Source organism: Vallitalea okinawensis, from assembly GCF_002964605.1.
GTDB lineage: Bacteria > Bacillota > Clostridia > Lachnospirales > PQDH01 > Vallitalea_A > Vallitalea_A okinawensis.
The window spans coordinates 115,344-173,014 of record NZ_PQDH01000001.1; the positions used below are offsets into that span (position 1 = coordinate 115,344).

The following is a 57,671-nucleotide window of genomic DNA, read 5'->3' on the forward strand; positions in this document are numbered from 1 at the left end:
AAAATGTATGAAATCAATAAGAATAATTTAAAAGAAGCGCATGTACTGGAATTGATAATGGGTAATGAAAATGAAGCTTTAGAGCAATATTGCAAGCTTTTAGACTTCACTGCAGTAATCGTTATATCCATAGACAATACGAGTGGTTTTATCAAAAAGTATACAAAACAAGACCAATATTACTATAAGTCTCTTTTCAAAATGACATGTGAACAAGTAGCCAATATAACAGCAAAAGGGTATGGGGCCGTTATCGAAAATAACAAAATTGCTCTCATCATTACGATGAACGAATACAGTAATGAAAATCTCGAAAAGATTGGTAACAGTATGCTAAAAGAAATCATGAAAATAAATGACTTTTCCTTTACAATAGGTGTTGGAAAAATATATACAGATGTTTCCCACATTAGAAGCTCTTATTTAGAAGCTATGGAAGCTTTAAAGTACAATTTCTTATTCAATGTAGATTCGGTCATCTTCTATTCAGAACTGGATCAAAATATGGTTCAATATTATTATCCACAGAATATTGATAGACAGATCATTAATGGCTTAAATTCTAACTCTTACGATGAAATTTGTAAAGTTATTAAAGACTTTTTTAATGATGTGCGTCATAAAAAGAATATAAACTATGATAATATTATGGGGATTATTAATCAAATCCTTACAACAACGATCAAAACACTCATCACTAATAACACCAAACTATCTGATATATATGGTGAAAGCTTTAATCTCTACAAAACTTTATATGCTAATAAAACCCTTGAAGAGATGGAGCATTTTTTACTTCGATTTTATAAAGATGTCATCCACTATAATCAATCACTTCTTAATCTTGATAGAAGATATGTAAATGAAGTAATTCAGTTAATTGATAATAATTATACTAATAGTAACCTTGATATCACGTGGGTATCTGAAAAACTAGGAATAAGCTATTCCCACTTGCGTAAAATCTTCTCAGATAATCTGAACGTTAATTTCCCAGACTATGTTAATAATTTGAGGATTTGTAGAGCTAAAAAACTCTTACTCGATTCAGATCTTACTATTCGTGACATAGCCTTAAAAACTGGTTTTAATAATGCACAAAGCTTTAATCGAAATTTTAAAAAGTATGAAGAAATTACTCCTACAGAGTATCGAAAAAACATATGGTTGTAATCACTACAAAGCGCCCTTAATAGGGTGCTTTTTTTGTGCATATTATACTATAAAATTAAATTTGTTCATTAGGAAAAAGATATTCAGTCCAAAATAAGTAAAACAGGTCATTGTAAAAATATTAATTATTTACAAAACAAAGTCTAAATGCTATAGTTTTTTGTGTAATATCCACTAGTCATTTTCTACTCAAATTGAACCCTAGTGTTTATGTATGGAAAATTACTCAATGGATCAAATAAGAAAGGGTGTGTAATTATGGATGATTCTAAAATAAAAGGGGTGTGTGATTATGGAATTATCTTTTGGCAAAAAGAAGACTACATCTTTAAGAAAAACTAATTGGAAAGACTACTTTAAAAGTCATTGGCAATTATATTTATTGGTTTCTTTACCGTTATTACAGGTTATTATCTTTAGTTATGTACCGATGTATGGTATTACCATTGCTTTCAAAGACTATAACATCTTTAAAGGTGTACTTGGTAGCGAATGGGTTGGTTTAGATGTATTTCGATATATTTTTTCTTATAATCGTTTTTTTAAAGTAGTACGAAATACACTTACCTTAAACATACTTGATATAATTTTTGGTTTTCCTGCACCTATCCTATTGGCATTATTATTAAATGAGATTAAAAATTCAAAACTAAAAAAATCCATCCAATCCATTGTCTATTTACCTCATTTTCTATCTGTTGTTATCGTTGCAGGTTTTGTCTATCAGTTATTTTCAACAAGAAGAGGCTTAGTTAACTCCATCATAACAGGATTAGGAATGGAGGCTATCCCCTTTTTGACAGAGATTAATAGTTGGATAACCATTTATGTTGGTTCAGGCGTTTGGCAAGGAATTGGTTGGGGTAGTATTATCTATCTTGCTGCAATATCTGGCATTAGTCCACAACTCTATGAAGCTGCTATCGTTGATGGAGCTAGTAAACTGAGAAGAATGTGGCATATCACTCTTCCAGGTATTCGATCTACGATCATCGTACTCTTTATACTCAAAATAGGAGGTATTATGTCTGCAGGCTTTGAACGCCCTTATGTTATGGGTAATGCATTAGTTTCTGATGTTTCTGAGGTAATCGGGGTTTTTGTTTACCATGTTGGTATGGAGAGTGGTCAGTATAGTGTTGCAACAGCAGTTGGGCTATTCCAATCCGTTATTGGACTTATTTTAGTTGTTCTCGTCAATCGACTTGCCAAATTGTTTGGTGAAGATGGTATATGGTAAAGGTGGTGAATTTTATGTCAAAATCAATTAAAAAAAGTAATAAATTAAATCATGTTCTTTCTGTATTACTTCTATTAGTTTGTATTGTATTATTTATATTTCCCTTTTTGAATATAGTAGCTGTATCCTTAAGCTCAGCAAGAGCTGTTTATTCTGGTGAAGTGTATCTATGGCCTATTGAATTGGATACACAGGCATGGCAATTAATTTTCCAAAATGCCTCTTTAATAAGATCTTTAGTGTTTACTATCTTTATGACTTTTATCTTCACAGTATTAGCTATGATTTTAACCATATGTGCAGCTTATCCTCTTTCTAAGAAGAACTTCAAAGGGCGAAACGTTATCCTCTTAGTGTTTGTTTTTACCATGTATTTTAGTGGTGGCTTAATCCCAAAGTATCTTGTAGTCAGTAGTCTAAACCTACTGGATACCTTTTGGGCACTGATTTTGCCAGGTATGTTTAGTGTCTATAACATGTTGATTTTAAAGACTTTCTTTGCATCTATACCGCAGAGTTTAGAAGAGTCTGCTCGTATAGATGGTTGTTCAGATATTGGAATTGTAATTAAAATAATATTCCCTCTATCATTACCAGCAATTGCTACCTTAAGCTTATTCTATGCTGTAAGTAGATGGAACAGTTTCTCAGATGCATTGTTCTATGTCAGCAAAGGCGAATTGCAACCGCTTCAATTATATCTTCAAAGGTTACTGGCAACCTTTGCTAACTCTGAAGAAGTCAAAGATGCCAATCAAAACGTAACAGTTGTACTACAGGAGTCATTAACGGCTGCAAGTATTATTTTCGTATCCGTACCCATCATTATGGTATACCCTTTCTTACAAAAGTATTTTGTAAAGGGTGTTATGATCGGTTCAGTAAAAGGTTAACTATACTTTTTTTACATAAATATTGTATAGAAGGGGGGGCAAATTTTGTTGTTCCTATGCAAAAGAAGTGTTAGTATATATTAATGGGGAGATGATTTTGTGAAAAAAAGAAGATTAATAATATGTTTTTCATTAATCTTAGTACTTATAATGAATTTACTTGTAGGATGTAGCAAAGATGAGGACACTAAACAATCAAACAATACTAAAGCAACTGATTCAACAAAGCAAACAGAAGCAAAAAGAAAAGTATTAACGATTATGAGAGACTATCCTGGTGTTAATGAAGAGATTATTCCAGGTAGTGGCGATTACTTTGATAGTAACTGGACTACGCGCTACGTACAAGAAAACTTTGGAGATCCAAATAATATCGATGTCAAATGGGACTTAATTCATAGTGATACCTATATTGAAAAATTAACGATTAAACTAGCTTCTAATTCTTCACCTGATATTTTTTATGTGAGCTCTGGTAGTGGATCATTTATAACCAATATGGTATTGCAAGGTGGTATTGCTGAATTATCAGAAAGTGTAGACAAATACGGTTCTAACTTAAAGAAGCAGTTAGGTGAAGATCATATTACTACTTATGGTACCATGAATGGTGGGCTTTATGCTATCCCAGGTGTTGAAGATATTCTTGGCGTTAGTAATCACTGGATGCGTAAAGACTGGTTGGATAAGTTAGGATTAGATGTACCTGAGACCTTTGATGAATGGTATACTGCTATAAAGATGTTCAAAGATGAAGACCCTGGTAATTTAGGTGATGACGTTATACCTTTTGGAACACATTTCTTGAAGTATCCAACACCTTATGAAAGAATTGTTACCCATTTCATAGATTATGAAAGCATGTCAGAGGAAGACTACTATGCTTATAGCGGTTATGGTACAGAACACTTCAAACCAGGTTTCAAAGAAGGTATCCGCTTCCTTAATCAAATGTATAACGATGGTTTAATTAGTCCAGAATTTGCACTAGATGGTGGCGATTATGATATATTAATCGAAGATATTACTACTGGAAAAGTAGGTTCTTTTACTAGGAACATTCTATGGCCAGTTGACAGACATTCAGGTGATAAATCCTTATTTGATCTTATGAAAGAAAATGTACCTGATGGTGAATGGGTAGAGGTTGACTGCTTCACCAACAAATATACTGGTAAAACTGATAAACCTGTTGATAATCCAGTTTTAAGTTATGTGGCTATACCTGCATCTAGCGAAGTGGTTGATGAAGCTGTTATGTACTTGGATTGGTTAATTCAACCTGAGCAAATGTTTGCTCTTCAATACGGTATTGAAGGTGTAACTTATGATATGGTAGACGGCGTACCTGTCTTTAGATCTGAAGAGTTAGAAGCAAGAGACGGGGTTACTGTTTTCCCTGAATCAGGAGTTGCTGTATTTGGCAGACAAACAGTTATGATGCAAAGATTACCAGGGAAAGAACTATCATGGAAAGCAAGAGCTTTAGAAACTACAGTACCATTTGAAACAAGTATGGCCGCATTAGAATCATCAGAAAGAAATGGTTTCTTTAGAAACCCACCATTACCAGTAGCTGTAGAAGCTATCGGTAAATATGTTCCAACCCTAAGAAAAGAATGGCAAACACAAGTAACCAAAATGGTTATGTGTTCTCCGGAAGAATTTGATCAAGTTTGGGAGGAAGGCGTTAAGGCAATGGAATTAAATGGCGCTGTAGAAGTTGCTGAAGGTAAAAGGCAAGCCTATATTGATCATATCAAAAAATAGTACACAAAAGTAGCTAAAAAGAGAAAGTACTTATAATTACCAAGTACTTTCTCTTTATTATACTTAACTTTTTATTATCTGCACTTGCTTAAAAATCATTCTCATTTTGGATTTCAATACTCTTCCTATATTCACTAGGGGAAAGACCTTTACTCTTTTTAAACAACTTCGAAAAGTGAAATTGATCTTCATAACCCACTGATCGTGCAATGTCGGATATTGTTAAATATTTGTTTTTCATTAAGTGTACTGATTTATTCATCTTATAATTAATGATATACTCCTGAGGAGATAAATGAAGTTTTTTTCTGAATATATAATGAAAATACTTTCTGTCAAGTCCAATAAAATCAGCTATGTCGGATATTGTAAGCTTTCTTGAGTAATTCATATCAATAAACTCTAATGCCTTCCTAACATAGTAATCGCTAAGTTCGGATTTACTAGTCTTTTTTACACTACAATCTGAAATATCAATTAATCGTGCCATAATAGCATATAGGTTAGACATCATCTTGCAGTATCGATTATTTCCTCTATAGGATAGCTCATTCAATTGTTCAAACTCTTTTTTTAGATAATTATCTTTATCATAAGTAAAAATTGGATTCTCTGGAAAAAGATTAGCTCTGAATAAATACTCTTCTACTTTGTATCCAAAAAAACCTACTGAAGATAGTTTCAGAGTATATTTTCTATCCGCTTTAAATAAAGATAAGGTGTTGGGCGAAATGAGAAAACCTTGACCTTTACGAATAGGGTATTTAACATGATTCACCTCAAGAATACCTTGCCCCTCAAAAATGTAACATAATAAGTAATGATCAATAACTTTTGGTCCCCATTTTTGATTAGCCTGATACTCTTCATATCCGCAATTATAAAGGTTTAAACTAAGATTAATTGATTCTCTACTACATATAGAAACTGTCTCATTTCTATGCACGATTCAACACCTACTAACTATATTATAACCATTATTGTATAATCATCTTGTTATGCAATCTTCAATAAATCTGTATTGAGTTTCTCGATTAAATCAATGAGTTCCATAGGTTCATTTATTACATAGTTTGGTATTTCACTTTCATCAGCCGGTTCATTGGTATACCGAGGTGACCAATTTAAAAAGATACTTGTTAAACCTAACTCATTTGCACCCTTGATATCGCGACTGAGATTATTACCTACCATAACAATACGATCATAATCTACTTCACTTAAATCCAAAGCTCCAACTGCTGCTTTAAACATTCTTGGACTTGGCTTAGCTGCTTTTATAGGTTCAGAGTAAATCAAGGTGGTAAAATAATCATAAATGCCATTTTGAGTAAACATGTTAACAAATGACTGAGCTAATCCATCAGCAACTAAGGCAAGTGTATAGCCTCTTTCATAAAGGGTTTTGAGCATCACATCAGCTCCAGGTATTAAGTCTGCTTGAATGACTATATCATTTTCATCTCTAATTTCTGTACCTTCATCAATTATTGTATCACCACTGTCAATTAAGATAACTATCTCTTTTGCTTCCATTTTAGAACGCCTCCAAATTAATTTTATAATGCAGGATCTGAAATTATGTATTAAAGTTAATTTATAGGTATTATTGTATATGATTCATAATAAAAAAACATGTATTTATGTCATGACTTCATGTATCTATGTCTTTAGTTTCTGAAATATACGATAAATGGAGACGTCTTTTTTCACACATCTATTTAGGGCTATCTCGAAATAATATTTCATAACAAGTATCAGCATGTTTACATTATAATAAAAATGCAATCGCTATAAATAATACCATTTTAAGATAACCCCATGAAACTATAAACATTCTATATTATCTGTTTTCATGCAACGTTACTGAGATTAATTAAGAGCAATTATGTAGAATAAAATATATCAACTCGTTTTATAATGATTACTTAATAAGTAAAGCGATAATAACTTTATTACTACATTCTTAATAAATCTTATTCAAATGAGTTAAGATCCCATACGCCTTTGTCAGGTGGTCCTGTTGGACCATCTTCAAGTCGATATTGTCCAAAATAACTAGAACCCATTTGCTCATTTCCCCATCGATATATTGGACCACTAGCTGGATCACTTGGATCTCCAGTCCCTGAATTAGAGTAATCAGTACTCATCCATGCTGGCCATTCAGTCGTTCCAATTCCCCTACTTTCATTATAAAAATACTTCTCTGTGTTATTCCATGTGTCCCAAGCCAATCCTTGATTACACACATCTACCAATGAGAAAAATACGTAATTTGCATATTCATGGTTCCCTGAGTCTTTCCAGAATCCATGTGAACCCCAAGCTGCATATACCACTGGGTGAGTTGTTTGCTCTTTCGATAAATCATCCCATTCATATGCACCGCCAAAGTTATGGGCAGATAGATACACTTGGATAGGAACAACATATGTGACACCATTGTTTTCAACTTTAGTTAATCGAACAGTGATATGCTCCCAATCACCTACGTGGTTACCAAAATATGTACCTGCTATGACTTTACCACGGTTGTATGGGTAATAGACAAAATAAACAATATCAATCATATTATTATTTTTTTCCACAATATAGGAGTAAACTGGTGCAGAGGCAATATTTCCTGCAAAGAAGTCAAGTATAGTCGATGGTGAATCTAGAGTCTCTTTAGTCTTTAACCAGTACTTACCATCGCTGTTTCGATAGCGTGTTAGATTTGGAAACGCCCATTCAACTGAGGAAGGTCGATAACATTCCAGTTCATTGGTACCTGCATTCCTAGCAAACCAAATCCGCGGTGCATATGTATCAATTAACTGGGATTTACCGGCATCAGTATTATACTGATCTAGAGGCATACCTTCTCCAGTAGATATAGATTCGACTTTAATACTGCTAGTTTCATCATTCCAATCATCACCTACATTAGAGTTATCCATATAATAGATACTTTTATCCCCTTCCCAATTGGAATGCTCATAAAGTGTAACTTTTAGACCAGTTGGAACCCTTAATGAAGTTAACTCATCGTTACCAATTGATAAATCATCCACATTGTAAGAACCTGGTGTAAGGACCTGAGAGCTTCCACCATAATTAGAGTGTTCATAAATTGTCACAGAAAGAGTACTTGCCTCAGCTACATCTGTCCAAGCACCTGTGGATAGACCAAAACATGCAACCAATGTCATACATAAAACAATAGATAAATTACGCTTAAAATTACTCATATTCATCCTCCAAATAGATTATTTTTTTACATCCTTCCATTCACCCAGAACGTTACATTAATAACAGAAAATATACATTATGTCAAAATTTTGTGACAGTTCAGAATTTACTCCTGACTACTCAAGATGCGTAGTTATTGTTTGGTTTTGTATACATAGGCAAATAAAATTGCTGGAATATTGGAGATTAGGAGTGAATTAGTATATACAAGGCAACATAATTGATATAATAGAGTAAAGCCGCCTTATTGACTGTGTAATACTGCCATTAATTTTGTAGACCTATTAGTGTTTTTAAGCTATTTATATGTGTATTTTCCTGAAAACTCATCAATATACACATTATATCACAATTTAACACTTATATTCAAGTTTATTTTGTGCCAAATAAACAAAAACACTCATACATTAATTACATACCTACCCTTGTCTAATCATTTTAAATAAAAAAATAGATGCCTTAGCATCTATTTTTTATTTATGACCTTTATATTATCTAAAAATTCCTCCAGGTACTTTGGCATCCCATTCATCAGGAATATCTAAACCTAAGGCATATGCTACAACTGCTGCTGTATCCATGATATTAACCTCTTCTTCAATATTAAAACCTCTATTAACAGTAGGTCCATAACATCCCCAGAAAATTTTAGTATTAAGAGGGTGGTCAGAACTATGGCTTTTTATATCCGTTCCCCCTCCACCGTGATCAGCAGTTACAATGATTAAACTATCTTCAAACATGTCTGCTTTTTTAATGGCATCAATAAGCATACCAACATAGTTATCTTTTAGTCTAATTTCATCATTATATTCTTTAGACCTATACCCATATGTATGCCCCTTATCATCAATATCATCAAACTGTACAAATAGTACTCTTGGGTCATTCTTACCTATATAATCGATTATCTCATGAATTAAATCTTTATCTGGTTTTGATATACAATAACAATTAGTTGATTCTTCAATAATACCTCTATTAATAGGTCCCCAACAGCTAAAAGCAGCTAAAGAACAGTCTTCCCATTCTTGTCTAACTAATTTCATAAAGGAAGGATAAACGGAATCTTCTGGATATGGATTTTTCTTAACAACATCGTTGTTTAACAGATGCTTATGAGCTGGTACACCATGAAAAAGCGAACCCCAACATTCTCCGCTTATAGGTGGTCTAGCAGTATCACCTTCGTAGGTGTATGCACCCTCTTTAATAATTAAGTCAATATTAGGTGTTTCCACATCTTTTATAGCATTTCCAGCGCCATCTAGGCCAATAACAAAAACTCTTTTAATCATAATCTAACACTCTCCTCAAATTGATCAAAATATGCTAATATGTGCTATTTATTAATCATACACACATAATACCACACAAACACTTGATATTGCAACAATTTAGTAGTATAATTATTTTATTATATTAAAAAAGGAGAATACTCTATGAATCAACTAAAAAAGTGGCAGACTAAAATTTTTATCCTCTGCTGGCTAGCCTATGCATTCGCATATTTAGGAAGAACGAACTTATCTATTGCTATACCGTCTATAGAAAGCGCATTACAGTTGAGCAGTGGAAAATTAGGCTTACTTGCAAGCTTATTTTTCTGGTCATATGGTATTGGACAATTAATCAATGGTTATATTGGTGATAAATATTCAAGTAAACGCCTAATCTTCATCGGATTAATTGTATCAGCCATTGCAAACTTACTATTTGGATTTTCCACGAACTATATTGTTATGGGAATATTATGGATGATTAACGGTTATTTTTTATCCATGCTATGGGGACCCATTATGAAAACCTTATCTCATTGGTTTAACCCTGAATCTAGAGGTAATGTGGCTATAGGCATATCTACATCTATGGTTGGCGGCTTTTTATTAGCATGGGGTTTTATTGGATTTATATTATCTTTTATGGAATGGAATTGGGCTTTTTGGATTCCAGGTATCATCATTTTTATATTCTCTATTGTTTTTTTAATCTTTAGTACAGATAGTCCAACAGATGTACATATGCCACCTATTTCTGATGAAGTACATCATCAAGATCAAAAAACTTCGGAAATATCATTGTTAAAAGTTATCTCTGAAACTAAACTTTGGTTTGTTGTTATAGCCTGTTATGCCCAGGGTATTGTGAAAGATGGGATTTCTCTATGGGCTCCAAAGTTGTTAATGGATACACATCATTTAGACATAGAATCAGCAGTACCCTTTATTATATTTATTCCTATCATGAATTTTTTTGGTATGTTTTTAGCTTCTAAATTAAATAAAAGATTTAATAATAAAGAAAAGTTAACTGCAATGGTTTTATTCTTATTAGGTATTATTACTTTAATTGGCCTAATTAAGATAGGTGTATATAGTCCAATTCTAGCTATCATTTTCCTAGGTTTATCTTCAGCTATGATGTATGGTGCAAATACAATTTTACTTGGTGTCATTCCATTAAGCTATGCAAAATATAATAAAACCTCTTCTGTCGCAGGTTTCTTAGATTTCAATTCCTATATGGCAGCTGGATTATCCTCACTTATCGCTGGTTTTAGCCTTGACAGTATTGGTTGGAATGGCATACTAATCTTCTGGACAATTATGATAGCCGTAGCTATTTTAGCACTGTATAGAAGTTTAATTCATGACCGATTAAAAGCATAAACCTTTATTTCCTTTGATTTTTATGTAGTTATATGTTAAACTAATATTTACCAATACTACGATGATAAGGAGATGTAAACACAATGTTAGCGGAAGAGAGATATGGAAAGATACTAGAGATTTTATCAAACGAAAAAACTGTTAAATCTTCTTATTTGATCCAGCTACTTAATGTTTCTACAGAGACCGTAAGACGCGATCTAGAATATTTAGAAAAAGAGGGATTAATTAAGAGAGTGCACGGTGGAGCCGTTTTAAATAAGGCCAGTAGCCTAATTCCCTCCTTTAGTACTAGAAATGAAATGAAGAATGAAGAAAAAGATGCTCTAGCCAAAAATGCAATTGCTTTCATAACCAACGGGAATTCAATTGCTTTGGATAATGGTACAACTACTCTCCATTTAGCGAAGCTAATTAAAGGGAACTTCAAAGATTTAACCGTTATAACCAACTCCCTCTTAATAGCTAATATGTTATATGAGGACCCGCAGATAAATGTTATACTTCTAGGAGGTATTATCGATAGTAAAAATCATTGTATGGCAGGACCTTTAACTGAAAAGAACATTGAGTTATTCCATATTGATAAAGCTTTTATTAGTGTAACCGGTATATCTTTGAATAATGGTGCTACAGATTTTGAATTTAGTAGTATAGTCATTCAGAAGAAATTAATCTCACGTTCTAATAAAACTTATCTTTTAGCAGATAGTAGTAAATTTAATACATCTTCTTTATTAAACGTTTGTGCATTAGAAGATGTAGATTCAATTATCACAGATCCAGACCTATCTGATACTGTGTATGACGAATATTCTAGGGCGGGATTACAAATCGTTAAGTAAGTATGAATACTAAAATAGACTATAACAATTACTTATTTGTTATAGTCTATTTTAGTTTTAGAGACAAGCCCTGTAGACCTGCATTTGCTCTCTTTGATATTACCTTGAAGAAAAATCCATAAACAATAAAGCAACCAAGGCATTTACCTTGGTTGCTAAAATTATTTCTTAGTATAAAACGTCGTCTCTTTCAGCTGCCTTTTCGTTGATAAAGGCTTCATATTCTTCAATACCACCATCGATAAGATATTGCTGATACTCTTCAATGATTTTTATAGCTTCTTCATCTGTTTCAGAGAAATATGCTCTTTCTCTATAGTCGCGCCATAAATCACCATTGAGTAATTCATTAATCTCTTCTTTTTTATCGTAGTCATTGATGAAGTTACTTGCACGATAACCATCCACTATTGTATTAGGTACAATCTCATTAATAATAAGCTCATAGGTTGCATCAGGCACTTCTGCTTCTCCAGGAGTAAATTCACCCCACTGGCTCATATATGGATAAAGTGAAATTAACTCTCTGTATTCACCTTGAATACCTGTTTCTGCTTTAAGAGAACCATCTTTGTTCATTTCAACAAATTCTTCACGCATTCTTGGTTGCCCATCTACCATGTCAAAATGCGTACCTTCAATACCATAGAAGGCTAAAAGTCTACCCTCTTCACTGTTTAAGTAGTTAATAGCTTTTATAGCAGCTTCTGCAATAGCTGAATCTGTATCAGCTGGAATAAACCATATTGGTGAGCCTGCACGCCCTTTCACTGAAACCCCACCTGCGATGCCTTGAGAGTTGGGAATTGGACCTACTGGAACATATTCCATCTCAGGATGGTCAACATACAATGTTTGCTTATAAAAATCTCTTTGATGAAAATAATGAACACCGTGCACTGCATATTTACCGACAGCATGCTTTTCTTTAGCAACAGTATCGTTTTGTCTAAATGCTTCAGGATCAAATAACCCTTCTGCTACTAACTTTCTCATGAATAGGACTTCTTCCATGATCAATGGACTTCGTCTATCAACAATTGCTTTATTGGTATCTGGGTCTATCCATAAACTACTCATATTGCCTGTATGATAAGAACGTGTAAATAAACTGTAATCCCATCCGTTATGCCAGTTTCCAGCTGGAATAACAGGATTTCCATTGATATCTTTAAAATCCCCTGCTTTAACTTCTTTTAAAAACTCATATATCTTCTCAGAGTGATTGAAATCTTCTCGCTTCCATCCTAATGCTTCCATAATATCTTTACGTACATACACAGTATAACCCCAGTTTTTGCTATCTTCAGGAGTTGCAGGTAATTGGTAAGGAATAACATAAGTATGACCATTGTATTCAGGTGCATAAACATCATTCTCAAGATAATCCTTAGCAGCTCCTTCTTCAAAGCGTTTAATATTAGGACCAAACTCATCAAGTAATCCTTCAAGACTCATCAACATCCCTTGACTAGCTGCTCGTTTAATAATACCAGTCTCGCCGCCATTACCACCCCAGTATGGAGCTGTTACTACATCATATGGAACATCGCCTGATGAAAACATCATATTTAAATTCTCAGATTCTGAAGATGTGGCGTATTCGATGTCAAAGATAACCCCTGTTTCTTCATAAATCTTATTGGCTACCACATTATCAAAGTGATCTCTGGGTGCATTTCCGCTTGAACCATTCCAACATGAGAACATCTTAACAACGATGGGCTCTTGCTCGCCTGATTCAGAATTCGTGTTTTTACTGTTATCAGATTGTTGGTCACCAGTCGTCGTTTGTGTAGGTTCTTCCCCCTTATCGCAACCTACAAACATTGTCATGGACATAACTACTACCATCATAAGACAAAATAGCTTTTGCATAACCTTTTTCATAAATCACAAACCTCCCATATTATTTATTATAACCCTTTCCAAAAGTGTACTAAGGTATATAAACTTGGTCACCCTTTTACTGATCCAATCATGACACCTTTAACAAAGTATTTCTGTAAGAACGGATACACGCAAATGATTGGAAAAGTAATGATCATAAGAAATGCCATCCTTAATGCTTCTGGAGTTGTTTTTGCACGATTAATATTAAAGTTCATTCGATTGGTATCCGTAGCCTGTTCAAAGTTAGTCTCACTGAGAATTTTCTGCAATAAAGTAGCTGCAGGTTTTAGACTTTTATCTGAAACGAAGAAAGCCCCTACAAACCAATCGTTCCAATGACCTACACCATAGAATAATGTGATTGTTGCAAGCATAGGACCGGAGAGTGGTAGATATATTTTAAGAAATATGCCTAGCTCCCCACAGCCATCAATAACAGCTGATTCCCTCATTTCATCTGGAATCGTTTGAAAATATGTTCGCATAATAACTATATTAAAGAATGAATAAAGATAAGGTAAAACATAAATCCACACACTTCTTGTTAAATGTAAACTTCTAAGTAGAATAAAAAATGGTATTAATCCTCCACTAAAAATTGTTGTAAAGAAAAAGAAAAATGTAATGATTCCTCTTCCAGGTAAATCTTTTCGAGCTAATGCGTAACCAGCTAAAGCCGTTAATAATACTGCTAAAAATGTTCCAACAACGGTTCTAAAAAGTGAAATACCAAAAGCATTGAGAATTAATGGATCTTCAAAAGCTTTGATATAATTTTGTAGTGTAAAAACTCTTGGCCAAAAGTACAGCCCACCTTTTAAAGCATCATAACCATCATTAAATGATAAAATTAGGATATAGAAAAAAGGGTAAAAGGTTGAAAACCCAAGGAACGTTAAAAATGTATAATTACAAACTTTGAATATTTTTTCTCCTATTGATTCTTTAAGTACCATCTCGTAATCCCCCTTTCATAGTAACTTCTCTACCATAATGATGTATCTGATACCTTTCTTGCTATGGTATTGGTCGTGACAATGATGATCAGTGATACCACAGATTGAAATAATCCAACAACAGTGGCATAACTGTATTGGCCTTGCTGCAAACCTACTTTCACCGAATACGTTTCTAATACCTCGGAGACAGGTATTGTTGGTGGTTGTTGAAACAAAATAATCTGTTCATACCCAGCCTTTAATAAGCTCCCCATGCTTAATATAAATAAGATACCAACCGTTGGCATAATACCCGGCAGGGTGATGTGCAGGACTTGTTTCCACTTACCAGCACCATCAATGGATGCAGCTTCATATAAATTAGGACTTATACTACTAAGAGCAGCTAAATAGATAATGGAGCTAAATCCAATATTTTTCCATATATCCGAAGTGACAATAACAATATAAAAGTATTTCACCTGCCCTAAGAAAAATATAGGCTCTTTCCCTAATGCCATTCTTATATCATTAAAAAGTCCCTGATTAGGCGATAAAAATTTTGAAAACATGGTTGCAACCACTACCCATGATACAAAGTAAGGTAGATAAGATACGGTCTGAAAAGTCCGTTTAAACTTAGTTGAACGAACCTCATTGAGTAGTAACGCAAGTATGATTGGCGCAGGAAATCCAAAAAACATCTTAATGAAGCTTATAAAGAAGGAGTTTCGAATTAATGTCCAAAACTGGAAATAAGAAAAAAATCGTTTAACATATTTTAACCCTACCCAAGGACTCATTAAAATCCCTGTATCAAATCTAAATTCTTTGAACCCAAGCGTTAGACCATACATAGGTATATAACCAAAAATAAAAAAGAAAATGATTGCTGGTAGTAAAAAAAGATATAAAACGCGATAATCGTACATTCTCTTCCATGTCTTCTTGTTACTTAATACTTTATTTCTTGTACTTGTTGATGATCTAATCTTCATGCTTTCCCTCCTAAAACCCCTGTTAAAATGCTTTGATAATTAGTAATAAAGACAATAACATTTGTTGATATACCAATTATAACCATTTATATTTCACAAATTAATGGAGAAATCTTTGACACTATTTGGATAAATCTTTGAAGATATAAAGACAGCTTTCGCTGTCTAGAAAATCACCATTGAATATAGTGTAAAGCTGGTTAACTGCACCTGTATTCAATAGGCGTATAGCTATATTCTTTTTTAAAAACCCTATAGAAGTATTGAATATCACTATACCCTACACTTCTAGCAATCTCTTCAACTGTTGTATTCGTTTCCTTCAACATTCTACAGGCATGAGTCAACCTTTGCTTTGTAAGGTATTTTGTAAAGGATTGACCTAATTCTTTTTTAAAAATGGAAGAGAAATAGTCTGCATTGATACCAAACTGTAATGCAAGGTTTTTTAGGCTAATTCTCTCAGCATAATGTAAATCAATGTATTTAACAGCTTGGTCAACCAATTCTTTGCATGTCATTGCAGTATCATGATTGGACTTAATCCTCTCTTCAATAACATGAAAGAAACATGTAGCAATCTCCTCAATCTTATTGATATGATCAATCATATTCAGGCTAAATAAGTCATAGGATCTTCTATGATGGATATCCATCATCTTATTCATGGCATATAAAGCTTCATAAATCACATTAACCACTTCTGAATATACAAAGTAGAGATAATTGATTCCAGATTTCATATACCTTTCACGGGAAAAAATATCTGCCAATAGAATTTCAATATTTTTAGAGTCTCTTAGTTGAATCAGCTTACTAAGTAGCTTTAACTCTGTCTTCGGGAATTGGAAATCATCATGTTTAGTCATTGATTCAGGGTCATATATACGATTGAGACCATGAATTAATCTTAAGTCTATAGCTTTTTTGGCTGAGAGATACAACTCCCCATCCAAATGATTCAAAACAGCGCTTTTACCAATAGTTATATACACATTAAAGGTCTTCGCTAAATTATATAGACATTCTTTACAAAGTTGCTGGCATGTGGCTTCTACCTCATTTTGATGACCATAAATGAATATAAATAACTGATTGATCAGATCATTGTTTTTTATGATATAATAATTTCCTAAGTTCTTTATGCCATGTAACCACTCTATTATTTTAGAAGTTATATCTTCTTTTATATCATCACCGGAACTCATTATAGAGCTACCACTTGCATTCAATATCAGGAGTTGATAGTTATCATGTTGAAATAAAGCAGGTTCTGAATCTTTTAATAACTGAAAGCTCTTTTGCTGATGGTTTGACTTTAGCAAGAAGTTGATTTCCTTTTCAATCAATAGCTGGTCATGACGAATCTTCATGCATGCATTCTCTTTTGTAAGCCTATTGTATTTTTTCTTTTCTATTAGAGCTTCATTAATTTTCAGTAATGCTTCTTTTAATTCGTCTTCTTTCGTAGGTTTTAAAAGATAACTCTTTACTCCCATATTAATGGCTTCCTCTGCATATTTGAATTCGGAATAACCACTAATAATCATAAATTCTGTATCTTTGTTTTCCTCTCGTATCCTTTTGATTAATTCCAAACCAGTCATATCAGGCATGCAAATATCTGTTATAACTATATCTACTGGGTTATCTTTCATTATCTTCAAAGCCTCTAGCCCATCTTTTGCATTATAAATATGTGTGAAAGGAAAATCACTTTTTTCCAATTTACGCACAATTCCTCTACGTATCCACACCTCATCCTCAACGACTAAAACTGCATACATTATTTTGCCCCCCATTTGTATATGTATTTTACTTTATAAGCATACAGGTAGTTTATAAATCACCCTCGTTCCTCTCCCTTTACTGCTCTCAATTTGTATACCATAGTCATTGCCATATGCCATCTTAATCCTCAAGTTTACATTTCGTAGACCAATACTCTTTTGATATCCACTGCTTAAATTAAAAGACATATCATTGATCAAATCATTTATCTTTTCTAATACATCCTGCTCCATCCCCATACCATTATCTTCTACTGTGATTATCAGCTGCTCTTCTTTTATAGAAGCATTCATCTTGATATAACCCTTATTCATTTTTGTGAATCCATAGGTAACTGAATTTTCTACGATGGGTTGTAAAATAAATTTTAATACTTTACATTTTCCAACATCTTCATTGATATTTGTTATGATCTCATACTTGTCCTCAAAGCGGATATTTTGGATATCAATGTAATTTCGAATATGATTTTCTTCTTGATAAAGCATAACAAACTCTTCTGAATCCTTATTAAGACTATACCTGAACATATCTCCTAGTTTTTGACTCATAATCGAGATTTCTTTGCACTCATAGATTTCAGCAATGTAATTGATTGATTCTAAAGTGTTATATAAAAAATGTGGATTGATTTGAAATTGTAGAGCTATGAGTTCAGCTTCTCTCTTTTCTAATTTTTGTATGTAATTTTGCCTAATTAAGGACTTAATTTCTTCAATCGTGCGATTAAAACCAGCATCAATCTCGCCTATTTCATCCGTCCCCTCAATGATTTCAGTTATCTCTAAATCACCGTTTTGTACTTTGAGCATTTTTTGGTTGAGAATCTGAATTCGTGCTGAAAACAATTTGGAGAATAGTATGGTAATCAATATTAATAAAAGAGAAGCAATAACGCCATAGGCAATAACACCATTCCTCTCCCCTTCCATGGTTTCATAGATAGAAAAATAATGGGTTATAAATGCTATCTTCCACCCATAGGGTCTAATCTCTTTATAGAAAACCACATCGCCATTATCTAGTACATACTCAAACTCATTTTCTCTTTTAGATATCATCAACTGACGGATCATATCCATTTCATCATCTTTATATTGTTGATCCCCTTCAAAATACATTAATTCATCCTTGTTATCAAATATGTATAGACCATTTTTTTCATGAGCTATCACCTCAGGATTGATACCGAAAAGTGATTGAAGGATAATATCCATTTTAAGTAGGGCAATACTCTCCCAAGTTTTACTTTTCATGTTCACTACTGGTGATACAATGGATACAACATATTGATCTTTTTGAGGAACTTGGTAATGGAAGGTCGTTGTCTTTTTTGAGTCCATATCGATATTTTCTCTCCATACTTCCTCATCTATAGCACTTATATTTGAGACATTATGACCATCCCTAGGAAATGAGGGGTTCAAAGAATAGATCTTAACATTATAAATACCACTGATCTTACCTGTTTGATACATCGTCTTCACATTCATGGATATCTTTTCATAGACCTCTGTAACATTTTTTTGCTTCCATTGATCTGCCTCTGATAGCGCTTCTTGAATGGTGTTATTAACCGCAATTCCCCACATTAAATTTTCATAAATACTTAACTTAAATTGAATACCTTCTACATATTGATTAAAGAATTGTTGACTACTCTGAAACAACTCCCTTTCAATACGCTTTTGGGTTTGTTGATAAGATGTAACACTAAAAATGATAATGGGAAGCATACCAATACCTATGATGAATGATATTAGCTTATAATATATTTTCATATTTAAGATAAGTTGATGTACTCTATCACATAATTTCTTTATCATCGAATCACCATGAAATAATAATTTTTACAACATTACTATTTTTATTATACATTCCCATCCCATGTTTTTCAATGAATCCTCATGATGATCTCCCATATTATGCTTCTATTGATGCAACTTAAAAAGAAGAAAAGCTGTATTCTCAAATTATTGCCATATATAAAAAAATAGTATAGAATGGATATAGTATATGAAATTTTTACCAAAGAGAGGAGATTATAATGATTAAATATAGTGATAAACTTTATAAAAAGGTAAGGTCTGCTGGTGCAGCTGGTATAACACTTGGGATAATATCTATTGTTGTAGGTTTAACCGTGGGTATATTATCCATTACTTTTGGTGGCAGCATGCTAAATACAACAAAAGAATTAATAGACTAAAAGAGGACCCGAAGGTCCTCTCTCTCGTTATTTAGGCAAATAGCTGTATAATTTGGTTAAAGATTTCTTCATTAGCTTTTATTTTATCTTCATTCCCTTGAACGCAAATGTATTCTGAAGCTAAGGCATCTTTCACAAGATCTGCTAAGCTACGGATTTCAATTGGTCGTGTATCGAGAATCTCATCCCTCGTTTGCTGGATATCTTCATGACTAATTTTCATAAAGTAATTATCCATAGCTGTTGATCCTTTCATAGAAGGTGTTAAAGGTGCATCAATCCTACTAATGGTACCAATGATATATTTGAGCATTTCACGATCATCACAATCAAACTCTTTGATGAAATTATAAACTTCATCATAAGCCTGTAAGGTTTCTTTTAAGTTTGGATCACGATACGAAACAAAGAAGACGTTACCTGATCGTGTAAAGTTAGTCATACACCCATAAGCACCACCCATAACACGTACACGTCCCCAAAGATATTCTAAAGAAAGAATTGTTTTCATTACTGGAATAGTTCCCTTATACTCATGACCTGTAGTGATATAGTTACCGGCTTTAGCAACGTACTGTATCTTATCTGATGTCATTAAACCTTCATTTTTATTGATTAAGTCAAAGTGTAGATCAACAGGCATTTCTTCAATTTTCCTAAGTGTTTTTAGGAATGCAGTTAGTTCACTATTAAATGCTTCCAAACTTTTTTCTTCACCGGTATAACCCACGGTTAAAGTGGATTGGTTAAAGATTAAATCTTTAACTATTCTAAGGTTATCTTTAATTGCATCCTTTTTACAATCGTAATCACTCTCTATTTCAGCTAAAAATTGGTAATACCCAACTCCTTGCAATAGATCTTTACAAGCATAGGATGGAGAAAAATAAGACTGCGCACGCATTGCAGCAACGTTATGTCCACTGCTGGTCATATTCATTTGAAGTCTTGATTTAGTTTCACTAATAACCTCTTTAAGTCGTTTATCATCATCAATTTGTGTTCCATTGATCATATCATTTAATAACTCGAATAATTGAGGTAGCTTATCATAAAAAGCCTTTGAGGTTACAACCATCTTTGCATCAAAACCATCCGGTTGTGCATTGATTCCATAGGCAGTGGTGCTAAAGTTAATACCACCAGTATGAATATTGATTTCATTAGATAATTGACCATAGCTCAATTTTTCAGTATTAATTTTTCCAAGCAGGTTAGCTAATAAGCCAGCGTAAGGCATTAACTCCTTATCTAAGCGATTAAGATCAAAATACATGTTGACGTATCCAACAAGATTAGTGAAATCTTCATGATAAAGTAAAGTTATGTCTTCAAACGCTTCTACATTTAACTCCAACTTTTCAGCATCCCTATTGATATCTTCTAATTGAAGTAATGGTATCTTCTCAATATCTTCTTTTGGACTTGGTTCTTCTTGATATTGTCTGAGATGGTTGGTTTCGTTAACTAGCTGTTTAATATCTTCTTCGGATAAACTCTCTTTATAGCTAACTAATTTATCTTTGACTTCTTTCTCTTTTACAGCATTAAGTCCCTTTTCAGGTTTAACAACTAAAACAGACGCATGAGTATTATTAAGAAGGTGTTCTTGCATAAATCTTTCCAAGTAATCGGATGTAAGAGCAGTTTTTATCTTTTCAAAGATTGGATTGTATTGGATTAACATCATCGGATCTTCATCGTATAACCAACTACTCATACTAATGATACCATACATAAGACCTTTCGGATATCGTCCATAATCTGCTTCTCTTAACTTAAATTCAAAGAGATTAATAGCTGCTTCAATTTCCTTCTTATCAATACCCTCTTCAACTAATTTTTTCAACGTGTCTCGAATAACTTGAAGGAATTTCTCTTCATCTTCTGGGTTAGTCCCTTTAGCTACTATGCTTAGTGCAGGTTGCTTAATAGCAGTATCTGCTGAACCAAAAATATCTTTACCTATTCCTGCCTGTAATAAAGCTTCTTTCAGTGGTGCTCCTGGTGTTTCTAACAAAATGTGCTCTAATATATCAAGAGTATAGTGAACCTCTGGTTGGTCACCATTTCCAATAACAATATTATAACTCAAGAAGGTTTTATCTTTTTCTGTTTCATTTGAAGCTATAGAATAGTTAATAACTTCTCTAGAAGGTTCTTTAAAAGGTTCTTGTATAGGTAATTCAGAATTAATATCAATAGGATCGAACTCACTTAAATACTCTTTGTCTAAATAAGTTAAGTTATCAAGTATATCCATGTTACCATAGAGATAAATATAACTATTAGATGGATGATAGTATTTACTATGAAAGGCTTCAAATTGTTCTTGAGTTAAATCAGGTATGAATTCTGGGTCACCACCTGATTCGAAGGCATATGGTGTATCAGGAAACAAGGTCTGTTGAATATTTCTAAATAAAATTTGCTCTGGAGAAGAAAACGCACCTTTCATTTCATTATAAACAACACCTTTATAGGTAACTTCGCCTTCCTGATTATCTAGATCGTGATGCCACCCTTCTTGTTTAAGGATTTCATGGTGCTTGTAAATATTAGGATAAAAAACTGCATCTAAATAGACATCCATTAGATTCTTAAAATCTTGATCGTTTCTACTTGCCACTGGATACATGGTTTTATCAGGATATGTCATGGCATTTAAAAAGGTATTAAGTGAACCTTTTGCTAGTTCCACAAAAGGATCTTTTAATGGGTATTTCCTTGAACCACATAAAACAGAGTGCTCAAGTATATGTGGTAAACCTGTGTGATCTTCAGGCGGTGTTCTAAAACTGATACAAAATACTTTATTATCGTCATCATTTTCGATATGAAATAATCTAGCACCTGTCTTCTCATGCTCAAAAACTCTTCCAGTGGAGTTAATCTCTTCAATAGTCTTCTGTTCTACTAGTTTAAAACCGGCATAACTTTTTTCAACTTCTAAGTTCATTTACATTCTCCTTTATATGATTGATTAAGTTGCATTTTCTGCAATGAGTTCTTACAAATATTATATAGGATACATTTACTTTTATTATGTACGTCTTGCAGTATGTTTATTTATTGCTCTTAACATGTCTTTACTGATTAAGTCCTCAGATATTAAATTGGATTTATATTCCAACTAAATCTTAGCATATCCCTCTGCTTTCGTCAATCTAAGGTCTACATAAGCTGAAACTAGTTAACTTCCATAAGCAAATAGTAATGGCGCATGAAAAGTGCTCCTACTCAACTTTCCATACGCCTCATTCTCTTATCTATCCATTACCAATTACAACCCTTAACAAGGATGTCTGCAATCTCTTCCATGTACTTTTGATCCCTTTCATCAAAACGCTGTACAACAGGACTATCAATATCTAATATCCCTAGTAAAACGCCTTCTTTGACCATGGGTACAACAATTTCTGATCGAGATGCTGCATCACAAGCAATATGCCCTGGAAATTCATGTACATCTTTAACGAGCATTGTAACTTTATCTTTTGCTGCAGTACCGCATACTCCTCTACCTAAAGGAATACGTATGCAAGCTGACTTTCCTTGGAAAGGTCCAAGTATAAGTTGATCTTCTTTATGTAGATAAAATCCAGCCCAATTGATCTCTTCTAATTGATTATATAAAACACTGGCAACATTGGCTAAATTAGCAATAGTATCTCGCTCACCTTCCATGATGCCTTTTATACGTAGAATTAATTGCTCATAAAACTGCTTCTTATTATCCGAATCAATGGATGTATGATCAAACATAAGTTTTACCTCCTTCTTGTCAGTTAACTGATTCATTGCCTTCCATTGGAAGGCAATGAGGATATCAGTAAAATCTTAACACGCTGCTTTTATTGTGTCAAAAGAATTTTCACTCTATGCCTTTCTGCTTCATCATTGAATCCTTGTAGAATACCATTAATTTTCTTATATTCATTATCCATAAGTATGCTAAAAAAACAGCAAAGACTAGAGTTGACTTAGGATTATTAACCATCAATATAAGGTCAAACACACCATGTAATATAACAGGTATCCACAAAGATTTCCTTTTATATTGACGCTTTTTCTTTTCATCATCAGTAAATTTAGACAAAGACATATAATACCCCATGGTTATGGCATATAGCATGTGAGTTGGAACAGATAAAAAAGCACGATACCATCCTAACCCTGGGATATACGGGTAACGAAATACAACATAAATGATATTTTCAATTGTTGCGAACCCTAACGATGCAAAAGAGCAATAAATCATCCCATCAAGTTTTTCATTAAAAGCTCCTGAATGATAAACGCTATAATAAACGACGGCTCTCTTGATATACTCTTCTACTAACGCTACAACAATAAATGCTGCAAACATCATCCCCAACCAACCCTGAAATACATTTAATCTGGCTATAAGTTGCTCAAAAAAAACACTTGGAAATGTTGAAAAGCAGCCTAATATAAAAACAATAACTAGATACTTAAATGGTTCCTTATCATAATGGTCAGCTAAGTATAATGCTAAGCTTAGTGCAATCCCTGGTGTTATTGCAACTACCAGTAACTCCAATACTTCCATGTGTTCTCCTTCCGGTACCCCTTGGTATATTGACTCCAAGGAGCACTAGTTGGCATCTACGATCACTTGATCTCCATAAACAGCTTCACTAAAGAATCTTTCAGCCTCTTGAATGGTTAAGCCAACAAGGTTCATTTTATTAAGGTCATACTCTCCAATCTGTTTTTCGACACATTGAAATAAATAATTAACGCCTTGTGGTTTATATCCAAGAAATCTAGCTCCAATTGTATCCACCGCTACAGCATCTGTTCCAGTAATAACTAATCCTGTATGCCTAGCAGTTCCTTTAGTAGGTCCTGTTCCAATCATTACCGGATTAGCACTAACAATAGCTAAATCGATAGGTACTTGTTCTGCCATAGCTCTGATAAAGTTATGCAAATGGGTATGAATACCTAAATCCTTTTTAGGTGTACCATGTATTTCAGTAGGTGGCCAAGAAAGGGCCATGTTCTTAATACTAGCAGACATAGTAGCTTCTTCATGATGTTTTAATTGAGTAAAAGATATAAGAACTGTAGTTTCATTAAGCAATTGATTAATCTTAGTACTTGGAAATATGTCGTAATTTAAAGGTAAGTCCATATAAGGTCCCACATTTAGATCAATGAACTCAACACCTTCTTGCTGAATAATTTTATCATAGCCAACATTCGTCATGACTTGAGGTGTGTCTCCACCACCTGATCCACATGCTATAACAATTCTTTTTGGATTTCTACCTTTTACATATTGGATAAGGGTTTGAAATGTCTGAGGTCCAACAACTATTCCACTTTTTTCATGCTGTTTTTTATCATTGACCCAATTAGGTGTTATGACAACAACATCTTGTTCATTAATCAAATTATCAGCGTTAATCAATTTTAATCCTTCTTGCACAGCTTGCCCTTCATCAAAGTTTCTTGTAATAGCAACATCAGGAGTAATTCTTTTTCTCTTACGTAACATAAACAAAACCTCCAAAAACTAAAGTATTTTTCTTTACTTTAGTCTTTGAAGGCGAATCTTTTTTTATGTATGGGAGTCGGCTTTATTTATTCATAATGCAATCATGAATCTCCCAGCCTAATTTCCCAGCACAAAATCCTATGTTACCTACTATGGCTACATCTATGTTTTTCTCAGGGTAATAATAGATACGACAACTAACACCGTATTCTTCACCAGTATGCCCACCTCTGACTACTCTATCTTCCTCATCTAAAAGGATATAATTAGCAAATCCATAACGCCATTTGTAGCCTTTAAAACCGTCACCTTCTTCATCAATTATTTGTGGTGATAGCATCATATTTGTCAATTCCTCATTAATCAGTTGACCTTTTTGTAGTGCTTTAATAAAGACTAATAAATCTTTTGCTGTTGATGTAGCTCCTCCATCAGGTCCTGGTCCAGGCGTAGCAGTATAAATATTACGTTCCCACCCATGGTCCATTAATTCATAACCTTCTGCAACATTTTCTACAACATGATCCAAATGTATAAAATCAGTGTCCTTCATTTGAAGAACCTCAAAAATATTCTTTCTAACATACTCAAAATAGTCCATTTGGGCTGCTTTCTCGATCACTAACCCCAGTAAGACATAACCTGCATTACAGTATTTAAACTTCTCACCTGGCGGAAAATTCGCTGATTTATCCTTAAAGAGTTCCAAATAATCCTTTAAGACTCTAACATGATAAATAGGTCGCTCTTTCCAAAGAAGCTCCCAAGCTTCATCCCCATCAGCTTCTTCACAGTAATCTGCTATACCTGAACTATGGTTAAGAAGATGCCTAATGGTAACATCTTTTGATATCTTAGTATCCTCTAACTGAAGATAATCCCTAACTTTTGTTTCAAGGTTAATAAGACCCTTTTCGATTAATTGTAAAACTGCTACAGCTGTAAACATCTTACCTACTGAAGCAATTCGAAATCGAGTCTCTACTTGATTAGGAACCTTAAAACTGCGGTTAGCATAACCCCCAGCCATACTAAAGATTTCCTTATTATCTTGGTGAATAACCACCACGCCACTAAAACTTTCATCTTCATATTTATTATCTAATATATTGACTAGTTCTTTCATACTCAATTCTCCTCTTTCTGTTCAAAATACTAATCCATCTATTCTATTAAAATAACATTAATCTTCTTTTCATTGTATGTCCCATATCCTCTCTGGATGCATAATAGTCCATAAAACCTGTATACCACTCTATTGGCCGTACACTGCCTATACGATTGAAATATTTATCCACTTCACCAATACCCCTATCTTTCTAAAGTTCTATCATTATCATAAATTATACTTCTTCTTAAAGGTAGATAAACTTTAATTATAATTAAAAAAGCCAGCTCATTGAGAAGGCTTTTTTATCATGTATGATACTTATATCGTCATCATTCTACTCATCATCCCATTTACATGACGATAAAAACGTTTCTTCATGATGATCAATAAAAGAATCTGATTAAACATTAATCCTAAATAGACACTGGTCAGCACTTCACTTGGGAAACAACTCAATAATCGAATAACTACAATGGTCAATAAACTACTCACCGTCGTTCCAATGAAAACCCATTTCTCATCACCTATACCTTGTAATCCAGCCTGATAGATATGCTGTAAGTTTGTTAATCCATAAACTGAACAAGCTAATATTAAATAATCTGAGGCATTCTCCACCAAGCTACTATCGTCAGTAAAAAGCTGCAGGATAAGATTTTGCTGCCATACAATCAACATACCAAGGATTAGTCCTATGCTAATTGATATAGCTAAGCAAATTTTGGGAATCACCTTGACCAAAGTAATATCTTTTCTATGTTCACTTACTTTTGTCATAGCTACAGAGCCGAAGGCATACATGGGCATTAATTGAAGGCTGAATACATTGAATAATAATGAATAGGTTGATAAAGCCACTACACCATTTGAGGCTAATATTCTGTTCAAAACGATGGTAAAAAAGGTGTACTCCATCAACTCTTGAGCCATCAATGCTGGTGCTATATGGAAAAGACTTTTAAGATACACCAGGAATACCTTTATACTACTGCAAGCATTTTGAATAATCCCAGTACGCTTAATGGCTGGAATCATGATTAGCAAGTTGATACTGATTGATACAATAGACGCTATACCAGCACCCCTAACACCTAAAGGCTCTAGACCAAACTTCCCAAATATCAAGATATAGTCTAAAATTAGATTACATAAACTAGCTACTAAATTACCCAAGAAAATATACTTGGTTCTGTTCATAATCTTTAGAAAAGCTGAGAAAGTGAAGATAAGCATATTCAAACCTATTGACAAGGAAAAAATAGATAGATAGGATGTGGCTTTAATCAGTAATGTCTCAGATATTCCAAACAATACTTCAATGATGCTTTCTCCAAATATAAAACATATACCAAAGCTCGTTAATCCACAGAGTAAACTTATGGTAATACTAACCCAAAAGAGATGATTAAGACCTTGCTCATCCTTCTCACCCTTTAATTTGGCTCCTTGTATGTTAAAGGCAACAGCGCTCATCCCTAGTACACCCGTTATGCTATTGATGACTGCTCCAATTAATCCCACTGCTCCAAAAGCTTCAATGGATATATGTCCAACCATCGCTTGATCAACTAAGGTAATAATCGTTGCTGTTAAAGTATTAAGAACCAGAGGCAATCCCATCTGTAAAACTTCTTTTATTAAATTTTTGTGGCCTTTTATGGTCACTATCAAAACTCCCTTCTTATTTGTAATAACTAAATAAGAAGGGTATTAAAATCCGCATATACCATTTTGATGCCTCCTATTTTCTTTATTGATATGTATACCATCATTCTACTTCGTAAACAACTCCGCGAACATATGGAGTTGTGTGAATAAGTAAAAGAGAATTGGAATACCAAAAACAAAGATCAGTATCCATACCATGAATTTCTTTCTTCTATCAAACATAGCCTTATGCTCTGAGTCATCTTCTTGTAAATTCAATGCATCAATAATATGATTCAATTCCTCTTCATTGTATTGCATATCAATGATGTTTTTTGCTTCTACATAATCAGATTCACGAATAATAACATCATAGCCAGAGATGGATTTATTCATATAAACATGTCCTGCATCCCCCGGGCTCTTCGTTAAAACCACAGTTGGTATACCAAAGGACTCTAATCGAGCTTTTATGATATTGGCTTCATTCATATCCGATACAGTCATTAACACTTTTTTATCTTCCATCTCATTCTCTCCCATCATCTGTGAAACATCATTTCATGATGATTTACTGTATTATTATGACTATTATAACACACATTATTAATCATTACCATTTTCAACAATTAGATGAATGGTTTATCAAAAGTAGCTCCCATACGTCTTTGACATTAACTTGTACGTTAGAAAAGGAGTGCTCCATACACTCCTAAAAATTAATACTATCTGGATCTGGTCCAATTCTCTTACTAATATTTAATTCTCCTATACGTTTCATATCCTCATCACTTATTACAAAATCATATATCTCTGCATTAGACTTAATACGTTCAGGTCTTGTAGATTTAGGTATTGTTACAACACCCATTTGTAAATCCCACCGCAAAGCTATTTGTGCTATGGTCTTATTATATTTTTCAGATAACTCTTTCATCAATGGAATGTCAAAAATCTTCCCTTGCATCAATGGTCCCCAGGCTTCAAGCTGAATTTTATGAAGTTGACAGAACTCATGAACTTCCTTTTGAATAAACCAAGGATGATATTCAACTTGATTAACAGCAGGTTTGATATTTGTATAAGCCATTAAATCCTCAAGATGATACATTTTAAAGTTACTTACGCCAAGAACCTTAATAACTTTTTCATCGTATAATCTCTCCATAGCTTTCCAAGTTTCAATATTAAAAGGTTTGGGCCAATGAATTAAGTACATATCAAGATAATCCGTATCTAATTTCTTCAGTGTCTTTTCAAAAGCTCTTAATGTAGAGTCGTACCCTTGATCACTGTTCCATAATTTACTTACCAAAAAAATATCTTCTCTTTTTACTGAACTTTCTTTTATACCCTTACCAACTGCTAACTCATTACCATAGATTGATGCAGTATCAATGTGTCTATAACCTATATCTAAAGCATAACTAACAGCTTGAATACACTCTTTTTCATCTGTTACTTTGAAGGTTCCTAACCCAAAACTTGGCATTTTCACCCCATTATTAAGTATTACTTTCTCACCTAATGGTTGCATAATCATTCACCTCTTTATATTCTTTGTTAATCCCTATCTATGATTACAATTTATTAATAATCATTATAACATAATAACCACTATTATCAAGTAGCAATTTTAGCTGATTCAAATCACATTACTACTTTATATGTTTCTCTTTCATATTTATTTTCAATCTCCTAAATATTTATAACTTATTATTTTTTATTATTCTATGATAAAATAGTTATAAAGTTATTATTTTATGACGGGGGAAAAGTATGGTATTCTTTGATTACAGTGATCAAGAGCTATCTATAATAAAGAAAAATCTAAATAAAATTATTTTTGATGATGTGGTTATTAATGACGCTAAGATAAAAATATTAGGTATTCACTTTAACTATTTTGAGGGAGAGCTCTACATTAAAAAGCATCGCCATTCCTTTTTTGAATACAGTTATGCAATAAGAAATAATATGACTATTACGGCTAATAGCAAAGAATTTCGAGTTAAGGAAGGTCAGTTTTATATGCTGCCCAAAGGTGTTTATCATACACATCATGTAGCTGAAAATTGCACTTATAATGCTATATCTATCCGATGGGAATTCAGTCGAAGTGAAAAAAAAGATATCCATAAAAATTGGTTTAGAAAAATCAATAATTTTGAAAAAGCATCCTCAAGACCTGTATCGGACAATGGTCAAGTTCATCTTGCCATTAAGAATTTATTAGAATTGGCTAGAAATAATCAAACTGAACTTGAGTTGAAACTCAGTTTCTGCCAGCTGTTATTAAGTATACTTAATTTTTACATGAATGACGACTCTCAATCCAACATAGAAGAAGATCACTTAACGGTTGATCATAACGTAGTGAATATGGCTTTAGATTTTATCGATACTAATTATCAAACCATTAATGTTCATGACGTAGCCGATTCCGTCTATTTAAGCTATAGCCATTTATCCCGATTATTTAATAAGTATATCCATAAGACTATCAATACGTGCATAACGGAAGCAAAATTGAAACAAGCCCAAATTTTATTAATGACTACTAATAAAACAATAACTCAAATAGCTTGGGAAGTAGGCTTTAAGAATGAAAATTATTTTTCCAAAGTTTTTAGAAATTATTATGGTCTATTGCCACGAGATATGCAAAAAAATAAAACTGAATTAAATGAGTAGTAATAACCGCTTCCTTCATGGGAGCTTTTTTTGTACTAATATGCAATTTTTTTACTCTTATATGATAGTTTTTTGCTCAATAAAAAATTTTATTTATTTATAATAATAATTATTGGAAGTAGATTTTTAAGTTGCAGAGGGGGAGTTATTATGAATATAAGGGAAAGAGTTTTATCAGTACTCAATCATAAAAAACCAGATGTAGTTCCTTGGCTAGGTGATTTAGCATATTGGATAGCTTATTTAAATGACGATCATTTGATGCCAAAAAAATATCAAACAAATGATTCATTTACAGATAAAGACTTAATAGAACTTCATAAAGATCTTAGCGTTGGATTTTATCTACAAGGCTATTTTCCATTTGAAACAAAGTATGATGGTGTTAAAGTTAGTCATACATCAAAAGATAACCTCATGATAACTGAATATGAAACACCTTATGGTACATTAAGAGAGGTTAATGAATACATGACAAAGAGTTATTGCTGGGCTATTAAAGAACATCTAATAAAAAATCATCTAGATTTAAAGGCCTTTGAGTATTTGTATGAAAGTATATATTATAAACCCAGCCATGATCTTGTTAAAAAAAGGAGTCGTGTAATAGGTAATCAAGGTATCCATTTGTGTTATCAACCTAAAAGTCCTTTTATGGAAATGGTAGCCTTACGCGCAGGTATTGAATCTGTTATCTATATGCAGTTAGATGCACCGGATCAATTTGACACCTTAATGAAATCAATGGAGAGAAAACATGATGAGGCTGCTAAAATTACTCTGCAATCATCTAATGAATGCATCATGATACCTGAAAATATATCTTCAGAAGTAGTAGGTAAGACAAATTTTGAAAAATATATGCGTGATTATCATGAAAAATGGGTTACAAAAATAAAAGAGGCTGGTAAATTTTCATTTGTTCACCTTGATGGAACTATGAAAGGTTTAATCAGTGAATTATCTTCAACAGGATTTACTGTTTTAGAAGCGTTAACACCAGCTCCTGTTGGTGATATTCCCATTGAAGATCTGCATAATTGGGTTGAGAATGAGACCATCATATGGGGTGGCTTGCCAGGTGTATACTTCACTGATCATATTGGTGACCAAGAATTTGATGAATATGTCATACGAGTATTAGATGTCATGAAAAAAGAACCTCGATACGTTTTGGGGGTTGCTGATGAAGTGCCTCCCCATGCAAGTTTTGAAAGAATTAAGCGTGTAAGTGAACTAGTCAATAAGTATGGTAAATACAATGATTAAAAATTATCATGTATTCAAATAGGTATTAAAATCTTTATTAATTATTGTGGAGGAATGATTATGCTAAATTCTAGAGAACTGGTTTATAAGACATTAAACTTTGAAAATCCCATAAGAGCACCTCGTCAATTATGGAAACTCCCTTGGGCAGATGATCATTATCCAGAGGAGGTCAAAAGAATTGAAGAAGATTTTCCAACAGATTTTGATGGACCTCCAGGATATCACGAAAAACAGCCTCACACTGAAGGTAATCCTTATGAGATTGGAGAATATGTTGATGAATGGGGTTGCAAATTCATTAATAAACAGAAAGGAATTATTGGTGAAGTAAAAGAACCCTTAGTCAAAGAAGATGACTGGGCAGATGCAAAGCATATTAACATACCTGAAGAATGGCTTACCATTAATCAAGATAAAATCAATGCTTATTGTAATAAATCCAGTAAATTCTTAATGGCTGGTTGTTGCCCTAGACCTTTTGAGAGATTGCAATTCATACGTGGTACAGAAAATCTATACATAGATCTCATGATGCGACCAAAAAAAATGTTTGGCTTTATAGAAGAAATGCATGATTTCTATTGTAGGCTGTTAACCAAATGGGCTCAAACCGATGTAGATGCATTAAGCATTATGGATGATTGGGGGGCACAAAACAGCTTACTAATTAATCCTAAGATGTGGGTGGAAATCTTTAAACCCTTGTACAAAGACTATATTGATATCGCTCATCAACACGGCAAGAAAATATTCATGCACTCTGATGGCTACATTTTAGATATCTATCCTCATTTAATTGATCTGGGGTTGGATGCCATTAACTCACAGATTTTTTGTATGGGTATTGATCAACTTAAACAATTTAAAGGTCATATCACATTTTGGGGTGAAATGGATCGTCAATACCTTCTTGCACGTGGTACTACACAAGAAGTAGAAGAAGCTGTTACAGAAATTAAAGAAAAACTATGGCATAACGGGGGCTGTATTGCTCAGTTAGAATTTGGAGCTGGAGCAAAACCTGAGAATGTTTACACAACATACGATACATGGAATAAATTATTTAAATAAGTGACTGTACACTTTATCACCTGCTTACTGAATCTAATTGTTTATTACACTTTATATACGCTGTTATGTAACTATTATTATCTAACAATAGGGCTGTCTGAGAATCAATACAGCCCTACTTAATCACCTATTTGATATCATTAATCTTACCTATTAAGAATCATATCTTTATTTGAAGAATTTAAAGATTCCTCTTTTTTATTAAAACGTTCTTTAGATTGTGTAACTCGAGAAAGCTTTTCGTCTATATAAGTACTATTCCTTTGAAAAATTTCTTTTAATACTTTAGCAGAACTTATTAAGTTATTGATATGTTCTACTGTTGCTTGTTCTCTCTCTCCATCAAACTGAGCCTTAGAATACAAATCATGCAGGGTACTGAGTTCACTTTGTACTTTCTGGAACCTCTCTTGAAATTTTGACGAATAGGATACATTCTCTTCATAGAGCAGGCTAAGGGATTGAGAATCTAAAATTTTTGTTTTACCTCCCATCGTTCATTACTCCTTCCCTCTAGTATTATCATTTTTATACGACCTGAGAGATATCTTGACCTGCTTAGAATCTTCATGTAGTCGATGTATATTTTCTCCAATTTCATTCACTGCTGAAACAATTGTTTTGAGAAATGTTAAATCTAGTTTTTCATTTTCCCTATCTACTGTCTCTTTGAATGAAGTGGTCAAATGACTCAGTTCGTCTAATTCTTCAATAATTACATCCATCTTTTCAAGTTCAATAGCGCAACATAATACTTCTTCTGTCATTAGGCTTCCTCCTTAGTAGCTTTCAAAAATTAAGCAGCTTTTTCACTTCATCTTTTTCTTCGTCTTCTTGTTGCACGAGAACATCATCATGTTCACTAATCGGGGTAGTTTTTTTATGATCAGCATCACTGAAGCGTGTTTCACCTGTAACATGATTATAAATTACACCTTGTGACATCTCTACCCAATCCGAATTCCTGGGAATTTCTTGCTGATTAAGTCCTTCATATACTACAGAAGGTTTACTAAGGGGATTGGCTTGTTGGATCAACATACTTCTTTTGGCATATGGTATAGCGGTCATAAAGAAAACTTCCCACGCCATCTGATATTCTTCTTTAACTGAAAGTGAGAAGGATATACACTGACGTAATTCTTTTGGTTGAGTGATTAATCTCCTTATATCAAGAGCTGCACAGATAGCATGTAATACACCACAGCATTCTTCCATATCTCTGTGAATATCACCTTCAACGAGACCAATATAAGGTGCTAAGATGTTAAGGGGTTGAGGTGCCTTTTCGTAAAACCATTGTATCGTTTCATGGTTTGATTTTGGATCAACTAATGTTATCAGGCTCTCTAATGTATGTTGATCGGCCAGTATCAATGCCTTATCATAGATACTTCTATGCATATAAAAATAGATATTATCTTCTTGAAGTACTATGGTATTTACTGTTGTTGGCAAATATCTTTCTAAGGACATTACTAACATGTTTATCTCCTTTCTAGCGAATCAGTTTTTATTTGTTCAAAAGTATTGTTGGGTCTACAGGTAACCCATTGATGTACAAACCAAAATGCAGATGAGGACCAGTACTTAGCAGACCCGAATTCCCCGAAAAAGCAATAACCTCATATTGTTGCACTACTTGCCCTTCCTCTACCACATAAGAATTCAAATGACCATACAGTGTTTTTATACCTTGTCCATGATTGATGATGACATAATAGCCAAGACCTTCATCGAAAGCAGCTTTTTCCACCGTACCGTGAAAACTTGATAAGACTTCAGTATTCATAGTTGCCACTAAATCTACAGCATTATGATGTTCATTTGCCTCCTTTGTGATGGGATCTAGCCGCCATCCAAAAGGAGATGATATTGTATAGGTATTATTTAATGGATGTTTCAGATGATCAATATCACCTAATTCAGCATAGGAGGCTGCCATTTCATATCGACCTCTTTGCTCAATTAGTTTTTTTTCTACCAGTGAAAGTTGTACTTCGTCAACAGGTTGAATATCATTTTCCACTTGATTTTGGGTCATGTGCTCCTTCCATAACTCTCGATCATTAAGTTTCTTTTCCAATTGTGTAAAGATGCTTCTATACTTAACATCCAGTTCAAGTAAATAGTCCACATCTTTTTCTCGGTTTAATTCCATTAGCTCTTGTATATTGGCTAATTCTAACCTTAATTGTTCAATTTCCTGATCAACCTGATTAACAAAATCTTTATATTGTTGTTGATACAGATCTGAAGCAACACTAAGCATCTTTATGCTATTCATATCAATAAGTACATCCGAGTATTCTTTTTGTGCTTTAATCAACCGTTGCTCTTCAATCTCTATACTCTCTGTGGTATCGAATCCATAAATTCTTAATAATACAGAAGCATCTTGTGCATGACAGATGGTTGTACAATATACAATTTGAATGATAACAATCATTGACTTTATTATGCTCTTCTTTCTCATAAAACGTATCACCTTTTTAAAAGCAATATTTCTTTCCACCTACTACTGCTTCAAGACTGCCTATCCCTTTCTAATGACATAAATCCCTGCTCCCAAACCAAACAATCCAATACCTTTCTTCATCTTACACTCCTTTTATTTATAAGCATAATAAAACAAGAACCCTATAGCGGCTAAAAATAACGAAACCCCAATCTTCATAATAAAAAATAGACCTGTCTCATTTGGATCCAGTATTCTTACAGGATCTTTAGTATTGTATTGCACAGTAATAGAATCTCCTACCTCATAAACAACATTATCAATTTCATCCATTTGACCATTATCTGTTCTTAGTTTACAGAAGTAGGTCTCACCATCTACTTCGTATTCTGCTATAATAAAACGATTAGTTGTGCTTCCACCACGTCTTATTCCTGATGATTCCACTTCCTTTTTATAGTTCACTACCATGCCTTCTGTTGTAGCTAGATTGCTTCTTGTATCAATTCGTTCATAAATCATATAGATTGTAAAACTTAAAATTATTAAACCAAAAATTAAAGAACATACTGCAAATACTTTTCTCATCACTTTCTTCCTTTCATTCATAACATTATTTCTTCATTCTTCTATATAGGCATCAACAAATGTATCAAAATAAAACTGATTAATTGCTGCTATTTTTGGTGAACTGTACATGTTCTTTATGATTACAGCCGTCTCTGCCACACCATGTGCCTTAGCAATTAGATGCTGCCTATCTGCATAACAATAATATGGTGTACCATTCACCTCATATCCTACTACTGACCTGGAATAATCTATTTTTGACCCAGCAATAGTAAAGGCATGTATAGGTCTTGGTGTTGTTAAATCTAGATTCTGTACAAGGACCAAGAAAGAGGGACCTTGTATTGGATTGGCTCCTGAAAAGGTCGTTACTTGATTGGGGATAAAAAATGAGTTGGTCCATTCACCACGAGTCTCATTCGCCTTATCGATAGCATAGGTCATGTCCATTGATATATTATTATTGATGATATAAAATCCTTCTTCCCGTGATAGCTTTCCACTGTCGCTGGGAGGCATCCCGTTATAACGCTGTAATCCCTGATTTGCTGATAACATCACAGCATAATCCATTCCCATATTTAAAGCATAATGGACATTATTATAACTATAAGTATAGGGTATCTTCATACCAAATATCAGATCCCAGTCACCATCTTGGATAGGGTTCTCAGGATAATTAACTTGGTTACCTACAAGTTCTGGCTGTGCTAAATAATAACCATCATATGTTGCTACTACAGCAATCGGTATATAATTCAGTTTTATAAGCATTTTATTTTCTTGGCTTAGACCAATATCATAATTGAAACAGAAAACATCGATAAAGGTATCCAATGCTAAACTAGGATCTACATTCAAACTTTTATGATCTGAATAATCCATATCCAGATTGCCTGTTGATAACATTGCCTGTACTGCTGCATCAGAAGCATAATCAACTGCATAAGACAGCCTTAACTGTTCAATCTCTTGTATCTCTTTCGATGTATAGTGTAAGTAACCCATTATTAATGCAGCCACATAGATTAAGGAAACCATGATCACTATGCCAAATGTTCTCTTCATTGTTCACCTTCCTTAATTGGATTTGCCATTAGCGGACCATACCAGCTAGTGTTGTTTCAAACTTTGGCTGCGTGATTCTCAGCAACTGCCATGTTATTCTTTGACTACTGCTCCAATCGATGGCTTTAACTGTAACTTGAATAATGTCTCCTTGGTTCCAGCTGCTAATGTTATCACTTCTTGTATAAGTTGTGTATGTACCTCCCGCCCCATCAGGATTGATAACTCTAACATACCTTTTAATCTCCACGTCCATTGCTACACCATAAGAAGAGGAAGCTAGATAAAAATCAGCTAATTCAACGTCTGCTATTTTCCCAGTATCCGTCACTTTATCTATAAAGTTAGTCATCTCATTCATGACACCCCTTTTCATCGTTAAATCACTGGATAATGTATGAATAGTGATAGGTGCACCAGCTAACAAGATAAAGGCTAATATAACACCAAGAAACTTGGATAAAATATCACTCATCTTCAACTACCCACTTTCGCATGCCATTTTCACCAACATATAACTTTAATTGAATGGGCACTGTATTAGGCATGGCAGCATAAGCTATTTGAATTCCTTCTCTTTTATTATAGAGAAAATTATCATCAAGAATGATCTCATTACTTGGTGCATTAATATTAATCTGCAAATTTTTAGGTTCTGGTGTATACCGATCAGCAATAACTAACATTAATAAGACATCGGCTGTAGTCATTTCACGCTTATGGGGTATGATTTCTCCTGATGTTTTTAGAGCTGTTTTTTCTATCTGGGTGTCAAAACCTCCTACTTCGCCTTTTAATAAAGGTACCGAATAAGTTACCATTATCGGTACAAATATAACTAAAACACACATCAAGATAACAAAATCAAAAGCATCATCACTCATGTTCTATCCCTCCTCAATCACCACTATAAACTTATTATCTTGTTCCGTGACAATGCATTTAACCTTTCTATTATATAATCGGCTAAGATCATCAATGGAATTAATTGTTATATCATCAACACTTCCGGAAATACTACCAATATTTCCTCGATTCTTCTCAAGAACGACATAAACAGAGGCTGAAGGTAAGGGACGATCATAATCACTTATAGCTAAAAGCTCTGATCCATAAGCTGAGGCATGAATATCATCAATATTTTGTAATGATGCCCTACCAAGATTATTTCCTAATGTTGTAAAAAGGGCTATACTGCCAATGACAAATGAAACCACAAGAAGTTGGATGACTACCATAACGCTCATACTCATTTCATTTTCCACACTTATTCCCTCCTAAACTCAAACCTTAAAACTGCACCATTTGCATCCTTTACTAATGAAGATTCATAGGACCCTGTTAATGGAAGTAAGGAAGTAAAGTAGCTAGCTTGCCAATTTTCTTTAGGTAAAGTTGTATCCCACATATATATATAATTAACATTTGTATTATCTTCATCATCTACCCATACTGCCGGATTTCCTCTTGTCTCCAATACTAAGGATACAATGTCTTGTGGATATACAGATGTGCCATCATACTTATTGTACTTTCTATGTTCTTTGACAATTTCAATGGCATTAATTTCTTCTTGCTGTATACGTGAAACATGACGTACTGATGCTCCTAACATGGTTGCAAATGAAAGTACCATGGCTGTTATTAGAGCACTTACTCCAAGCCAGATAGCTTCTGTCCATTCATTCATAGCAATCCTCCTCTCACTATTTGTACTCTATGGAGCTCACAGGTTAGTCCACCTATGAACTCTGAACAGTACAAACCTACTGTTGTGTAAAACATATACCTACAATAGTACCGGTTTGATCCTTGATGATTTCAGCTAAGAATTTTGCTGTCGGACGTATGTATTCGTTTGTACCACTTTTTTTGGTGTTTAAGTAATCCATGTTATAGGTCATAACCCCATTACTATCACTGAATAGATTGATCTCGTACCAAGATTCATTGCTATTCTTGGCCGGTACATCAAAGTATTTATCTTCAATAGTACCGTCTGTTGATTTTGCAAATCTTGCACCATAGTTATAACCAGAGTCACTTCCATTAGCAGCCATTTCTGCCTTTGTTCTTACCATAATCCCAATAGGTCTTCCTTCAAATAACTTAAGTGTAGAAGATACTTGGGTTCCTGAGATAACTTGCTGGTCATAATCGTCAAACTGTTGTAACTGCATAGAATCCATTGAGTTTTGGACCGTTGTAATTCCTTGATTGGTTGTGGTTCTCGTAAACCCTAAAATTACAAAGATAACTGATATTACAACTCCTATTACAATTAATGCTATGGCAATTCTAGCCGCTGCTCCTAATTCGCCTTCCATATATGTTGCCTCCTTTTTTATTAAAATAATTATTTATTATGGGTTTGTTATGGACATCTGTTAAGTGTCTTTAACTGTTATACTCTCTAACTCTTTTTAGTAACCTACTTGAGTTAATGCCTCTGTAAATTCTTTGTATCCTAAGATAGCCAATGGCAATAAGATATAAGCAATCGCTGTCAATACAAGTGGTGTCATAGCTAATGGACTCACCATTGCTCTTTTGCGTTTGAGTGTTTTATTTTGGGTAATTTCCCTTATACGCATGACATGGTCTCTCTCCGATACCAGATCACTAAATGCTTCCGCTAAAGTGATCTGGTGAATGGTAAGAATAAGTTTATCAATCATGCGTTTAAACTCTGCTAATACCGCTTTAGCTTTTAATCGATTGAGTGCAAGTTCTGGATTAGAGGGATACTCATGATAAGCATCAAGAAGAACGTTTTTGAAAACTCTACTTTGTCTCTCCATCCAGTAAAGGGTATCGAGGGTATCACATGATGTATTCATGAGGATGGCTATAATCGTCTGTAACTGTAATACATCTTCCTCACTTTCAGTTTTTAATAACCACGCTCGACCTTTAAGAAACACATCAGGTATATACCATGCGATTCCTGCCACCATAAAGCAGAGAATGATCATCCACCATTTAAAATAAGCATTATAATAGGCATCATATTTTCTTTTGAGCCTTTGTACTTGTGCTTGTTTATCAAACTCTTGTAATCCACTTAAATATTGATTCACAAACTCAAGAGCCTTTTCATCACTGAGTTCACCTCGAATATCCACTAATTCTTCTCTTTGATAACTTAAATACTTTTCATCCATCTCGCGCCTAATACGGATATCCTCTTCAGATAAATCACCACCTCCAATGAGAGATATTTCTGCTACATTATCATAAATAAATTCTTTACCTAAACTGACTGTAAAAAATGAGCATATCGCAGCAAAGATGAAGGCTAAAAAGCTATAAAAAAGTTTACTCCCATAGAGATGGTCGATATTTGTCATGCTTAAAGCTCTCTTGATTTTTCTATTTTGGAAGAGTATCTTTTTAGCTTTCTTAGGTTGTATATTTTTTACAAATTGGATGAATCTTTTTTTGCTTAGAAACCATAAAACAATCTTATTCCTATCATCTTTTTTGACAGATACTGCGCTATTAATTTTGACGATAGTGGTATAGCCAATAATCGATGCTAAAACTATGATAGTTCTCGATACATAACCGATTGCACCTTTATAGATGATTGATGTGCCAGGTATTATGCCACTGAAAAAACTTTCAATAATACCGATAGCAGCCAAGGGAGCTATTGGTAAAATTTCTAAAAGACCAAATCTGGCTTTTTGAAGAGAAATTCTCCTAATTTCTAAATTGACTTCATCAGCTAACATCCCCATGGATTGTATAAAATTAGAGGACCCATCACTCAACTTGCTATCTCCTGCATCATTCAGTATATAAGATACTCCTGCAAAAGTCTGTAATAGGCGAAAGGGTGTTGAAGCATAAAACTCTTCTAAACGCCTTTCTCCATCAACTGCTGTGAGTATTAAATAAATCTCTTCAAAAGATCTCTGCAATAAAGATCCCGCTTCTGCTTCTGCAATAGCATCTGGTATAGAACCTAAACGTAAATAATTTTGTCTAACCGAGGATAAAGCTTTTGATAGTTGCTTCAATAATTTAAAGTGTATACTATCTATTTGCTTATCAACTAAGACAGTATTCATAATCAGTGCATATGTAACCACTAACAAAGTGGAAAAGAGATCTTTAAATATAAAGGCTCCAGCTAATACTAAGGTTATGGCACATGAATGAGCTATTAAATAAAATCTAACCGAATAGACTCTTATTTCTTGACTGGTATATACTGAAAGAGCTGATAACTTGCTCCCCACTTTCCTTAACCCATTTCTGGTTAAAAAGAAATTATCGAGAGTCCTATAGACTTTAAAGTAGGTTGACATGGGTACTAAGCCCTTCTTTTGTCCCATACCCTTCTTAGCTTTTGTTCTTTTTTTCTTATCAAAATAGATGATCACAGCTACTCCAATAATAGCCGTCATGAGAATGAGAATCAGCAGAAACATCATCATATTTACAACCTCCAATTCTCATTGACAAATTTTTTGAATGGGTATACCTGATCTTTTGGTAAACAATCTAATATATATTTAGTTAAGGTTGGTGTCAACCAATCCATTGTTTCATATGTGTCTGTTTCTAGATCGTATTTTAAGATGTCTCTAGTTGCAAAGGTTTGACGATCAGTTCTTCTTGTGTAATATTCTTTAGTAATTGCGTTCATCGTATGAAGTGGTTCATTCTTGTCATAATCCGGATAGGGTACACCTTCATCTAGCTTAATAATTTCAGATATTCTTTCGATGTATCGCTTTCCATCTGTTGTGTAGTTGAGGTGAACATCGATTTTTATAACATCAATCACCTGCTGCTCCGCTGTAACCATCGATGTAAATCCTCCAGCATTAACAAGAGAATTCCTTAATGCATAAACCAGGTCACAAGCTCGATTAGCATGGTGTGAAAACAATGTGAAGATGGATGCTACCTGTCCCATTTGAATCATACGAGCTGCTATAGGATCTGTGGCAACCTCGCCAACAATGGATACTGCGGCATCAGATTTCTTCAAGGCATCTTGTAATGCAGATGCTGATACAAATTCCGTTTCTTGAACAGATAATATGTTTCTTTCTGGATACAATTCACGTAAGTACATTTCAGGCGCCATCTCAAGCACACGTATTGTATACCTAGGATCTATAAATTTAATTAATGAAGTCATCAACGTTGTTTTTCCAGATCCCTGCCTCCCAGTTACACCACATGTAACTTGTCCCATCATTAAGTATTTTAGGAGATTTACTACTATATCGCCCTGTTGGACATAGGGTTTTATGATTAAACTTTCTAAAGATGCGTCATTTAATGTAAACTTCCTGACAAAGACGGCCCAGTATTCCGCTGCAGGTGGACGTAACGCTAAAACCCTTGATTTATCATACATGGTATTAACAAGGTACCCTTTCTTTTCTGTAAGTGGTCCTGGATTATTATACCTACAAATTAATTGTACAACTCGCCGAAGTTCTTCTTCGGATTGAAAGGTTAAAAATCTTAGATGAATATACTTACCACGAAAGTAAAGCCAAACAGAGCGTGGCGCTTGGAAAACCTCTTTATTCTTTTCAGATATAGAACTTAAAATAGAACCAGAAGTTCCACAATTAAATCCGTTTATATCCATTTCTCGTAAAGTATCGACGATACCAAAACCTTTATACTTTTGGTAAACTAGTAACGTGATAATATCTAGCATGACAGGATAGGTTAATTTATTCTTTAGTCGTTCTTTTTGATAAATCATGTGAATATCTTCATCCGTTATAACATAGGATGCAAATTTTTTATCTTCAATCTCCAATCGTTCTCTATCTAATTGATAGTTATCAATCATCTTCTCTAAAGCACCCTTGCCATATTTCTTTTTATAAAAATACATAATGATTTCAAATTTTATTCGAGGTTCAAGATCTCTTGCTTTGAAATTGAACACATCTAGAATCTCTTCTTCAGTTTCTAATTGTTCTGCAATTGTACTTCTGATCAAGTCCTGTACAATCAATTTAGCTGAATCAATGCCATAAACACAATTACGCATAGCTTCTTGAATCCTTGCTTTACGCTTATACATGGATTCAAATTCTTCATCTGTTACACCAAAGAAATTTTCTTCCTTTACTAAGTCAGCTAAACTGTATTTCACCATGTCGAGTAATCGTTCAAATGTTAGTTTATCTGACTGCACCACATCGGATTTTTCATTTTTTGCCCTTATATATAAAAAACTCAAGATACCAAAACCACAAAGGAGGGTGATGATCATTAGCAGTATATTAGAACTCACTTTTATCGCCTCCAGTCCATAGGCATACCTAGGTTAGCAGTTATAACATGCAAGCATTCCTTGATATCATTATGCAGTTCAATGACTCGTACGTCTTTATCCATGATATAAGGTAAGATCGTATGTAACTTCCCCTGATTTCCTGTTCGCTTTATAAAAGGGCTGTAAGCTATTTTGCAACATCTTCGATGCTTTAGACCTAAATGTTTGGTCATATCTCTAAATGCCCCTACATAGGGATCATATTGATTAACAATAAAAATAAGTCCTTTATCTTGGAGTTTCTTGTAATAGTTACTTTGCCGCCAGAGCTCAAATTTCTTAAGTATATCTTTAGCTTGAGTAAGAACCATTATAACCAAATCTGAGGAATCAATAACCCCTTGAGTAGTCTCCTCATAAAACTCTGTCGTAACGTCAGTTATAACGACATCGTGCTTTAAATTCTGTAGTACAAAACTTAATAACCTATCACTATCTGCTTGGGATAAAGCGTGGGATGCTGTATTGATAATATCTAGATTAGCGCCTAGCTTAATACAATAGTCACTAATCTCTTCTCCTGAGATAGCATTAGCTTCTAACAATTTGATAACTTGCGTTAAAGATCGAGTTTTATCTTGTATTTCTTTTAAACCTAGGAAGGTATTAATGGATTCACTGTATGTTCCAGTATGGGTCAAACAGACTCTCAGGTTTTGAGTCTGAGCAAGAGCAACACCTAATAAAACACTTACTGTTGTAGCACCTTGTCTCCTTCCTGGAGATATAACGGCTATCTTCATCGCTTGTTCCACCCCCTGGTCAAAATCTTCATAGCTTCCTTGTATCCTAAACTCAAAACTCCTGCTAAACCTCTTGCTAGCCCTTGATTGAGAGATTTAGATGGTATTCCCATTAATATTTTTTTTGACTCAATGACTTCTATAGTACTGATTAATGATAGTGTAAGAGGGACATTAATACTTCCCTTTTCACTTCTCCCACCATACATCATATTCACTGTAGTATACTCTCCTATACAGTCGAGAAAGTCCTTTTCACCTTCCTCATAATCGTAACCCTTCACATAATACATTAGATCCACTTTCTCAGGTACTGTATCTTGTATATCAAATATAATGTGATCAAAATCATCTTGCGTATGCTCTATTTCATGAAACACTTCATCTGGAGTGGCATCTGTTACAGCAATCATGATGTTGGCCATATGACCAAAGGAAGCATGATCTTCCAAAAGCCTTTTATAGTGACGATTACTGGTAATCACCGCTACATCACCAGTGGCTTGTAAGATTTTCATTAGAGCATAGATCACAGGACGCTTGTCAGTATAGCCAAGCACACCTATTAGCATTAATCTACAACTCCTTCCTCAATATAAAGCTGACCCTCATTTTCACTCGATGCTTCCCCCTCTGAATGATTAGTCTTATCGATTTGTTCTAATGCTTCATTTTCTATCATTTTTTCTTCATAACTTTCTTTACCTTCATCCAGCTTTGTGAGCACCTCCTCTCGACCTTCTAAAATAATTTCTGCAACCTCTTCTGTTACTTTATCAATAGCTGCATCAATCAGTTCTTCCCGTTCCTCCATATTCTCCTCTTCATCCAATTTATCTGGATTGTCAATATTCGGATCACCCTTCATGACAGCCAATGTATAGTCAGGGACGCGATAATAAACTTGAGATGGACTTTGGATACCTGGTTCAACGTATTCAGTCATGTAAAGAGCAGCTCCTTTATTTTTTTGCAGCAAATAATCCACAAGGGCTGATTGATAAAGGTGAATCTCTTCTTCATTCAACATAATTGTTACAACTTGATTATGAATTGCTTGAACACGTTTATGGGACAATACTATGAAATCTTCCCCCATAGGGTATACAATACGTAAATCGATATAGTTACCTACTTCTAAACCTATTGGTAATGCACTGGTCACAATATCCAATTCACGAGTAGTCTTCAATTCATCCATGTCTTCTTCCATCACTATATCTAATAGCATGGGTGACCCCTCTTTTAACCCTACTTTATAGTACTTACCCACAACATTCATGACGTTCTCTTTATGTACATAACTATCAGAAAGGAAAGATTCAGGTACTCTTTTCAATTCTAAATCCTCTTGCTCAACTAACTTACCTGGGTCAGTATCTAATCTAACCGTATACACCTCTTTAAACTGTCCAATATCAGCCAAAGTCTGATCTAATAGGAGTAATTCATTCTCGTAACTAATGATCAGATCTTCAATTTTAGGCTTCCAGACTAAATGATACATAGCTAGATTGGTCATGATGATGAGTACTAACATAACTACAATGAAAATTAAGATTTTAATATATTTCATACCGTAAGAACTTTTTACATACATCGGGTAACCTCCTTGATCATAAACCTTATTCCTCAGCTCCTAAGTAAAGATACTGCGCTATTAAGGCAACCCCTTCTTTTATCCCTAGGTTTTCAAGTACAACCATAATAACGAGAAGCCTTTTTAATGAACATAATTGTATGGCTGAAATACTTCGCACCAGATTGTCAAAAAAACTTTCTCTGCTCTCATAAAGTATTTCATCTTGAAGAAATTGGAGAGCTGAAAGTAGGTTATCTTTTTCAAAGCCTAAAAAATTGATATCCTTCAAAGTCTGTCCAAATCTTTTATCAAACATCGTGATAGATAATAAGAGCGCTAGTGATTTCATACATTCTGTTAGCTGTTCTAACAATATGCTTAGCTGATCGCCTACAAGTCGATCACCTGCCTGTAAGTCATAAATATCTCCAACTAAATGAATCTGATATAGATTCTCTAACCTTCTTTTCGTGGCTATCTTAGTCTTTTCTACATTGCTATCTTTGTAATCTATCCTTAAAGTATTTTCAAAACCTATCAATATATCTGTTAAACATAAATTCTCTCTAATCAATCACTAACCTCCTATTTAACCTTTTCTCTTCTCTTTTATCTCAAAACTTCAGTTAACAAACGTATATGGATCTGGCATTTTATCACCATCGATGTCATAATAAACTTTGAGGTAATCGCTTAGAATGATGATTCTAGTATACACATTCTCTTTGAAAGCATAGCTATCAATATAATCATGAGTGCTATACTCTCCAATGATAGTCCAACCTGCTTCTTCAACGGTTGATAAATAAATAAAACTGTTGTCCTTGGATGATGTGAAGGTATAAGGTATAGATTGCTCAATCTCTAATCCCATGCTTAAAGGATTAGGTAAGCTGGTTCCTTCAATATTTTCATATGTAGTTCTAGCAGGTTTAGCTTCTCTTGTAAAAGCTTCACTGACTTCACCAACAAGCAAGGATCGCTCTTCCCTCACATTGTTGGTAAGATCTTCTATATAAATATAAGACCCATCAGTGTATCTTATATAATGGTCATCATCTTTTCGTGCTTGAATCAAAATTAGTTTTTCTTCTTCTGATACTATCTTTTCCTCATTTTTACATCCAGAAAGCATTAACAGGATTGTCATACAATAAAGTAGTCCTTTTATTTTATTCAAATTGCTTTATAACCTCATCATGATATTTGAAGACAATTTCTCCCTCATTCTGCATGTCAACAGTTATACCCAGCTTCTTTAAATCCCTCAGTAATTCACCTGTTAAATCTTTTTTATTGATTGTAAATAAACACTTTCCATATATAATACAGATTTCTTCACCTTTTATTTCATAACCAACATCTTTGCTGTTATTGACTCCAACTTCGTTAAAGTAATCACTCATATTACCTTGATCATCTATTTTATTTAATAAAGCCTTTAATGTTGGGTCAATTGGCTTTTGCTTCTCTAACCCAAAATAAAACCATGCACATACACCCACTAGAGCAATTAATATCATGATAATCTTAAATTTCATTATGCCACCTCCGTTTTCTCATAGTGATAAAGGAGTATGATCTTTAGGTATAAAGGTCTCAAGAATGACCTTGTTCTGATCCATATGATTGATAAGTACAAATTGATTTTTCTTGAGTGGATAAGCTTCTATGTCCAGCTCATTCAATATGTACTCTTCTTCAGCTTTTGATACTTGACCAAGAGCGATTAAGTCCAATTTACTAATTGCTTTGGAGGTCAATTTTCTAATGTCATTAGTCAATAAGATATTGACAATATATTGACTGTTTCCATTGCTAATACCTTGAGGATATTCCTCAACGAGATTGATTGTCCATTGCTTATTTCTCCTCTTGCTTTCAAAAAATTCTTCTTGTATTATATCCACATAAAATAAGTTCAAGTTCATTAGTCTTGGATCTTGTCCTTCTTCCAAAGACCATCTACTCAAGTCAAATCTAATAGCATTGTAATGCATCAATTCATCAACTGAATATTCAATCTGAAAATTACAGTTACATCCTTTTCTTTTATCCAAATACCTTTGAAATCTAAGTAACATGTTTTCAACGACAGATGAGTAATGTAATCTTACTTCTTTAGAAAGATAGTTAACAAAAAGCTCGTAGATCTTATGAGGATTAAGAGATTCTGTGCGATACCAAGTATTAGGATTACCCGGTAGAACACCTAAACACAAATAGACAGATTGGAGAAACTCTTCTAATAACACCTCTCCTCTCTCTTCTACCTCTGGTTTTAAATTAGCTAGGATTAGGAGCATCTTCACAGATCTTTTGAAGCATTTATTAAAATACATGACCGGATTTCTGGTCTCTCTTTTTTTAATAACAAATGTATTGATATATTGGTAACAATTCGTACTCATTGATAAACAAAGACCATTACAATATTTAATCAACTCATTTAATTCTTTACCAACTCTACCAGTCATAAAGAGATTAAAACCAGAGGCATAAGCATCGATGAGCCAATTGATTGCTAAGAAAGTTTTGCTAGCTCCTTTGCCTATAATGGCTATATTCTTGCAATTATTAGTCGATTTAAAGTTAGTAACATAAGGTACTTTCCCGTCTTTCGCTAAACCTAGTAAAGTCCCATCAAAATTAAATTTGTTAGGTTCTATAGGTAAGCTTTTGGATAGTGTGCTTGGTGTTGCTATTACATTCTTAATTTCGATAACATGCTTAGATAGAACTTGATAAGCATCTTTATGTAGAATGAAGACCTTTTTGATCATCTCCATTGCTCGTTTCAAGCTTCTTTGATCATCTCCATGAACATATAATAGGATATTTAAAATTAATGCGTCCTTTTCACAATAGGATATATCATCAATAAGGATGTCAAGAGTTATATTCTCATCTATATCTACTTTATGTACTATCTGCCTCAGAATTGGGTTGAGTGTACTTATATTTAAATGCTTAGTAACATGATATTGGGTTTTCATAAATTGTTAGTCACTCTCCCACCTCTAGCAACCTAAGAAAATATTTCATTGTTTTCATTGAAGTATAATAATCGATCTTTTCCTTACTTGATAACGCATTAAAACCTTTTTTATGTGGCACATATAAAGTTGAATCTTCATAACTGATAATCTTATTAAAAGGTAAACTTAAGGTTAAGTCATTCAAATCAGACACTGTATAAAACACCTCAACTACCTCCCCCTTCAAACAAGGCTCCTTTAAACCACTTCTATCTAAAATAATTAAGAAAGGTGTATCCATTGCTTTGACCATAAAGCCTTTCAGTAATTCAAGATTAATGCCTGCCATATAGAGATCTGCGTAAGGATAAAGATACTTTTTATGATCTGCATAATGGCTTTCAATAACTACAAGGGGGGATGATACACCTCTCTTAAACCTTATAACCTCTTGTAAATAGTATAGAAAAGTATCCATAAAGCGTACTCTTGTTATCTCTTTTATATAGATAATTCTCTTATAAGCTTTCTCTTTTATGGCTATAGACGGGCTTTCTAGTTTCTCACCATCAGGAAGAACCTTATCTAATTTTATTTGTAACGTGTTTAAAAGACTTTTATAAGCATCAGCTCTTTGCTGTTCTTTCTTAGAGAGTCTTCTTGCTGCTGATACTTGGTGATGCATATGACTAATCTTTTCATTAGCGTTGATCAATCCTATGGCATTAGAGTCTCCCATTTCATGTATTTTGTGACCAAGGTGTGGCTTCTGTTGATATGTATGTATGTCAAGACGTGGATTAAGTCTTCTGGTCTCTTTAATCAATGTTTCTAACCCTATTGATGTAAAATATAATTCTTGAAAATCATCTTTAATAACTATTTCTTTTGCATTTTCATTCAAAATAAGTTTATATAATTCTTCTACTGTCCGACAAACTGAATACTCATGATTACCCTTTTCATTAATGTCTAAAGAGCATACATAAACCATGTATTTCTCCCCCCAACTTAAGCGAGTTAAGGTTAAATATAGGAATTTCTATCTGATTCATAATCTGTAATAAATCACATACTATGATTTCTAAACTTTTTTGATGAAGAATACTTAATTCTTCCAACTTTCGCATGTTCACACCTACAAAGCTGCTACAATTCATGTAGTTATCTGGCATCTTTTCAACGGTCTTCAAAACATCTACCAGGTTGTTTGGTAGCACAGTAATGTAATCCATTGCTGATGGTATTTCGTCCAATTCTAATTCCATGATAAAATAATCAATCTGCTGTGATAAATTATGCACCAACAAATTGCAGAGGAAGCTATAGTTATGCTGTTTCTTTTTACGGCATGTTATAACGATTAACTTTTCTTCAGTATGGCTAATTCTTTTGATTGTTTCCTGTGGACTCCTATACATCTGTTCTAGTGAGATCTCTAAAAAAGCTACGGCAGATTTAGTCGCTATATGTGAAAGCGTTAAATACTTAAAATCTTTCTCAAGAATAAGAGTCTTTCCATCATGTGAAAGATATTGAGCCATCAAATAAGCAAACACCGTTCGTTCTTGCGAAGGTAGGCCTGTAATGGTTATGATTTGGCACTGTTGATCCATTTTACTTAACAATCCTGAATCCCCTCTCTAGTAGACTTTCTAATACTGATTGTGTTTTTTTCTTACTGCCATGTAGCTGCATGTCCTCAAGGTCCATTAAGTGAAGAGCTTTAGAAACAATTGCAGCAACTTGCCTTCTTGTAGCAATAGATAATAGTGAGGAGTCAACTATTTTTTTCAGTGTTTCCTGATGATCAATCTTTGTTCTTACACCAAATACAACACATCTTCTATCATAAAACTTCTCAATTGCATGAAGGTTGTAGTTAATGATTGTTCTTAAGTCATTATTTTCGTCTAATCTTTCTTTTGAATCAAAAAGTACATATCGATTAAAAATATCTGGAGCACCCATATTATCTAAAACATAAATATCTACCTTGCACTCCTTTAAATGTTTGTATAAGTTCGTAAGGAATGTAGTTCTTGCCTTTTCATCTAAATCTTGAGTATCCCCTATCAAATAATAAGTAATGTCGCCATTACTGTATTGAATACAACCGTCTGCATGAATATTTCGCATATCAATGGTTTGTAACTCATGTCTATTTCCCATAACTTATCACTCCCACTTAACAAAATCATTATAGTAAAGGAACCTTATTCAAGACTTCTTCTCTATTGAAGACAAATTTATCCATTATCGTTCCCAAAGAAGGTACAGAAAGATGAACACAAGCATTTCTTCTATAGTCAGATAATCTGTGGACAGTAACATACTTGGATGTAATCGGTGATATTTCAGCTAATGTAATGGTAATGGTATCATCAGTCAGTTGAACTTCTATTGTTTCTTTTGCTGGTTGGATTAGATTTGATTTTAAAAAGACTTTATAGGCATTTAGGTAGGCATATCTGTCCAAGACCATTTTTCTTCCTCCTCTTTTAATGCAGTGTATATTTCACCAATGGTTTTTCCCATCAGTTTTGTTTTTAATTCAGGAGAAAAATACAAGCATTTGATTAAAGGGTTTAAGTCACCGGCTATATTGGTTATCAACTTTTGTGTAACAATGGAATGCATATTCATTATCACTCTGTCAATTGAATAGTCACTGAGTTCCTGCAAATGAAGTAACCCTTCTGATAAACAATGAGCATTAATCGTTGAATAAACGACTTGACCGCTACAGGATAAATCCATGATAGCTTTTGCAGTAAAACTTGTTACTTCTGAAATATAAAGCCTATCTGGATTTTGATTTTTTAGAGCTTCAAAGCCATCCATCCAATCTTCATCATGGTCTATATTCATTTGATGCATATTGTCTACCAGGCTTTCTACTGGATGCTCTAATGAAATAATATTACACTTTTCCTTCGCTAAGAGTTCCTTAAAAATCGTAAGAATGGTGGTTGATTTGCCACTGCACGGTGGACCCATTACAAGCCGAATACCCGGCTCTGAATCTAGAAAGTTTTCTCTTATAAAGTCAATAGATCTCTTGTCCATACTTAATTCTTGTAGATGTTCAATAATGAACATACTGGGTATAATTCTAATAGTGATGATCTGGCAGTGATGATTATCATTGATAACCACTCTTCCACGATGATGTAAATCCAATTGGATACATCTCATTTTCCCTTGATTAACATCACCATTCACCATTGGCGAGCCAGCTTTAGCACAGATGAGCTTGATAAGCTCTTGAATATCGTCAAGTGTCAAATTTCTTTTTGCTTTAACTCGCTTACTTTTAATTTGATAATTTATATCGATGGAGGAAGCTCTTGATGATAATGTTATTTCATTTGCTTCTAAACTAACAGCTTCTTCGACAATGAAATCAAATTGATCTTTTACCGGTATTCTGTATAAGAATTCTGGTATACCATATAGTCTAGTATAATGCTTTATATAGTAATGTAGGGGCACGTAAACCTTTTCTATGTTCCAATCCTTAAAAGGTATTATTGACTCAATATCCCATTCAGGAAGTATGCCTATAAGAATAGTATGATTCACTGGATCCTTACTGAGTGGTAAACACTTATATGTATAAAAATGTTCAACTATTTCTTGAGGTACATATCTAGCTGAGGGTAGATGTAGATTGACGCTATAGGCTTGACTTGTGCATTGGAAAAGTATATCAGGTTCCAAAAGTCTTTGCTCATAGATGATAAGAGCTTCAGGTGTTTTGAACTTTCTATGATCTTCAAATCGAAGCTCAACGCACTTTCGTACCATCTGAATTTCTGTTGTGCTTAAGAAGCCTTCTAAGTTCATCATCACCTAAATGCCTCTTCAAAAATATCTATTATTTCTTTGTGGTCATAGGGCGCTATACCTTTAAGTGAGCATGCTCTTATTTGAGCCAAGTGCGGTATGGTTACAAGTTTCGTGAGTAGAGGATCAACTGTCAAATCATTGAGTAATTTTATAGGATCAATAGGAGGGTCGATAAGGACAATTTTTTTTGCTATGTTCCCATCTTTAAAGTTACTTATGCTATCCCTTGTTAGAGCAATCCCTCTAGGTGTACAATCAGTGATGAAATGTACAGTGAGGGCTGAGTCAGTCAAACTATCCAACAATGATTGCTGTGATGTATCTAGGATGAGATTGATATATGGGTAGTAATTCAATCTGGTTTTTAATTCACCAACGATTTCATCCAGTTGATCTATCTCATTACCGACATAACCTTCAACACATAAAAATTGTTTTTCTACTCTATTGGCTAGAAAATCATCAAGCGTTACAGGTTCAACGCCATAATCTCTTAGTTTAGATGAGCCTGTTAAATCAATCAGTAAGGTATTTTGCCTTCTTGATAAAATCCCTCCCCAAGTAAGAGCCGTTGATGTTCTACCTACTTCACTAGGTCCAACAAAAAGTCTTAGCGAATTCTTAATAATACTGTCAACAATAATTACATCTTCAATTCTTTGTGCCGATAATAAAGTGATCAGTTTTTGCTGATAATCGATAATGGAATCATCTGCTTCACATAACTTAAAAACCAGTGTGATTACATTTTTTATTTTCCCCTCTAATAAAGACATGGACACTCTATTATTCTGAAGGTCACTCATTAATTTTGATGCTACATTAGCTGCATTTTGAGGTGTAAAGACTCTCTTAGCGGGTTTCATAATTTCATTGATGTATGGGTTTTCAGAGGGTAACCCTTCATCCATATCTTCAATAATCTCTGTTATGGTAGCATCCATTGATTTATATACTTCAATGATTTCTCTGGTCAGTTCAAGTAATTGCGTCTGGATTTCAAGTCGTTCATTGATGAGGCTTCGTAACTTATCTTGATCTGCAAACATCACTTTACTTGTACTCATCTTATCCAATGCACTTCTAATGGCATTAACTCTTTTATCAACTGTAGCTTCTGCAGAAGCCACAATAGCTGTCATAATCGCCATTACTTTCTCTGCAATAATGTTATTCTGCGTAGCTTTATAAGCTGACCGATTAAGACCGATCTCTTTGATTTCCATAAATTTTTGCTCAGCCGTCTTTGAAGTATCCTTGAATGTGTTGGCAATTTGTCTGTCTAGAACCTCTAACATGTTAACAACACCAGCGTACTGGGTATTTTCATTTAATAATTCTCTGAATAAAACATCTTTCTCCAAAGCTCGCTTAAACAAATCCCAATCACCAAATTCACCGCATTTTGCGATTCTTTCTTCCAGCGACATTGTCATTTTCATGGGATGAGCTTCATCCTCGGTTAAGTCCATGGGTTCACTCACTGATTCATCAATCAAGTCTGCTTCTACAGTGGGGTCAGAAATTATAGGATCTGGTATTTCCACCGTTGCAGCTATTGGTGGTGTAGTAATCTCGGTCTCTATACTATCCGAAGAAACAAGCTTTGTTTCATTTTTACCCACTTGCTTTAACTCAATAACTTCAGATACTGCTTCTTCAATTAAAACCGATGTCATTTTTTTTGCTTGAATCTTTAGGATGTCACCTTCTATTTTTTTTGCATCCTTTTCTTTCTGATAGACGTAGATTACGCCCACAGCTTCATGTTTTTTGTGGATCCCTTGAATCAAATCCTTTCCACTTATTCCTGCTAAGTCTTTTGGACCTATAACAACAGCATCCATGTTGGATTCCTTTGGATTCACTGGGAGTGTCTCGATAATTTTATTTATATTGGTCTGAAAAGCTTTTTGTCCTAGAGCTTTTTTTACAAATGCACTAAGTGAGGCACTATAAATCATAAGCTCTTCCTCCTTAACATATAATATCTTTCATGACTTTCTAATAGGAAATTAAATGTAGCTAAGCTACTATAAGATAAAAAGAAGTCTCTATAATATAGCCGTGGGAAAGGACGAAATCGGACACTTTTTTAAAGTTTTTTACATCTTTTATCATTTTTGTTTATTTTCAATAATTATTTTCAGCTTTCTAAGTGCCCTTTTATGTCTTTTTGCTACAGTATCTTCTTTCATTTTGAGACATTCTCCAATCTGTTTGAAAGTCAATTGACCTTCATACCGCATTTTAATAATACGAATATCAAAATCTGTCAATTCATGTAAAGCATCATACAGATCCAAATCTTCAATTGTTTCTACAAAACTTAAATACTTGTTCAGCTCTTTAATCATTCTATTATCATTGATAACTTGGGATTTTGTATAATGAATATACCATTCATTCATGAGCTCTAAAGAAACATTATGTCGATAGTATCTTCTTTGCTGATTTTTTTCTTGTTTATCTTCAAAAGCTATTACATCTAAAATTTCTTGAGCTACTTGCTTTGATAAATAGGGTGCATCATCATATAAAACCATTCTTGCATCTCCTTTTACTTGACTACTTCACGAGCTCTATTTTTATTTTTATAATATTTAAAATATTTAGTTTTTTATGATTTTTATATAGGGGAGAGGATAATAGTTTTAGTTGACTATTATCCTACTATAATCCATTCAATAAAACTTGAGTTAATTTCAAAGTGACTTACCTAGAAAAAACATTGAATAGACCTTTCTTTTTCTTACTTTTGTTGTCCACTCCTAATAGTGTATTGAATATTGTATAAAAAACTACTTCCACCTCTTTTGAGGGTAGAAAAGGATTTTTATTAAAAGGTATGGTATAAATTTTATTACTTACGATATTTTTTACATCAATAAGCTCAGATTCATTGATAAACGGAATGAGGTAATTCCATGTAGCATTAGGATCATATTGATTAGTTTGTTTATAAAAGGATCGAATCTCCCTCAGTTTCCAGTCAATAGCCTGTCCAATGACTAATCGCATATTTGTACGAATAAAATCATTGATATCATAGATATCTTCATAGGATCCAAAGTCCAATAAGACATAATCATAATTTTCTTTGTAATTTGCAACAAATTCTGTGTATTCCATACCACAAAAATAATCAATACCGTTATGTTTATAAAATGAACCAGTATTCTTAGGATCTGCAATTTTTTTGATCTCTTTAAAGGTACCAGTATCATTCAGTTCAAACAGTGCAACCTTATACTTAAAACCTAAGATATTAGCAAACATTAATGCGGTATGTGTCACACCTACCCCATTGCTTACCCCTACTAAACCTATCTCTGTTACACCAACAGTGTAATACTTCACCTGAGAAATATCTGGATCTATATCATTATAATTGATATTTTGATAGGGTGTAGGGGTTCCTTGAGATTCAAATAAATCTTTATGTTTACTTGTATCAGCACCATTCTTATGGGTATCACTCAGTATTCTATTTTTCCCCTTAGCACCTAGAACGCCTACCGTTTCAGCATAATCTCTATTTTCACTTTTTTTATCCCTATGAACACTGAAGCCATTGTTTTGCTTAATGGATTGCAATAGATCTTCATTGAGCACCTGATCCAGTTCATCTTGATGAAGCTGTTCTTTAATTCCTCTTAAAGAATTATAAAATTCTTTAGCACTTTTATATCTGTCAGCCTTATTGGATACAGCTTTTAATAGAATTTGCCCAAGTATTTCTGGAGCATTAGCTGGTATGTCAGGAATCTCACCACTTAACCTGCGATTAATTGCATTTTCTACATCATCCATATCAAAATCCTGGGGGTAAGGTTTCACAAAAGGATAGCGATTAAAGTTGAGCAACCTATACATGACGATACCTAAAGAGTAAAGATCCACTGTATTATTATATTCCTCTTTACCTAAGTATACTTCAGGTGCTATATAGGCAGGTGTCCCCTTCATAGACGCCGCTTTGGATTTATTCTTTAATGCTTTTGCAATGCCAAAGTCACCTAATTTAAACCTTTTATCTTTGGAGATAAATATATTATCTTCCTTAATATCCCGATGTATGACATTATTAGAATGGCATAAATCAAGCGCAGATAGTACATCTAACCCTAAGTCAACTACATCTTCAAGTGTAAGCTGATGATTTAAGAGGTATTGACTCACTGGTGTTAAATACTCCATCCTTAAAAAGATATTATATTGAAAAGGTTGCTCCGTTTTTTCAATATCATTATCGTAATAACCAACGATGTTGGCATTATTCTTTTCTGATAAAGTACGTAAGATCTTGATTTCGTCAACTATACCATCTAGAATGTTTTTGTAGTAGTTATTAGCTTTACTATAATCTCCACACATGGAACTAAGTATATCTTTATACTCTGTCTCATTAGGAATGGTAATGTGTTTTAAGGCATATGTATATTTACCACTTTCATTGATCTTGGATGCCTTATAAACCGTACCAAATGCACCTGATCCAATTTTTTCTTCTATTTTATACCCTGATATTACTTTTCCTATCAAGTCAAGCTTTTCACTCATTGTAACCAACTTCCTTTTGCTTCTTTTGTCATTTCGATTAAGATTATCGTAATGTTATCCATACCACCTTGTTTATAGCCACTACCTGCTAAAGCCGATTTCGTCAGCTTCCTTGCTGCCTCCTCAATATTTCCCTGATGATAATACTCATGGAGAATAGTTTCGATCTCCCCGTTTGTCAGAACATCGGTTAACCCGTCACTGCAGAGAAGAAACCAAGCTTTCGTATCTACAGTGATTATCTCTGTAACTTCACTATTGAGTTGCATGAATTGCTCTGTCATTCCAAAGTATCGACTCAAAGCTTTGCGCGCACCAAAATTCTTTAGTTCCTCTTGGTTTAACAACTTCAAATCAAAAAGTCGTTGACCTTCAGTATGATCTTTGCTCATCTGCCTAAGATCTTGACCACAATAATGATAAATGCGACTATCACCTATATTAAAGCCAATAACCTTATCATCGTAAATCATGAGTGTTGCTAATGTAGCTCCCATACCATGTAATGTTGGGTCCTTAGCAGCATATTGGCATAAATCACTATTGGTTATCTCTACATA

General features: G+C 33.8%; 57 protein-coding genes (2 of these 57 cut by a window edge). 10 read left to right on the forward strand and 47 right to left on the reverse strand.

The window, feature by feature from the left end:
* The 4 genes from C1Y58_RS00785 to C1Y58_RS00800 form a co-directional block, all read left to right on the forward strand.
* A protein-coding gene (locus C1Y58_RS00785; protein WP_105614085.1) for a helix-turn-helix domain-containing protein crosses the window boundary here: on the forward strand, window positions 1-1,173 show its 3' portion. Its footprint begins 1,167 nt before the window's first position; the window shows 1,173 of its 2,340 coding nt (coding positions 1,168-2,340); the start codon falls outside the window, past its left edge; it ends in the stop codon at window positions 1,171-1,173.
* A gap of 292 nt (window positions 1,174-1,465) precedes the next feature.
* A complete protein-coding gene (locus C1Y58_RS00790; RefSeq protein WP_105614086.1) occupies window positions 1,466-2,413 on the forward strand; it encodes an ABC transporter permease in 948 nt (315 codons plus the stop codon).
* A 14-nt stretch (window positions 2,414-2,427) separates the two neighbouring features.
* Window positions 2,428-3,306 carry a carbohydrate ABC transporter permease gene (locus C1Y58_RS00795; RefSeq protein WP_105614087.1) on the forward strand — a complete coding sequence of 293 codons (879 nt, stop codon included), beginning with the start codon at window positions 2,428-2,430 and terminating at the stop codon, window positions 3,304-3,306.
* 99 nt (window positions 3,307-3,405) lie between these two features.
* The gene (locus tag C1Y58_RS00800) at window positions 3,406-5,076 is read left to right on the forward strand and encodes an extracellular solute-binding protein (protein ID WP_105614088.1); all 1,671 of its coding nucleotides are present in this window, start codon (window positions 3,406-3,408) and stop codon (window positions 5,074-5,076) included.
* Between the two features lie 88 nt (window positions 5,077-5,164).
* Here the strand turns inward: C1Y58_RS00800 and C1Y58_RS00805 are convergent, their stop codons facing one another.
* The 4 genes from C1Y58_RS00805 to C1Y58_RS00820 all read right to left on the reverse strand — a co-directional run bounded on the left by C1Y58_RS00805 (window position 5,165) and on the right by C1Y58_RS00820 (window position 9,608).
* Complete coding sequence (locus C1Y58_RS00805; protein WP_105614089.1) at window positions 5,165-6,022, reverse strand: AraC family transcriptional regulator; 858 nt, start codon at window positions 6,020-6,022, stop codon at window positions 5,165-5,167.
* Between the two features lie 50 nt (window positions 6,023-6,072).
* Window positions 6,073-6,612, reverse strand: coding sequence for an HAD family hydrolase (locus tag C1Y58_RS00810; RefSeq protein WP_105614090.1), 540 nt, complete (start codon window positions 6,610-6,612; stop codon window positions 6,073-6,075).
* Window positions 6,613-7,052: 440 nt separating this feature from the next.
* Window positions 7,053-8,309: a Vps62-related protein gene (locus C1Y58_RS00815; RefSeq protein WP_157949883.1), complete on the reverse strand. Its 1,257-nt coding sequence runs from the start codon at window positions 8,307-8,309 to the stop codon at window positions 7,053-7,055.
* A gap of 492 nt (window positions 8,310-8,801) precedes the next feature.
* Window positions 8,802-9,608: an alkaline phosphatase family protein gene (locus C1Y58_RS00820; RefSeq protein WP_105614092.1), complete on the reverse strand. Its 807-nt coding sequence runs from the start codon at window positions 9,606-9,608 to the stop codon at window positions 8,802-8,804.
* Between the two features lie 144 nt (window positions 9,609-9,752).
* On the opposite strand from C1Y58_RS00820, the gene C1Y58_RS00825 reads away from it, so the two are divergent.
* Together C1Y58_RS00825 and C1Y58_RS00830 are read left to right on the forward strand one after the other, a co-directional pair.
* Window positions 9,753-10,979, forward strand: a complete 1,227-nt coding sequence (locus C1Y58_RS00825) for an MFS transporter (protein ID WP_105614093.1) — start codon at window positions 9,753-9,755, stop codon at window positions 10,977-10,979.
* 83 nt (window positions 10,980-11,062) lie between these two features.
* Complete coding sequence (locus tag C1Y58_RS00830; RefSeq protein WP_105614094.1) at window positions 11,063-11,824, forward strand: DeoR/GlpR family DNA-binding transcription regulator; 762 nt, start codon at window positions 11,063-11,065, stop codon at window positions 11,822-11,824.
* 168 nt (window positions 11,825-11,992) lie between these two features.
* Here C1Y58_RS00830 and C1Y58_RS00835 read toward each other — a convergent pair whose 3' ends face one another.
* From C1Y58_RS00835 to C1Y58_RS00855, 5 genes are all read right to left on the reverse strand, one after another.
* On the reverse strand, window positions 11,993-13,714 hold the full coding sequence (locus C1Y58_RS00835) for an extracellular solute-binding protein (protein ID WP_105614095.1): 1,722 nt from the start codon (window positions 13,712-13,714) through the stop codon (window positions 11,993-11,995).
* A 68-nt stretch (window positions 13,715-13,782) separates the two neighbouring features.
* A complete protein-coding gene (locus tag C1Y58_RS00840) occupies window positions 13,783-14,673 on the reverse strand; it encodes a carbohydrate ABC transporter permease (RefSeq protein WP_105614096.1) in 891 nt (296 codons plus the stop codon).
* A 29-nt stretch (window positions 14,674-14,702) separates the two neighbouring features.
* Window positions 14,703-15,653 carry an ABC transporter permease gene (locus C1Y58_RS00845; protein WP_105614097.1) on the reverse strand — a complete coding sequence of 317 codons (951 nt, stop codon included), beginning with the start codon at window positions 15,651-15,653 and terminating at the stop codon, window positions 14,703-14,705.
* A gap of 200 nt (window positions 15,654-15,853) precedes the next feature.
* Entirely contained in the window at window positions 15,854-17,440 is a 1,587-nt protein-coding gene (locus tag C1Y58_RS00850; RefSeq protein ID WP_170311475.1) for a response regulator transcription factor, read from the reverse strand.
* A 33-nt stretch (window positions 17,441-17,473) separates the two neighbouring features.
* Window positions 17,474-19,270 carry a sensor histidine kinase gene (locus C1Y58_RS00855; protein WP_105614099.1) on the reverse strand — a complete coding sequence of 599 codons (1,797 nt, stop codon included), beginning with the start codon at window positions 19,268-19,270 and terminating at the stop codon, window positions 17,474-17,476.
* A 221-nt stretch (window positions 19,271-19,491) separates the two neighbouring features.
* Here C1Y58_RS00855 and C1Y58_RS26670 point away from each other — a divergent pair, with 221 nt between their 5' ends.
* On the forward strand, window positions 19,492-19,653 hold the full coding sequence (locus C1Y58_RS26670; protein ID WP_170311476.1) for a hypothetical protein: 162 nt from the start codon (window positions 19,492-19,494) through the stop codon (window positions 19,651-19,653).
* Between the two features lie 31 nt (window positions 19,654-19,684).
* Here the strand turns inward: C1Y58_RS26670 and C1Y58_RS00860 are convergent, their stop codons facing one another.
* From C1Y58_RS00860 to C1Y58_RS00895, 9 genes are all read right to left on the reverse strand, one after another.
* Window positions 19,685-22,612 carry an insulinase family protein gene (locus tag C1Y58_RS00860; protein WP_105614100.1) on the reverse strand — a complete coding sequence of 976 codons (2,928 nt, stop codon included), beginning with the start codon at window positions 22,610-22,612 and terminating at the stop codon, window positions 19,685-19,687.
* A gap of 317 nt (window positions 22,613-22,929) precedes the next feature.
* Window positions 22,930-23,418 carry a GAF domain-containing protein gene (locus tag C1Y58_RS00865; RefSeq protein WP_105614101.1) on the reverse strand — a complete coding sequence of 163 codons (489 nt, stop codon included), beginning with the start codon at window positions 23,416-23,418 and terminating at the stop codon, window positions 22,930-22,932.
* Window positions 23,419-23,527: 109 nt separating this feature from the next.
* A complete protein-coding gene (locus tag C1Y58_RS00870) occupies window positions 23,528-24,226 on the reverse strand; it encodes a PrsW family intramembrane metalloprotease (RefSeq protein WP_105614102.1) in 699 nt (232 codons plus the stop codon).
* Between the two features lie 45 nt (window positions 24,227-24,271).
* Window positions 24,272-25,180 (reverse strand): DUF362 domain-containing protein, encoded by a 909-nt coding sequence (locus tag C1Y58_RS00875; protein WP_105614103.1) that lies wholly within the window; start codon window positions 25,178-25,180, stop codon window positions 24,272-24,274.
* Between the two features lie 82 nt (window positions 25,181-25,262).
* On the reverse strand, window positions 25,263-26,306 hold the full coding sequence (locus C1Y58_RS00880) for a serine hydrolase domain-containing protein (protein WP_105614104.1): 1,044 nt from the start codon (window positions 26,304-26,306) through the stop codon (window positions 25,263-25,265).
* A 46-nt stretch (window positions 26,307-26,352) separates the two neighbouring features.
* The gene (locus tag C1Y58_RS26965; protein ID WP_278286062.1) at window positions 26,353-26,478 is read right to left on the reverse strand and encodes a hypothetical protein; all 126 of its coding nucleotides are present in this window, start codon (window positions 26,476-26,478) and stop codon (window positions 26,353-26,355) included.
* 131 nt (window positions 26,479-26,609) lie between these two features.
* The gene (locus C1Y58_RS00885) at window positions 26,610-27,956 is read right to left on the reverse strand and encodes an MATE family efflux transporter (protein WP_105614105.1); all 1,347 of its coding nucleotides are present in this window, start codon (window positions 27,954-27,956) and stop codon (window positions 26,610-26,612) included.
* A 108-nt stretch (window positions 27,957-28,064) separates the two neighbouring features.
* Entirely contained in the window at window positions 28,065-28,466 is a 402-nt protein-coding gene (locus C1Y58_RS00890; RefSeq protein ID WP_105614106.1) for a putative signal transducing protein, read from the reverse strand.
* A 184-nt stretch (window positions 28,467-28,650) separates the two neighbouring features.
* The gene (locus C1Y58_RS00895; protein ID WP_105614107.1) at window positions 28,651-29,475 is read right to left on the reverse strand and encodes an aldo/keto reductase; all 825 of its coding nucleotides are present in this window, start codon (window positions 29,473-29,475) and stop codon (window positions 28,651-28,653) included.
* 242 nt (window positions 29,476-29,717) lie between these two features.
* Here C1Y58_RS00895 and C1Y58_RS00900 point away from each other — a divergent pair, with 242 nt between their 5' ends.
* The 3 genes from C1Y58_RS00900 to C1Y58_RS00910 all read left to right on the forward strand — a co-directional run bounded on the left by C1Y58_RS00900 (window position 29,718) and on the right by C1Y58_RS00910 (window position 32,975).
* On the forward strand, window positions 29,718-30,632 hold the full coding sequence (locus tag C1Y58_RS00900) for an AraC family transcriptional regulator (RefSeq protein WP_105614108.1): 915 nt from the start codon (window positions 29,718-29,720) through the stop codon (window positions 30,630-30,632).
* A 150-nt stretch (window positions 30,633-30,782) separates the two neighbouring features.
* On the forward strand, window positions 30,783-31,901 hold the full coding sequence (locus tag C1Y58_RS00905; RefSeq protein ID WP_105614109.1) for a uroporphyrinogen decarboxylase family protein: 1,119 nt from the start codon (window positions 30,783-30,785) through the stop codon (window positions 31,899-31,901).
* A gap of 60 nt (window positions 31,902-31,961) precedes the next feature.
* A complete protein-coding gene (locus C1Y58_RS00910; protein WP_105614110.1) occupies window positions 31,962-32,975 on the forward strand; it encodes a uroporphyrinogen decarboxylase family protein in 1,014 nt (337 codons plus the stop codon).
* A 146-nt stretch (window positions 32,976-33,121) separates the two neighbouring features.
* Here C1Y58_RS00910 and C1Y58_RS00915 read toward each other — a convergent pair whose 3' ends face one another.
* The 29 genes from C1Y58_RS00915 to C1Y58_RS01055 all read right to left on the reverse strand — a co-directional run.
* A complete protein-coding gene (locus tag C1Y58_RS00915; protein ID WP_105614111.1) occupies window positions 33,122-33,469 on the reverse strand; it encodes a hypothetical protein in 348 nt (115 codons plus the stop codon).
* A gap of 6 nt (window positions 33,470-33,475) precedes the next feature.
* A complete protein-coding gene (locus C1Y58_RS00920; protein ID WP_105614112.1) occupies window positions 33,476-33,742 on the reverse strand; it encodes a hypothetical protein in 267 nt (88 codons plus the stop codon).
* A 22-nt stretch (window positions 33,743-33,764) separates the two neighbouring features.
* Entirely contained in the window at window positions 33,765-34,460 is a 696-nt protein-coding gene (locus tag C1Y58_RS00925; protein WP_105614113.1) for a hypothetical protein, read from the reverse strand.
* A 28-nt stretch (window positions 34,461-34,488) separates the two neighbouring features.
* On the reverse strand, window positions 34,489-35,451 hold the full coding sequence (locus C1Y58_RS00930) for a M23 family metallopeptidase (protein ID WP_105614114.1): 963 nt from the start codon (window positions 35,449-35,451) through the stop codon (window positions 34,489-34,491).
* Window positions 35,452-35,586: 135 nt separating this feature from the next.
* Complete coding sequence (locus C1Y58_RS00935) at window positions 35,587-36,021, reverse strand: DUF3592 domain-containing protein (protein WP_157949884.1); 435 nt, start codon at window positions 36,019-36,021, stop codon at window positions 35,587-35,589.
* A 33-nt stretch (window positions 36,022-36,054) separates the two neighbouring features.
* The gene (locus tag C1Y58_RS00940; protein ID WP_105614116.1) at window positions 36,055-37,071 is read right to left on the reverse strand and encodes a hypothetical protein; all 1,017 of its coding nucleotides are present in this window, start codon (window positions 37,069-37,071) and stop codon (window positions 36,055-36,057) included.
* A gap of 28 nt (window positions 37,072-37,099) precedes the next feature.
* A complete protein-coding gene (locus C1Y58_RS00945) occupies window positions 37,100-37,546 on the reverse strand; it encodes a hypothetical protein (RefSeq protein ID WP_105614117.1) in 447 nt (148 codons plus the stop codon).
* Entirely contained in the window at window positions 37,539-37,955 is a 417-nt protein-coding gene (locus C1Y58_RS00950; protein WP_105614118.1) for a hypothetical protein, read from the reverse strand. The genes C1Y58_RS00945 and C1Y58_RS00950 overlap by 8 nt, the downstream gene beginning before the upstream one ends.
* 3 nt (window positions 37,956-37,958) lie before the next feature.
* Window positions 37,959-38,336 carry a hypothetical protein gene (locus C1Y58_RS00955; protein WP_105614119.1) on the reverse strand — a complete coding sequence of 126 codons (378 nt, stop codon included), beginning with the start codon at window positions 38,334-38,336 and terminating at the stop codon, window positions 37,959-37,961.
* 2 nt (window positions 38,337-38,338) lie between these two features.
* Complete coding sequence (locus C1Y58_RS00960) at window positions 38,339-38,761, reverse strand: hypothetical protein (RefSeq protein ID WP_105614120.1); 423 nt, start codon at window positions 38,759-38,761, stop codon at window positions 38,339-38,341.
* Between the two features lie 76 nt (window positions 38,762-38,837).
* The gene (locus tag C1Y58_RS00965) at window positions 38,838-39,398 is read right to left on the reverse strand and encodes a hypothetical protein (protein WP_105614121.1); all 561 of its coding nucleotides are present in this window, start codon (window positions 39,396-39,398) and stop codon (window positions 38,838-38,840) included.
* A 96-nt stretch (window positions 39,399-39,494) separates the two neighbouring features.
* The gene (locus tag C1Y58_RS00970) at window positions 39,495-41,516 is read right to left on the reverse strand and encodes a hypothetical protein (RefSeq protein WP_105614122.1); all 2,022 of its coding nucleotides are present in this window, start codon (window positions 41,514-41,516) and stop codon (window positions 39,495-39,497) included.
* A gap of 2 nt (window positions 41,517-41,518) precedes the next feature.
* The gene (locus C1Y58_RS00975; RefSeq protein WP_105614123.1) at window positions 41,519-43,351 is read right to left on the reverse strand and encodes a P-loop NTPase family protein; all 1,833 of its coding nucleotides are present in this window, start codon (window positions 43,349-43,351) and stop codon (window positions 41,519-41,521) included.
* 2 nt (window positions 43,352-43,353) lie between these two features.
* Window positions 43,354-44,136, reverse strand: coding sequence for a CpaE/TadZ family protein (locus C1Y58_RS00980; RefSeq protein WP_105614124.1), 783 nt, complete (start codon window positions 44,134-44,136; stop codon window positions 43,354-43,356).
* The gene (locus C1Y58_RS00985; RefSeq protein ID WP_105614125.1) at window positions 44,133-44,708 is read right to left on the reverse strand and encodes a hypothetical protein; all 576 of its coding nucleotides are present in this window, start codon (window positions 44,706-44,708) and stop codon (window positions 44,133-44,135) included. Before C1Y58_RS00985 ends, C1Y58_RS00980 begins: the two co-directional genes overlap by 4 nt.
* Window positions 44,708-45,736, reverse strand: a complete 1,029-nt coding sequence (locus C1Y58_RS00990; RefSeq protein ID WP_105614126.1) for a CpaB family protein — start codon at window positions 45,734-45,736, stop codon at window positions 44,708-44,710. Before C1Y58_RS00990 ends, C1Y58_RS00985 begins: the two co-directional genes overlap by 1 nt.
* Before the next feature lie 25 nt (window positions 45,737-45,761).
* Window positions 45,762-46,292: a hypothetical protein gene (locus C1Y58_RS00995; protein ID WP_105614127.1), complete on the reverse strand. Its 531-nt coding sequence runs from the start codon at window positions 46,290-46,292 to the stop codon at window positions 45,762-45,764.
* A gap of 48 nt (window positions 46,293-46,340) precedes the next feature.
* Window positions 46,341-46,898, reverse strand: coding sequence for a hypothetical protein (locus C1Y58_RS01000; RefSeq protein ID WP_105614128.1), 558 nt, complete (start codon window positions 46,896-46,898; stop codon window positions 46,341-46,343).
* The gene (locus C1Y58_RS01005) at window positions 46,891-47,259 is read right to left on the reverse strand and encodes a hypothetical protein (protein ID WP_105614129.1); all 369 of its coding nucleotides are present in this window, start codon (window positions 47,257-47,259) and stop codon (window positions 46,891-46,893) included. The genes C1Y58_RS01000 and C1Y58_RS01005 overlap by 8 nt, the downstream gene beginning before the upstream one ends.
* Before the next feature lie 18 nt (window positions 47,260-47,277).
* Window positions 47,278-48,714, reverse strand: a complete 1,437-nt coding sequence (locus tag C1Y58_RS01010; RefSeq protein WP_105614130.1) for a hypothetical protein — start codon at window positions 48,712-48,714, stop codon at window positions 47,278-47,280.
* 10 nt (window positions 48,715-48,724) lie between these two features.
* Window positions 48,725-49,690 (reverse strand): hypothetical protein, encoded by a 966-nt coding sequence (locus C1Y58_RS01015; RefSeq protein ID WP_105614131.1) that lies wholly within the window; start codon window positions 49,688-49,690, stop codon window positions 48,725-48,727.
* Complete coding sequence (locus C1Y58_RS01020; protein ID WP_105614132.1) at window positions 49,662-50,324, reverse strand: hypothetical protein; 663 nt, start codon at window positions 50,322-50,324, stop codon at window positions 49,662-49,664. The genes C1Y58_RS01015 and C1Y58_RS01020 overlap by 29 nt, the downstream gene beginning before the upstream one ends.
* Entirely contained in the window at window positions 50,314-50,868 is a 555-nt protein-coding gene (locus C1Y58_RS01025; protein WP_105614133.1) for a hypothetical protein, read from the reverse strand. Before C1Y58_RS01025 ends, C1Y58_RS01020 begins: the two co-directional genes overlap by 11 nt.
* 28 nt (window positions 50,869-50,896) lie before the next feature.
* On the reverse strand, window positions 50,897-51,181 hold the full coding sequence (locus C1Y58_RS01030) for a hypothetical protein (protein ID WP_105614134.1): 285 nt from the start codon (window positions 51,179-51,181) through the stop codon (window positions 50,897-50,899).
* Complete coding sequence (locus C1Y58_RS01035) at window positions 51,154-52,548, reverse strand: ATPase, T2SS/T4P/T4SS family (RefSeq protein ID WP_105614135.1); 1,395 nt, start codon at window positions 52,546-52,548, stop codon at window positions 51,154-51,156. Before C1Y58_RS01035 ends, C1Y58_RS01030 begins: the two co-directional genes overlap by 28 nt.
* Window positions 52,548-54,512 carry a hypothetical protein gene (locus C1Y58_RS01040; RefSeq protein WP_105614136.1) on the reverse strand — a complete coding sequence of 655 codons (1,965 nt, stop codon included), beginning with the start codon at window positions 54,510-54,512 and terminating at the stop codon, window positions 52,548-52,550. Before C1Y58_RS01040 ends, C1Y58_RS01035 begins: the two co-directional genes overlap by 1 nt.
* 153 nt (window positions 54,513-54,665) lie before the next feature.
* Complete coding sequence (locus C1Y58_RS01045; protein WP_105614137.1) at window positions 54,666-55,094, reverse strand: sigma factor-like helix-turn-helix DNA-binding protein; 429 nt, start codon at window positions 55,092-55,094, stop codon at window positions 54,666-54,668.
* A 169-nt stretch (window positions 55,095-55,263) separates the two neighbouring features.
* Window positions 55,264-57,111, reverse strand: a complete 1,848-nt coding sequence (locus C1Y58_RS01050; protein ID WP_105614138.1) for a serine/threonine-protein kinase — start codon at window positions 57,109-57,111, stop codon at window positions 55,264-55,266.
* Window positions 57,108-57,671, reverse strand: partial view of a PP2C family protein-serine/threonine phosphatase gene (locus C1Y58_RS01055; RefSeq protein ID WP_105614139.1) — the 3' portion only. 318 nt of this gene lie beyond the right edge of the window; 564 of the gene's 882 nt are visible here — the last part of the coding sequence; the start codon falls outside the window, past its right edge — the gene reads right to left on this strand; its stop codon occupies window positions 57,108-57,110. The genes C1Y58_RS01050 and C1Y58_RS01055 overlap by 4 nt, the downstream gene beginning before the upstream one ends.

What these genes read in the sequence shown, in the direction of transcription:
- C1Y58_RS00790 (WP_105614086.1), top strand. Translation starts at nt 1,466, where the DNA reads ATGGAATTATCTTTTGGCAAAAAGAAGACTACATCTTTAAGAAAAACT.
- C1Y58_RS00795 (WP_105614087.1), top strand. Translation starts at nt 2,428, where the DNA reads ATGTCAAAATCAATTAAAAAAAGTAATAAATTAAATCATGTTCTTTCT.
- C1Y58_RS00810 (WP_105614090.1), bottom strand. Translation starts at nt 6,612, where the DNA reads ATGGAAGCAAAAGAGATAGTTATCTTAATTGACAGTGGTGATACAATA.
- C1Y58_RS00815 (WP_157949883.1), bottom strand. Translation starts at nt 8,309, where the DNA reads ATGAGTAATTTTAAGCGTAATTTATCTATTGTTTTATGTATGACATTG.
- C1Y58_RS00820 (WP_105614092.1), bottom strand. Translation starts at nt 9,608, where the DNA reads ATGATTAAAAGAGTTTTTGTTATTGGCCTAGATGGCGCTGGAAATGCT.
- C1Y58_RS00825 (WP_105614093.1), top strand. Translation starts at nt 9,753, where the DNA reads ATGAATCAACTAAAAAAGTGGCAGACTAAAATTTTTATCCTCTGCTGG.
- C1Y58_RS00830 (WP_105614094.1), top strand. Translation starts at nt 11,063, where the DNA reads ATGTTAGCGGAAGAGAGATATGGAAAGATACTAGAGATTTTATCAAAC.
- C1Y58_RS00835 (WP_105614095.1), bottom strand. Translation starts at nt 13,714, where the DNA reads ATGAAAAAGGTTATGCAAAAGCTATTTTGTCTTATGATGGTAGTAGTT.
- C1Y58_RS00840 (WP_105614096.1), bottom strand. Translation starts at nt 14,673, where the DNA reads ATGGTACTTAAAGAATCAATAGGAGAAAAAATATTCAAAGTTTGTAAT.
- C1Y58_RS00845 (WP_105614097.1), bottom strand. Translation starts at nt 15,653, where the DNA reads ATGAAGATTAGATCATCAACAAGTACAAGAAATAAAGTATTAAGTAAC.
- C1Y58_RS00850 (WP_170311475.1), bottom strand. Translation starts at nt 17,440, where the DNA reads ATGTATGCAGTTTTAGTCGTTGAGGATGAGGTGTGGATACGTAGAGGA.
- C1Y58_RS00855 (WP_105614099.1), bottom strand. Translation starts at nt 19,270, where the DNA reads ATGATAAAGAAATTATGTGATAGAGTACATCAACTTATCTTAAATATG.
- C1Y58_RS26670 (WP_170311476.1), top strand. Translation starts at nt 19,492, where the DNA reads ATGATTAAATATAGTGATAAACTTTATAAAAAGGTAAGGTCTGCTGGT.
- C1Y58_RS00860 (WP_105614100.1), bottom strand. Translation starts at nt 22,612, where the DNA reads ATGAACTTAGAAGTTGAAAAAAGTTATGCCGGTTTTAAACTAGTAGAA.
- C1Y58_RS00865 (WP_105614101.1), bottom strand. Translation starts at nt 23,418, where the DNA reads ATGTTTGATCATACATCCATTGATTCGGATAATAAGAAGCAGTTTTAT.
- C1Y58_RS00870 (WP_105614102.1), bottom strand. Translation starts at nt 24,226, where the DNA reads ATGGAAGTATTGGAGTTACTGGTAGTTGCAATAACACCAGGGATTGCA.
- C1Y58_RS00875 (WP_105614103.1), bottom strand. Translation starts at nt 25,180, where the DNA reads ATGTTACGTAAGAGAAAAAGAATTACTCCTGATGTTGCTATTACAAGA.
- C1Y58_RS00880 (WP_105614104.1), bottom strand. Translation starts at nt 26,306, where the DNA reads ATGAAAGAACTAGTCAATATATTAGATAATAAATATGAAGATGAAAGT.
- C1Y58_RS00890 (WP_105614106.1), bottom strand. Translation starts at nt 28,466, where the DNA reads ATGGAAGATAAAAAAGTGTTAATGACTGTATCGGATATGAATGAAGCC.
- C1Y58_RS00895 (WP_105614107.1), bottom strand. Translation starts at nt 29,475, where the DNA reads ATGCAACCATTAGGTGAGAAAGTAATACTTAATAATGGGGTGAAAATG.
- C1Y58_RS00900 (WP_105614108.1), top strand. Translation starts at nt 29,718, where the DNA reads ATGGTATTCTTTGATTACAGTGATCAAGAGCTATCTATAATAAAGAAA.
- C1Y58_RS00905 (WP_105614109.1), top strand. Translation starts at nt 30,783, where the DNA reads ATGAATATAAGGGAAAGAGTTTTATCAGTACTCAATCATAAAAAACCA.
- C1Y58_RS00910 (WP_105614110.1), top strand. Translation starts at nt 31,962, where the DNA reads ATGCTAAATTCTAGAGAACTGGTTTATAAGACATTAAACTTTGAAAAT.
- C1Y58_RS00915 (WP_105614111.1), bottom strand. Translation starts at nt 33,469, where the DNA reads ATGGGAGGTAAAACAAAAATTTTAGATTCTCAATCCCTTAGCCTGCTC.
- C1Y58_RS00920 (WP_105614112.1), bottom strand. Translation starts at nt 33,742, where the DNA reads ATGACAGAAGAAGTATTATGTTGCGCTATTGAACTTGAAAAGATGGAT.
- C1Y58_RS00925 (WP_105614113.1), bottom strand. Translation starts at nt 34,460, where the DNA reads ATGTTAGTAATGTCCTTAGAAAGATATTTGCCAACAACAGTAAATACC.
- C1Y58_RS00930 (WP_105614114.1), bottom strand. Translation starts at nt 35,451, where the DNA reads ATGAGAAAGAAGAGCATAATAAAGTCAATGATTGTTATCATTCAAATT.
- C1Y58_RS00935 (WP_157949884.1), bottom strand. Translation starts at nt 36,021, where the DNA reads ATGAGAAAAGTATTTGCAGTATGTTCTTTAATTTTTGGTTTAATAATT.
- C1Y58_RS00940 (WP_105614116.1), bottom strand. Translation starts at nt 37,071, where the DNA reads ATGAAGAGAACATTTGGCATAGTGATCATGGTTTCCTTAATCTATGTG.
- C1Y58_RS00945 (WP_105614117.1), bottom strand. Translation starts at nt 37,546, where the DNA reads ATGAGTGATATTTTATCCAAGTTTCTTGGTGTTATATTAGCCTTTATC.
- C1Y58_RS00950 (WP_105614118.1), bottom strand. Translation starts at nt 37,955, where the DNA reads ATGAGTGATGATGCTTTTGATTTTGTTATCTTGATGTGTGTTTTAGTT.
- C1Y58_RS00960 (WP_105614120.1), bottom strand. Translation starts at nt 38,761, where the DNA reads ATGAATGAATGGACAGAAGCTATCTGGCTTGGAGTAAGTGCTCTAATA.
- C1Y58_RS00965 (WP_105614121.1), bottom strand. Translation starts at nt 39,398, where the DNA reads ATGGAAGGCGAATTAGGAGCAGCGGCTAGAATTGCCATAGCATTAATT.
- C1Y58_RS00970 (WP_105614122.1), bottom strand. Translation starts at nt 41,516, where the DNA reads ATGATGATGTTTCTGCTGATTCTCATTCTCATGACGGCTATTATTGGA.
- C1Y58_RS00980 (WP_105614124.1), bottom strand. Translation starts at nt 44,136, where the DNA reads ATGAAGATAGCCGTTATATCTCCAGGAAGGAGACAAGGTGCTACAACA.
- C1Y58_RS00985 (WP_105614125.1), bottom strand. Translation starts at nt 44,708, where the DNA reads ATGCTAATAGGTGTGCTTGGCTATACTGACAAGCGTCCTGTGATCTAT.
- C1Y58_RS00990 (WP_105614126.1), bottom strand. Translation starts at nt 45,736, where the DNA reads ATGTATGTAAAAAGTTCTTACGGTATGAAATATATTAAAATCTTAATT.
- C1Y58_RS01005 (WP_105614129.1), bottom strand. Translation starts at nt 47,259, where the DNA reads ATGAAATTTAAGATTATCATGATATTAATTGCTCTAGTGGGTGTATGT.
- C1Y58_RS01010 (WP_105614130.1), bottom strand. Translation starts at nt 48,714, where the DNA reads ATGAAAACCCAATATCATGTTACTAAGCATTTAAATATAAGTACACTC.
- C1Y58_RS01015 (WP_105614131.1), bottom strand. Translation starts at nt 49,690, where the DNA reads ATGGTTTATGTATGCTCTTTAGACATTAATGAAAAGGGTAATCATGAG.
- C1Y58_RS01025 (WP_105614133.1), bottom strand. Translation starts at nt 50,868, where the DNA reads ATGGGAAATAGACATGAGTTACAAACCATTGATATGCGAAATATTCAT.
- C1Y58_RS01030 (WP_105614134.1), bottom strand. Translation starts at nt 51,181, where the DNA reads ATGGTCTTGGACAGATATGCCTACCTAAATGCCTATAAAGTCTTTTTA.
- C1Y58_RS01035 (WP_105614135.1), bottom strand. Translation starts at nt 52,548, where the DNA reads ATGATGAACTTAGAAGGCTTCTTAAGCACAACAGAAATTCAGATGGTA.
- C1Y58_RS01040 (WP_105614136.1), bottom strand. Translation starts at nt 54,512, where the DNA reads ATGATTTATAGTGCCTCACTTAGTGCATTTGTAAAAAAAGCTCTAGGA.
- C1Y58_RS01045 (WP_105614137.1), bottom strand. Translation starts at nt 55,094, where the DNA reads ATGGTTTTATATGATGATGCACCCTATTTATCAAAGCAAGTAGCTCAA.
- C1Y58_RS01050 (WP_105614138.1), bottom strand. Translation starts at nt 57,111, where the DNA reads ATGAGTGAAAAGCTTGACTTGATAGGAAAAGTAATATCAGGGTATAAA.